Here is a 48,537-nt window from a genome sequence, read left to right on the forward strand (position 1 = left end):
CAGTCGAGCACCTGCCTGGCGAGCGAAGCGTCCGCGACGACGCTTGCCGAATCCCCGGCCCGGCGCGGCGCCATGTGGATCTTGAAGGAATGACCGTGCAGACGCGTGACCATGTTCAGCACGTCGAGGACGGAATAGCCGCTGCCATAGCCGCAATTGGCGACAAGCGGACCCTTGTCCTTGCGCAGATGCTGCAGCGCTTTCAGATGCGCATCGGCAAGATCGGTGACGTGGATATAGTCGCGCACGCCGGTGCCGTCATGGGTGGGATAATCGATGCCGTAGACATGGACGCTGTCGCGCTTGCCGAGAGCCGCCTCACAGGCGACCTTGATCAGGTGCGTGGCGCCCGAGGTCGACTGGCCGGTGCGGTGTTGCGGGTCGGCGCCGGCGACATTGAAATAGCGAAGCGCGACATAGTTGAAATCATAGGCCGCGGCGGCATCGCGCAGCATGAACTCGGTCATCAGCTTCGACTGGCCGTATGGATTTTCCGGGTTGAGGGACGCCGTTTCCTTCACCGGCAGATCGCTCTTCTGCTGACCGTAGACGGCCGCCGTCGAGGAGAAAACGAAATTGCGGATGCCGGCCTTGATCGCGGAGCTCAGAAGCGCGCGGGTCTTGCCGGAATTGTTGTCGTAATAGGAGAGCGGGTCGGCGACCGAGACCGGGACCACGGCGGAGCCGGCGAAATGGATGATCGACTCGATGTCGTTTTCGATGAAGATCTTCTTCAATATGTCGGGATCGGCGATATCGCCGAGATAGAAACGCGCCGCCGGCGCCACGGCCCAGCGGAAGCCGGTGGAAAGGCGGTCGAGCACGACCACGTCCTCGCCCGCGTCGATGAGCGCCCAAACCATGTGACTGCCGATATATCCGGCCCCGCCCGTCACCAAAACCGCCATGTCCCGCATCCCTGCTTTCGTTTTATAGGCAGGGGCATCAGGCGCCGGTTTTTCTTTCCAATCTTCTTATCGGAGCGCCGTTTGGCAGGCTTTGAACCGGTATGTTTGGAGTCGTGGTTAGGGGCCGATTTCAAGCTTTGCTAGAGTTTTATCGATCCGGCGATTCCGGCACAAAATTGGCCGGACCACCGATATTTCAGAGTTTGGCGATATAGGTGCAGAGGCGCTCTGCCGCGACCGCCACCTGGGCCGGATCACGCAGGAAACAGGCACGCAGGAAGAGTTCGCCGCCGCGGCCGAATGCGGCCCCGGGAGCAAGGCCGACGCCCGTCTTATCGACGATGTCGATTGCGGCCTTGCGGCTATCAGTGACGCCGTCGATCTTCAGGAAGGCATAGAGCGCGCCGTCCGGCTTCAGCGTGTCGACGCGGTTGGTGGCAACAAGCGCATCGCAGAGAATATCGCGGGAACGGGCCGCCTTGGCGATATTGGCGCGCACGAAATCATCGCCTTGATCGAGTGCTACGACGGCGCCCTTCTGCATGAACTGCGCGACACCCGACGTCGAATACTGGATGAGGTTTTCGAGCACCTGTCCCATCTCGGGCGGTGCAACGATCCAGCCCACGCGCCAGCCGGTCATCGACCAGTTCTTCGAGAAGGAATTGACGAAGATGATCTTGTCGTCCGGCTCCATCACGTCGAGGAAGGAGGGCGCGCGGCCGCCGGCAAAGTAATAAAGCGCGTAGATTTCATCCGCCATGATCCAGAGGTCATGTTTGCGGGCAAGCGCCAGAATCTGGCCGAGATCCTCCCGCGTCGCCGTCCAGCCGGTCGGGTTCGACGGCGTGTTGATGAAGATGCCCCTGGTCTTTTGCGTGATCGCGGCTTCGATGCGATTGAGATCAATCGCCCATTTGCCGTTTTGGAACTGCAGCTCGACGCCCGCGGAACGCGCCCCCGCTATTTCGAGGGCAGCGGCGATGTTCGGCCAGGCGGGCGTGAGGTAGACGAATTCGTCACCCGGCGAGGTCAGCGACTGCACCGCGAGCTGGATCGCCTGCATGCCGGAGCCGGTGACATAGAAATGCTCGACCGGCAGCCGGACGGAAAAGTGCCTGTGGTAATAATCCGAGAGCGCCTGGCGGAGTTCCGGAATGCCGCGCTGCCAGGTGTAGAAGGTCTCGCCGGCGGCAAGCGCCTCCGCCGCCGCCCTGCTGATGAAATCGGGTGTCGGCAGATCGCCCTCCCCCACCCAGAGCGGCAACAGGCCTTCGCGGCCGCGGGCATAGTTGACGACTTCGACGATCCCGCTTTCGGGCGCCGCTGTGGCGCGCGGGCTGAGGCTGCTTAAGATCGACATGCATATCTCCGGTTTTTGTCTTCATAAGAGATTTGCGACGGCAAATCCCATGATATCCAGTGATGGCACATCGATTTTCGTGATGAATGAGCCCGGCCGTAACGAACAGGCTCCAGCCCGGATCAAGCCGTCGGGCGCTTGGCAAGAAGATCGCGGATTTCCGTGAGGAGCTGAACGTCTGCGGGCGGCGGGGGCAGCTCTTCCGGCGCAGCCTTTTCCTGGCGCTCGACCTGGGCGCGCAGGATGTTCACAGCCTTGACCATCAGGAAGATGATCCAGGCAAGAATCAGGAAATTGATGAGAACGGTGAAGAAGCTGCCATAGGCAAAGACCGCTCCCTGCGCACGGGCCGCGGCAAGTGTCGGCGCGTTGACGGCCGAGGAGAGCGGCAGGAAGTAATTCGAAAAATCGAAGCCGCCGAAAATGGCGCCAACGATCGGCATGATGAGGTCGTCGACCAGAGATTTGACGATGCCGCCGAAGGCGCCGCCGATGATGACGCCGACTGCAAGATCCATGACATTGCCGCGGGCGATAAAGGCCTTGAATTCGTTGAGCATCGGATCTGTCTCCCTTCGATCCAGTTCAGAGAGTATGCGAAGGATTTCATTAGCTACATCTTCACTGCAATTAATCAATCGACAATCGCAATTAATTGGCGATGCGCCTCGCCGCCTTTGACTTAAGGCCTAGACGGGCAGGAATTTCCAACGCCCCTGAAATGACTTAAGCTGATCGATGTTGCGGGAGGTCCCGGCGGCCTCCCGCCGGCGGAGGGTCAATGCTTCCAGGCTGGGTCATATTCGCGTCTGCCTTCGGCTATCTGCTCCTGCTTTTCGCCGTGGCGAGCTATGGCGACCGCAAGAACCGCGGCCCCGGCGCACTGGAAGGCGGATGGCCGGTGGTCTATGCGCTGAGCCTGGCGATCTACTGCACCTCCTGGACCTATTTCGGCAGCGTCGGCCTTGCCGCGCAGCGCGGCCTGGAATTTGCCGGCATCTATATCGGCCCCATCCTCGTCTTTACCTTCGGCATGCCGCTGCTTCGCCGCATCATCGAGCTCGCCAAGGCAGAAAAACTCACCTCGGTCGCGGATTTCGTCGCCGCGCGCTATGGCAAGAACCCGACGGTCGCGACGATCGTCGCGCTGATTTCGCTGATCGGAACCATTCCCTATATCGCGCTGCAGCTGAAGGCGATCTCGAGCACCGTCAGCGCCATGGTCAACCCGTCCGATTACGGCATCGGCAGCGGCAATCTCTATTTCCTCGACCTGCCGCTCGTCGCGACACTGGTGCTCGCCTGTTTCGCGATCATGTTCGGCACACGGCATACGGATGCGACGGAGCACCAGGACGGCCTCATCCTCGCCGTCTCGATGGAATCCGTGGTCAAGCTTGTCGCCTTCCTGACGGCCGGCGTCTGCGTCATCTGGTTTCTGTTCGACGGCCCTGCCGATCTCTGGCGCAAGACCGTTGAAAACGACCTGGTCATGTCGGCGCTCGCTTACCATACGCCGATCAGCCGCTGGATCACGCTGATCATCCTGTCGGCCTTCGCGATCATCATGCTGCCGCGGCAATTCCACGTCACCGTCGTCGAAAACCGCACGCCGAAACAGCTGAAACTCGCGGGTTTCCTCTTCCCCACTTATCTGATCGCCATCAATCTCTTCGTGCTGCCGGTGGCGATCGGCGGGCTCCTGACCTTCGGTGGCGCGGGCAACGCCGATTTCTACATGCTATCGCTGCCATTGGCCGGCCAGATGCCTTTGGTAACGCTGATCACCTTCATCGGCGGCTTCTCCGCCGCGACCGCCATGGTCATCGTCGATTCCGTCGCGCTGTCGATCATGGTGTCGAACGACATCATCATGCCGATCTTCCTGAGGCGTAAACTCGCCGGGCGCGCCAGCCAGCGCGACGATTTCGCCAAGACCCTGCTCAACATCCGCCGCAGCGCCATCTTCGCCGTGCTGCTGTTCGGCTATGCCTACTACCGCTCGACCGACAGCACCGCCGGGCTGGCCTCGATCGGCCTGCTCTCCTTTGCCGCGATCGCGCAGATCGCGCCGGCGCTGTTCGGCGGCCTGATCTGGCGGCGGGCGAATGCGCGCGGCGCCATCCTCGGGCTGACCTCCGGCTTCGTGATCTGGATCTACCTGCTGTTCCTGCCCTCGCTCGGCGGGCCCGACTATTCGCATGTGGCAAGCGCCGTGCTCGGCTTCATCTTCCCCGGCTCGACGCTTTTTACCGCCGCCGACGCAGACCCGCTCGTCAATGCGACCGTCATGAGCCTGCTCGTCAATACCGCCTTCTTCATCATTGGCTCGCTCACCCGCAACGCCAGGCCGCTGGAGCGCATTCAGGCCGGCATCTTCGTCAAACGGCACTCACGCTCGCAATTCGCCACACGCGGCTGGAAGACCCGCATCAGCGTCGGCGATCTGAAAGCCGCGATCTCGCGCTATCTCGGCGAGGAGCGCATGCAGCGCTCGTTCGCCACCTACGAACAAAACTCCGGCCGCAAGCTGGAGGACGAACAGCCGGCGGATATGGCGCTCATTCATTTCAGCGAGCAGCTGCTCGGCAGCGCTATCGGTTCGTCCTCAGCCCGGCTGGTGCTGTCGTTGATCCTGCAGAAGACCGAGGACGCCTCTTCCGACACTGCCTGGCTGCTCGACCAGGCGAGCGAGGCACTGCAATATAACCAGGACATGCTGCAGACCGCCCTTTCGCAGATGGACCAGGGCATCGCCGTCTTCGACAGTTCCAACCGGCTGACGATCTGGAACCGCCGCTTCCGGCAATTGCTTGATCTGCCGGAAAATGCCGGCCAGGTCGGCTTTCCGCTCTCCGATATCGTCAAGATGCTCAGCGAGCGCGGCGACATTGCGCCCGGCGATCTCAGCCAGACGGTGCGGCATTTCCTGACGCTCGACAAACCCTTCTCGCTGGTGCTCGGCGGCGGCGAGCGGATCATCGAAGTGCGTTCCAACGCCATGCCTGACAAGGGCATCGTCGCGACCTTTACCGACATCACCCAGCGCGTGAACGCCGATCAGGCGCTGAAACAGGCGAACGAGACGCTGGAGCAGCGGGTCGCCGAACGTACCGCCGAGCTTACCCGCGTCAACCGCGAACTCGCCGAAGCGCGGGCCGCCGCCGACGAGGCGAACATCGGCAAGACACGTTTCTTCGCCGCCGCCGGCCACGACATCCTGCAGCCGCTCAATGCCGCCAGGCTCTATTCCTCGGCACTCGTCGAGCGCATGGCGCAATCCGACAACAGCCCGATCGTGCGCAACATCGATTCCGCGCTGGAATCGGTCGAGACCATCCTCGGCGCGGTGCTCGATATTTCGAGGCTCGATACCGGCGCGATGCGGCCGCGGCTTGCCTCCGTCGCTCTTTCCGATCTGCTGGAGCGCATCGAGACCGATTTTGCGCCGATCGCCCGCGAGAAGCGGCTAAAGCTGGTGGTCATGCCGACATCGCTGCGCGTCCGCTCCGACCCGAACCTGCTGCGCCGGCTGGTGCAGAACCTCGTTTCCAACGCCATCAAATATACGGTCACCGGCAAGGTGCTGGTCGGGGCGCGGCGGCGCGGCAGCCAGGTGATCATCCAGGTGATCGATTCCGGCATCGGCATTCCGCCGTCGAAGTTCCGCACGGTGTTCAAGGAATTCGCGCGCCTCGACGAAGGCGCCAAGACCGCCTCCGGCCTCGGGCTCGGCCTTTCGATCGTCGACCGCATCGCCCGCGTGCTCAACCATCCGGTCGAGCTGCAGTCGACGCATGGCAAGGGCACGCAGTTCCGCATCTCCATGCCGCTCGACGTCTCGCGCCCGGCCGAAGCTGCAGCGGCGATCGCGCCTGCCGACCGGCCGGGCCAGCCGCTCAAGGGGCTGAAGATCCTCTGCATCGACAACGAGCCGAAGATCCTCGAGGGCATGCGGCTTCTGATCAGCGGCTGGGGCTGCGAAGTGGAGGCGCTGAACTCGCTGGCCGAAGCGATGGCGTTCGATCTGCGCGGACCACCGCCCGATCTCGTCATTGCCGATTATCATCTGGGCGACGGCACGGGCATGGCCGCGATCCTGCATCTGCGCCAGCAATTCGGCGCCGATATTCCCGCTCTGCTGGTCACGGCCGACCGCACGCTGGAGGTGCGCGGCGAGGCGGAGCGGCACGGCATCGCCGTTCAACACAAGCCGGTGCGGCCGGCGGCGCTGCGCGCCTACATCACCCAGATTTCCGGCCTCAAACGCGCGGCTGCGGAATAGAGGTCAAGCTCGGCCGCCCGCGCTCATGACGCGCGTGACGAGATCGCGCACACGCGCCGAATCCGGCACGTCGCCGAACAGGATGCGATACATGATCGGCGCCACGAGCTGATCCATGACGAGATCGACTTCGGGAAAGATTTCGCCGCGAACCTTTGCCCTATCGGCGATGACGACGATCTGCTGGCGGGTATATTCGCAGCATTTACAGGCATTTTCGCCCGTCTGCGCCGCCAGCACGTCGCGGATCATTTCGCGGCCCGGCCCCGAGGACATTTCCTCGGCATATTGCTCCGCCCAGGCTTCGAGGTCCGCCTTGCCGCTGCCTGCATCGATCGGCTGCATATCCGGCCGCAAACGCTCGACGGCGACGTCGGCCAAAAGCTCCTGCAAGTCCCCCCAGCGGCGGTAGATGGTCGACGGCGTCACGCCCGCCTTGCCGGCGATCAGAGGGATCGTCACATCGGTGCGGCTCATCTCGGCCAACAGCTCGCGGACCGCCTTGTGCACCGACGCTTGAACCCGGGCGCTTCGTCCCCCCGGACGGAGATTTTCTTTCACTGCCATGCCTGCAACCCGCTTCGCCCCCTAGCTCCATGTGCTCCGCAAACTGCTTTACCGGTGATATGCCTCAGCGCCAATGGTTCAAAATCTTTGACAGAGCCATTAACGCAAAGAATTTGCCTTTGCGACGCACCCACTCTACATAGGCTAACGCAACGACTTAGCTTTAAGAGGCTTATATATGTTCGCCGCAGCCAAATCCACAGAGAATTCGCCGCGTCCCTCGATCGGCTTTCACGCGTTGGCGCTCGCGACTTTCTTCGGCGCCTCGGCGGCGCCGACGCCGCTCTACCGGATCTATCAGGAGAACTTTGCCGTCTCGCCGGTGCTGATCACCGTCATCTTCGCGGTCTATGCTTTCGCGCTTTTGGCGGCACTGCTGATCGCCGGTTCGCTCTCGGACCATCTCGGCCGCAAGCCGGTGATCTTCTTTGCCCTGGTGCTCGAAATCATCGCCATGGGGCTCTTCGTCGTCGCGAGCGGCCCCGGCTGGCTGATTGCGGCGCGGATCGTGCAGGGCGTTGCAACCGGGATTGCCGGAGCTTCGCTCGGAGCAGCGCTCGTCGATGTCGACAGGGCGAAAGGGCAAATCGTCAATTCGATCGAGCCGCTTTCCGGCATGGCGGTGGGGGCGGTCGGCACCAGCGCCTTGATTCAATATGGTCCCTTTCCGATGCATCTCGTCTATGCGCTGCTGCTCCTGGCCTTCACGCTGCAGGCGGCCGCCATCTGGCTGACGCGCGAGACGGGCGGCAGACGGCCGGGCGCGCTCGGCTCGCTGGTGCCGCGGGTTTCCGTCCCGCCGCAGGCGAAACGGCCGCTCTCGGTGGTAACGCCGATCAATATCGCCAACTGGACGCTCGCCGGCTTCTATCTTTCGCTGGTCCCCTCATTGGTCGCCGGCACCACCGGCAGCACCGCGCCCTTGACGGGCGGAGCAGTCGTCACCGCGCTGATGGTGAGCGGCGCGGTCACCGTCTATGCCAGGCGCGGCAAGTCCGCCTCGGCCAATCTCGGTTTCGGCGTCTCGGCCAAGACGCTCGGCATCCTGACGGTCGTTGCCGGCGTGCATCTTGCCAATGTGCCGCTGCTTCTCATCGGCACCGTCTTCACCGGCGCCGGCTTCGGCACCAATTTCCTGGGCTCGATCGGCACAATCATGCCGCACGCCAAGGCGGAGGAGCGGGCGGGGCTGCTTTCCGCCTTCTACGTCCAGAGCTACCTCGCCTTCAGCCTTCCGGCGATCCTTGCCGGCTTCCTGGCGAAATCAGCCGGCTACCAGGTGACGACCGATATTTATGCGACGGCAATCCTGCTTCTGATGGGCGCAGGGCTCATCGCCGTGCGCGCCGGCCGGCGGCGGATGGAGGAAAATGCGGCCTGACGGGCCGCATGCCTTCGGTCCATCGTTCAGAGATAACTGGTCACAGCAGGCTCGTTCCACCAGGCATCATGCCTGCCGTCGGCATAGCGGACCGGCAGCGCCGCCAGTTCCTCGGGCGTGATATCGTCGAGGCAGGCGATGTTGATCGAGATATAGGCGCCGCCGATCGCTTCGACATAACCGTCGCCGAAGGCCGGTACGCCGCAGGTGCGGCAGAAGCGATGATGACCGCTCCTGGTGTTAAACTGGTAGTCGGCCATAACGGCCTCGTCGCACATCAGCCTGAAATCCTCGGGCTTGACGTTGGCGCCCCAATAGCGCCGCTTGGAGCAGATCGAGCAATTGCAGCGGCCGGTGCCTGCCTGAAGGTCGATATCCACTTCGTAGCGAACATTGCCGCAATGGCAGCTTCCCCTGTAGGTCTTCTTCACGTGCGCTCCTCCTTCGGCGTTGCATCAAGGCATTCGTTATGACAATATGTTGTCATTATGGATGAGATACAAAATAGACAACATGTTGTCAAACAAAATCGACCGGAGCGGACGATGGAGGGTGACGCCTTTTCCGCTTTCGCAATCACGGCGCTACGCCTCGCCGGCCATCTGACCGCGGCCGGCGACCGGCTGGCAAAGCCTGCGGGACAGACGAGCGCGCGCTGGCAGGTGCTGGCGGCGGCACGGCGCGGCGACATGTCGGTGGCGGAGATCGCCCGGGCTCTCGGCCTCGCCCGCCAGGGCGTGCAGCGGCTTGCCGATGTGCTGGAGCGCGAAGGCCTGATCGCCTATGCCGGCAACCCGCAGCACCAGCGCGCCAAGCTGGTGGGGCTGACGGCGGATGGGGCGGAGCGGCTGGGTGTGATCGAGGTGGCCCAGGCCGGATGGGCCGATGGACTTGGGGCAGCGTTTACTGCGGCTGAACTCGACGGCGCGCAGGCGGTGATGGCGCGGGTGATGGAGATGCTGGAGGCGGCGGAGAGTTCGCGGGAGTGAGCAAGAGCTTGCTGACAATGTGATCAGGCGATGGAGCGATCTCTTTGAGGGTGTGCCATGTGACCCCTACCTCTGCCCTGCCCTGCCGGGCATCTCCCCCAGGTGGGGAGATCAGCAAGTGGCTAGACCTTCCCGCCTCTCTACCGCTTCGCCGGACTGTAACGTCAGTTGTTTGGGGAAGCCGGTAAGCCCAGCCAATCTCCCCCCTTGTGGGGGAGATGCCGGCAGCGCAGAGGGGGGTGCTCCCAAGCACCATGCGAAGATAGCTCCGCCTAAGCCGCCTCCCCCACCTTCGCATAGGGATCGAACCGCCCGTAAAACGTCTCGCCCTTGGCGGCCATGTCTTGCAGCAGCGGTGTCGGCCGGAAATGGCTTCCGTAAGTCTTGGCCAACTTTTCAGCCAGTTCCACGAAGGCCTTCGCGCCCATTCCGTCGATATAGCTGAGCGCTCCGCCGGTATAAGGCGCAAAACCGAAACCCAGGATCGAGCCGACATCGGCTTCGCGCGGATCGGTGACAATGCCTTCTTCCACGGTGCGGGCGGCTTCGAGCGCGATCGTGACGAGGAAGCGCTGCTTGAGCACGTTAACATCGACCTCGTCGGCCTTCTTCTGCGGATAGAAGTTCTTCAGGTCGGGCCAGAGGGACTTCTTGGCCGGTTTCGGCGGGTAGTCGTAGAAGCCCTTGGAATTCTTGCGGCCGAAGCGGCCTTCCTTTTCCACCATGCGGGAGATCAACTTCATATGCCTGGGGTCGATCGCCTTCTCACCGAGATCGGCGACGGTGGCCTTGAGGATCTTCAGCGAGAGGTCGATGGCGACCTCGTCATTTAGCGCCAATGGACCGACCGGCATGCCGGCCATCTTGGCGGCGTTCTCGATCATCGCAGGCGGCACGCCTTCGATCAGCATGTCGTAGCTTTCCGACATGTAGCGCAGCACGCAGCGATTGACGAAGAAGCCGCGGGTGTCGTTGACGACGATCGGCGTCTTCTTGATCGCCGCGACGTAATCGAGAGCGACTGCCAGCGCCTTGTCGCCGGTTTCCTTGCCGAGAATGACCTCGGTCAGCATCATCTTCTCGACGGGCGAGAAGAAGTGGATACCGATGAAATCGGCCGGGCGCTTCGAATTCTTTGCCAGACCCGTGATCGGCAGGGTCGAGGTATTGGAGGCGAAGATCGCGCCTTCGGGCAGGACGGCTTCAACAGCCTCGACAACCGCTTTCTTCACCTCACGGTCCTCGAACACCGCCTCGATGACGAGATCGGCATTGGCGAGATCGGCATAGTCGGCGGAAGGCGTGATCCGGGAGAGCAGCGCCGTCCCCTCATCCTGCGTAAGACGCCCCTTACCGATAGAATCCTTGACGAGGCCTTCGGAAACAGCCTTGCCCTTGGCGGCGGCCTCCATGTCGCGGTCGATGAGCGTCACGGAAATGCCGGCCGCGGCCGTGACATAGGCGATCGAAGCGCCCATGAAGCCGGCGCCGACGACGCCGACATGTTTCAGCTCGGTCTTGGGAATGCCGGCGGGGCGGCGGGCGCCCTTGCCGAGTTCCTGCATGGAGATGAACAGCGAACGGATCATCGAGAAGGCTTCGCGGGTCTGCAGCACTTCGGTGAAATAACGCTGCTCGATCTTCAGGCCGGTGTCGAAGGGCACCTGCAGGCCTTCATAGACGCATTTCAGGATGGCAAGCGCGGCCGGGTAGTTGCCTGAAGTTTCGCGGCGCAGGATCGCGGGTGCGGCCGGCCAGAGCTGGGCGGAGGCCGGCGTCCAGATGCCGCCGCCCGGCAGCTTGAAGCCCTTCTCGTCCCAGGGAGCGACCGGCTTCAGCCCATCCTTGATCATCTGCTTGGCGGCAGGGATCAGCTGATCCGGCTCGACCACCTGATGCACGAGATTCATCGCCTTGGCGCGGGAAGCGGTGAGCGACTGGCCCGTCGTCATCATCTGCAAAGCGTCCTGGGCGTTGGCGAGCCTCGGCACGCGCTGGGTGCCGCCGGCGCCGGGGAAGATGCCGACCTTGACCTCCGGCAGCGCGATCTTGACGCTCTTGGCATTGGAGGCGACGCGGCCGTGGCAGGCGAGCGACAGTTCGAAAGCGCCGCCCATGCAGGTGCCGTTGATGGCGGATACCCAGGGCTTGCCCGACGTTTCGAGCTTGCGGAACAGGCCGGACATGCGGCCGACGAGACCGAAAAGCGTCTGAACGGCCGTTTCCGGGCTCTTTGCCTTCTCCTCCTGGTAGGAACCGAACATCGACTTGATCATCGAAAGATCGGCGCCGCCGGAGAAGGAGGATTTGCCCGAGGTGAAGACGACACCTTTGACGGCGGCGTCAGCCGTGGTGGCGTCGATGATGGCGTTCAGTTCTTCCATTACCTCGGCGGTGAAGACATTCATCGATTTGCCGGGCATGTCCCAGGTAACGAGAGCGATGCCGTCGGCGTCGGTTTCGAGCGTGAAATTCGTATAATTGCTCATCGGGATTTCCTCTTCCCTCAATTCCCAAGTTTCAAAAGACGCCGAGCGCGAGGCAACTCACGCCGATGACTAGAGCGAGAAACAACAGCAAGAAGCGATTTTCGCTCCTGAGACGCCGCGCATGCTCCTTCGGAGAGACGCGGAATGCCTCAGCCGAGGCCTGCTCCATGTCCTTGTCCAGATTGCGAAGCTCGAAGTGGCGTTGTGTCTCGTTCTGGCCCATAGTTTGGCTCCGCTTGTCAGCGTCTCAAACGCGTTCGATAACCGTTGCCGTGCCCATGCCGGCGCCGATGCAGAGCGTCACCAGCGCGGTGTTCAAGTCGCGGCGTTCGAGCTCGTCCAGAACCGTGCCGAGGATCATGGCGCCGGTGGCGCCGAGCGGGTGGCCCATGGCGATGGCGCCGCCATTGACGTTGATCCTGGCGTGGTCGATGTCGAAGGCCTGCATGTAGCGCAGCACTACGGCGGCGAAGGCCTCGTTCAGCTCGAAGAGATCGATATCGGCAAGGCTCATGCCTGTCCGCTTCAACAGCTTTTCGGTGACGTCAACAGGCCCGGTCAGCATCAGGGCCGGATCGGATCCGATATTGGCGAAGGCCTTGATGCGGGCGCGGGGCTTCAGCCCCATGCTCTCGCCACCCGCCTTCGAGCCGAGCAGCACGACGCCCGCGCCATCGACGATGCCGGAAGAATTGCCGGCATGATGGACATAGTTGATGCGCTCGATCTCAGGATGCGCCTGGATGCCGACGGCCTCGAAGCCGCCCATCTCGCCGGGCATCTGGAAGGAAGGGTTGAGGGAAGCGAGCGCCTGCATATCGGTGCCGGGGCGCATATGCTCGTCCTTATCGAGGATCGTTAGGCCGTTCTGGTCCTTGACCGGCACGACCGACTTGTCGAACCAGCCCTGCGCCCAGGCATGGGCAGCGCGCTTCTGGCTCTCGACGGCGTAGGCGTCGACATCGGTCCTGGTGAAGCCGTATTTGGTGGCGATGAGGTCGGCCGAGACGCCCTGCGGCATGAAAAAAGCCGGGAAATTCACCGAAGGATCCATGAACCAGGCGCCGCCGGACATGCCGAGGCCGACGCGGGACATGCTCTCGACGCCGCCCGCGATGACGATGTCGTCGGCGCCCTGGGCGATCTTGCCGGCGCCGAAATTGACGGCATCGAGGCCGGAGGCGCAGAAGCGGGAGATCTGCATGCCCGGCGCCTTCGTCGAATATCCGGCTTCGAAGGCAGCGGCCTTGGGGATGACGGCGCCGGCATCCATCACAGGATCGACGCAGCCCATGATGATGTCGTCGACGGTCGTGGTGTCGAGCCCGTTGCGGTCGCGGATCGCTTCCAGCGTTTTTGCCGCAAGGCGAACGGAGGGCACCTCATGGAGCGCGCCGTCCTTCTTGCCGCGGCCGCGCGGCGTGCGGACGTGATCGTAAATGAAAACCTCGGTCATTGTCTCGTCTCCCTGGCGGCGCGGCGGCGCCGGTGAATTTCGTGTTTTCCCTTCTCCCCAGCGGGGAGAAGGTGGCCTCGAAGAGGTCGGATGAGGGGGCGCTCGCGGCAAACTCGACCTCGCTTGCGCGCGGTCGTTCGCTCCTTCGTCGCTCACCCCCTCATCTGTCCTTCGGACATCTTCTCCCCGCTGGGGAGAAGGGGGGCACAATCAAAACGCTTCCGCGGCCAGTTCCATCATCGTATCGGCGCCGGCTTCGATGCGGGCCTTGCGCAGCGCCGTTTCCGGCATGATGCGCTCCATGAAGAAGCGGGCTGTCACCAGCTTGTTCTTCAGGAAATCCTCGCGGCTCGCATCGCCTGAGGCAAGGCCGTCCTCGGCGGCTTTCGCCATCTTCGCCCACATATAGCCGAGAACGACGAGACCGAAGAGGTGCATGTAGTCAGTCGAGCCGGCGCCGGCATTGTCGGGCTTGGCCATCGCGTTCTGCATGAACCACATGGTCGCGCCCTGGACGTCGTTCAAGCCCTTCTTCAGATGCTTGGTGAAGAAGGAGAGCTTTTCGTCGCTGCGGTTCTCCTCGCAGAAATCGCCGATCTCCTTGAAGAGGGCCATGGCGGCGCGGCCGCCGTTGAGCGCGAGCTTGCGGCCGACGAGATCGAGCGCCTGAATGCCGTTGGCGCCTTCATAGATCATGGCAATGCGGGCATCGCGCACATACTGGCTCATGCCATGTTCTTCGATGTAGCCGTGGCCGCCGAAGACCTGCTGGGCCATGACGGCATGGTCGAAGCCCTTGTCGGTCATCACGCCCTTGAGGATCGGGGTGACGAGGCCGAGAATGTCATCGGCCGTCAGGCGCTCCTTCTCGTCGGTGGCGCGGTGGGCGATATCCGATTTCAGCGCGGTCCAGAGCAGGAAGGCGCGGCCGGCCTCGTTGAAGGCGCGGATCGTCATCAGCGTGCGGCGGATATCGGGATGGACGATGATCGGATCGGCCTTCTTATCCGGCGCCTTGACACCGGAGAGCGAGCGGCCCTGGATGCGGTCGCGGGCATAGGCGGCAGCGTTCTGATAGGCGATCTCGGAAATGGCGATGCCCTGCAGGCCGACCATCAGGCGGGCCTCGTTCATCATCACGAACATGGCGTTGAGGCCGCGGTTTTCGGCGCCGATCAGGAAGCCGGTCGCCTCGTCGTAGTTCATGACGCAGGTGGCGTTGCCGTGGATGCCCATCTTGTGCTCGATCGCGCCGCAGGTGACGGCGTTGCGGGCGCCGGGCGCGCCGTCCTTGCCGACGAGAAATTTCGGGACGATGAAGAGCGAGATGCCCTTGGTGCCTTCGGGCGCACCTTCGATGCGGGCCAGCACCAGGTGGACGATGTTGTCGGTCAGGTCGTGTTCGCCGGCGGAAATGAAGATCTTCTGGCCTGATATTTTGTAGCTGCCGTCGGCCTGCGGCACCGCCTTGGTGCGCAGCATGCCGAGATCGGTGCCGCAATGCGGCTCGGTCAGGTTCATGGTGCCGGACCAGGAGCCGTCCACCATCTTCGGCAGGTAAGTGTCCTTCTGCTCCTGCGTGCCGTGGACGAGGATCGCGGCGATCGCGCCCTGCGTCAGGCCCGGATACATCATCAGCGACATATTGGCGGCGGAGGTATATTCGCCAACGGCGGCATGCAGCGTGTAGGGAAGCCCCTGCCCGCCGAATTCCTCGGGCACCGCAAGGCCGATCCAGCCGCCTTCGCGATAGGACTTGTAAGCCTCCTTGAAGCCCTTCGGCGTCGAGACGCTCGCATCGTCATGGCGCGCGCAGCCTTCCTGATCGCCGGAATAGTTCACCGGAAAGAGAACCTCTTCGGCAACCTTCGCCGCCTCCCCGAGGATCGCCTCGATCATGTCGGGCGTCGCATCGGCAAAACCCGGCAGATTGTTGTAGCGTTCGAGGCCCAGCACGTCGTTCAGGACGAAGAGCGTATCGTTCACCGGGGCCTTGTAGACTGGCATCTTGCGAATTCCTCCATTCGACTGACCGGGTCGCGCCGGCCTTGGGCACTGTCTTACAAAATATTGACGTTTGCGTAAACGTCAAATTCTGCACTTGGCCGCCTTTTGTGAAAAAAATCTCGAGAGCCTGAATCCGCGCATTAAAGCAGAGCGCAGGACGTCATCTCCCCTTCCTTGTCCATCGGGGAACGTCGTATAAGAACGGGCGCCCTTCATCAGGCAATGGCTGCAATGCTTCAGGAGACCGCCGGCATGATCAGTTTCGAGGCGATAAGGCAGCGTGCCGAGGAACGAAAAGGCGGGGCAGCCGCACTGCAGGCAATGCTCGAAAACCACCAGCCGCATCACGACCGGCTGCGCACCATATCAGACGACCGCATCCTTGCAGACATGACGCGGCGGATTTTTTACAGCGGCTTCGTCCATAAGATGATCGATGCGAAGTGGGCTGGTTTCGAGGCGGCCTTTTCCGGTTTCGATCCGGCAATGCTGAACATCGCGCCCGACGATTATTGGCACGACCTGACCTCGGACGAACGGATCATCCGCAACGGCGCCAAGATCATGTCGGTTCGGGCCAATGCCGCCTTTGTCAGGGAGCTGGCGAGGGAACATGGCAGCGCCGGCGCCTTTTTCGCCGATTGGCCGCGTGAAGACCAGATCGGCCTTCTCGATATGCTGAGCAAACGCGGCAGCCGGCTCGGCGGCATGACCGGGCAATATTTCCTGCGCGGCATCGGCCGCGACAGTTTCGTCGCCACGATGGATGTCCTCGCCTGCCTGAGATCCGCCGGCGTGCCGCTATCGGCCTCCGGCACGGCGAAGAAGGACCAGCAGTTGATCCAGCAGGCCTTCAATGAATGGGCCGAGGAAACCGGGCTTTCCTTCATTCATCTCTCCCGCATCAGCGCCTATTCGATCGATGCGGGCGAGCCGCACTGAAATTCCGGCGGCAGCGCAGGCCGGACAAAACAGCTTTCGCCGTGACCCTGAAAAGGCTAGCTTCATATTGTCGGAGCTGGCTGGGAGGAACCCGATGCCGCGACTGGATCACGTCACCATCGAAACACGCGATGCGCCTGTTATGATCGGCTTCCTGGAAACCTTGCTCGGCGTCAAGGAAGGCTATCGTCCGCCCTTCGCCTCACCTGGGCATTGGCTCTATCTCGACGGACGCCCGGTCATCCATCTCAGCCTGACATCGCGCAGCACCGATTTTCCGCCCGGCATCTTCAACCATGTCGCCTTCAGTCTTTACGAATTCGGGCCGGCGTTGGAGCGCATCAAGGCAAGCGGCTATCGCTACGAATATTACGATATTCCCGACACCGATCTCGGCCAGGTCTTCGTTTACGGCCCCGAAGGCGTGAAGATCGAGCTGCAATATCCGAGGCCGGCCTGAGCACTGGCCCGCCATCCGATTTGACGAATTCAACGGCAATTGCCGGTAAAAATGGCTTCTGCAGCGCAAACGTTAAAAAATTCTCATCGAGATTAACGGCTTGTTTACCACGTTTCGTGAAAGGTGCGGATTGAGCAGTAGTGATCCGCATTCCTTTTCCCAGTCTCGCGTTTCTAAAGGATGCCGCTACATCGTTCAGCTTGAGAAAAGTCTAATTGACTAACTTCTGATGAATGGTGCGCTCCGGTCCGCGTGAAGACGCTGGCCACAGACGGAAAAGCCACGGATCGAGCTCTGACGAGAGGTCGAGCAGTCGAAGCGAGCAAGAAGATGAACGGATCGCGATCAAATCCTTCCCGGCAGTCCGACAGGACCTCGCTCGATGCGCTGAACCGCACGATCGAAGGGCTGGAGGCGCGGATCGAAGGCCTGATGGGCAGCGGGCGCGACCAGCGGCCGCGCACGGCAACGCCCGAGCGCGACCCTTACGCGAACTCCTATGCGCCCCGCCCGGCGAGAGCGCCGATCGAGCAGCGGCCTGATCCGCTCGCCGAGATCCGCCAGCGCCAGCGCGCGCTCGAAGCCGGCCGCGAACGGCCCTATGCACGCGAACAAGCCACGCAGCTGCGCGAACCCGCGCCGCGCGCCGCCGCGCCGCAGCCTGCGCCCGCATTCCGGGCAGGCGATGACACGATGACGGAAATCGCCCAGGCGCTCGTCAACCTGCGCCAGGATCTGAAACGCGACATTTCCGAAGGCGTCACCCGCGAGATGAACGCGCTGCGCGCCGAGCTGCGCGAGATCAAGGACAATGCCGGGGACGGCCGTTTCGCCGACGACATCCGCGCCGACATGGGCCGCCTTGCCCAGAGCATCAGTCAGCTGACCGGCCGTTCGAGCGGCCCGGAGGCCGCCGGCCTGCGCGAAGACTTCGAAGAACTGCGCTCGCTGATGGACGGGCTGGCGCGCGAGGATTCGTTGCGCCACATGGAAAACCGCTGGGACGGCTTCGAAAGCCGGCTTGCCGCGCTCGACACCGAAGGGCTGCAGGAAGAGCTCGTTTCGCTCGCCTACCGGCTCGACGACATCAAGCGCCATATCGGCGGCATGGGCGAAAGCCCGGCGGTGCGGGCACTGGAAGACAAACTTATCGCCATCGCCACGGCGATGGAACAGTTCGGCAACATGATCCAGCCGCACGACCGGATCATGTCCGAGCAATTCGCCGCCATGGACATGCGTCTCGACGAGATCAGCCGGGCGATCGCGGCAAGCGGGCGCGCGGCCGCCGCCAATGATCCGGCCCTGATGCAGCGGCTGGAAAGCCGGCTCTCGGCGCTCGCAGACCAGATCGACCTGATGAGCCACGACGCGGCCAGCCGCGCGACGCCTGCCGACGAGCTGGCGCTGCGGCTGGAAGCGCTGACATCGCGCGTCGAGGAACTGACGAAGGCGGAAGCGACGTCGCGGCTCGACGAGCGGCTGGAACATCTTTCCTATCTGCTGGAGCGCACGCAGAAGGCCGCGCCGCAGGCCGACCTCACCGGCACGCTTTCCGATATTTCCCGCAAGATCGACGCGCTCGAGAACGGTGCCGTCAACGACGTACTGGCGCAGCGGCTCGACTACCTCGCCCGGCGTATCGACGAGATGGCGCATCAGCCGCCGGCTCCGGCCGCCGCGATCGAGGATGGCGCCTTCCGCCGTATCGAAGGACGGCTGAGCGACATCGCCGCCCGGCTGGAGGAGAGCACGGCAGCACCGGCGACAGATCCGCGGGCGCTGAAAAACCTCGAAGACCAGATCGCCAATCTTTCGGCCTTGATGAGCGAGCCGCGCGAAAGTGCTGCGATCCCCGCCGACCTCGACCGGCGCATGGGCGCGATCGAAGACTATATGGCAACGAGCGACGAATATATCATCGAGGCCGCCCGGCAGGCAGCGGAAGCCGTCGTCGAAGCCTATTCGCGCAACGGCGGCGCCCAGGGCGCCGTGCCCGCCGCCGACATGTCGGCGCTGACCGCACTCGCCGAGGATCTGCGCCACCTCGAGGATATCACCCGCGATAGCGAGGAGCGCACCCACAAGACCTTCAAGGCGCTGCACGAGACGCTGGTGCACATCGCCGACCGCCTCGACGGTATGGAAGAGCGCGGACGGCCGATCGCCCAGATGCCGGTCGCCGACGTCGATTTCGATGTCGACCCTTACGCGCTGATGGTGGACGAGGCCGAAGCGGCCCCCGCTCCTGCTCCGGCAGCTGGCGCGCCGGCAAAGGCTGCCTCTCCCGTCATCCGCACGGCCGAGATCGCAGTGGAACCTGCCGCACCGACGCAGGCTGCGGCCATGAACGGCGCGAGCGCGATCGCCATCGAAGCCGCGACCAGGCCGGCGGAGGCTGCGGCAGCGGCGCCAGGCAAGGCCGGCCTGCTCGCCAGCCTCGGCAAGCGGCTGCGCCCCGGCAAGAAGACCGAGACCAAGGCGAGCGACCGCGCGGTCATCGACCCGGCGCCGTCGATCGATCCCGCCGACGTGGTGCCGACGGACGCGGCAAACGAGCTGCTCGAGCCCGGCTCCGGCGCGCCTGACGTAAAGAAGATCCTCGAAAGGGTGCGCGCCAGCCAGAGTGCTGCGCGCGGCAAACCAGCCGGCGAAAACGATCGCGCCGATTACATCGCCGCCGCCCGCCGCGCGGCCCAGGCAGCCGCCATGGAGGTGGACGCCAATCCGAAGCAGGCGACTGTCAAGGCCGACAAGAAGGGCGCGAGTGCCGACAAGACAGGCAAGGCTGACAAAACCGGCAAGACCAGCGCTTTTTCGCGCTATCGCCGGCCGATCCTGCTGGCGGTCGGCGCGGTGCTGCTCGCCATCATGGCCTTCCCGCTTGCCCGTACGCTGACGAGCGGCGAGTCCGCACCGCAGCCGCCGGCGGAAGTCTCCGCACTGACGGGGGCGGCCGAAAGCCCCTCGCCCGTCCTGCCGGAAGCGACACCGGCGCAGCCGGACGCCGGCGTTGCCGACACCAACGCGCCGGTAGCGGAGGCGACGGCACCCGCAGCCGAACAGGCGCAAGCTGAGGCAGCTCCGCCGGTCGCCGGCGAGCATCTGACCGACACGGCGCCGCTCGACGGCGAAGGCGCGGCAACCCTTGCCGCACCGGACACGGCCGGTGCGACACAGGAGACCTCAGGCTTCGTTCCGAACGCGCCCGCTGCGGCAGCGCCTGCACCGCAGGCAGCGATCACCGTTCCCGACACGGTCCAGCCGAAGTCGCTGGCCGACGCAGCGCGCGGCGGCGATGCGCTGGCGCTGTTCGAGATCGGCGCGCGCTATTCGGACGGCCGCAACGGTGTGACCGTCGACCAGAAGCAGGCCGTAAGCTGGTATCAGCTTGCCGCCGACAAGGGCTTCGCGCCGGCACAGTACCGGCTCGGCAGCATGTATGAGAAGGGCAACGGCGTCGAACGCGACATCAACAAGGCGAAGGGTTTTTACGAGCAGGCGGCCAGCCAGGGCAACGCCAGCGCCATGCACAATCTCGCCGTTCTTTATGCCTCCGGTGCGCTCGGCCAGCAGGATTATGCGACGGCCGCCTCGTGGTTCACCAAGGCTGCCAACCTCGGCATCACCGACAGCCAGTTCAACCTGGCAATCCTCTGCGCAAGGGGCAACGGGGTGCCGGCGGATCTCGAAGAGTCCTACAAGTGGTTTGCGATCGCCGCCAAGGCAGGCGACAAGGATGCGGCGCAGAAACGCGACGAAGTGGCCAATGCCATGAAGCCCGATCAGCTCGAACGGGCGCGCGCCAAGGCCGATCTCTGGAAGCCGGAGCCGCTCGATCACCGCGCCAACGGCATCGACGTGCCGGACGAATGGGCCGGCAACGGCACAAAGACGGCGAGCGTCGACATGAAGAAGGCGATCCGCAACATTCAGGCGATCCTCAACAATAACGGCTTCGACGCCGGCGTTCCGGATGGCGAAATGGGCGCGAAAACCGTTGCTGCGATCAAGAGCTTCCAGAAATCGATCGGCCAGGAGCCGGACGGCAAGGTGACCGATGCGACGGTGAAGGCGCTGCTCGAACGCAACAAGCAGGGCACCAAGGCGATCTAAAGCACGTCGCGATCTTTCAGATTCGCTCGCCGCGCTTTAGGTCTGAGTTTTTACGCGTGTCGTTATCGCAAAACCGCGCACATTTTTGCGCGACACGCTTTAGAACGGTTCCCGCCGGGCTCGGAAATGACGATGTCTTGTTCTCGGGCGCAAACCGCACGGCTCTTTTGCCCAAATCGCGCTACAGAAAGCTTGAGTCATCAAGACATTTTTCCGCCGCCTGTCACGCAATCTGAAAAAAGCCGGATTATGCGGGACAGATCGGTCTACGCATCCGAATCCCCTGCCGGCGACCTCATCGCCATCAGGGGAGCGATCGAAAGCCTCTGGCAACGATTTCACAATATGATGCGCATTCGAACGGGGACGTGACAGAAGCCGCCCGCCAGGCGCGGCCATCATTCGGGGTCGGTTGTGACAATCTATCTGCCTATCGCAGAATTGTCGGTGAACATCTTCATCATTCTCGGCATGGGAGCGGCCGTCGGATTCCTGTCAGGAATGTTCGGTGTCGGCGGCGGCTTTCTCATCACGCCGCTGTTGATCTTCTACAACATTCCCCCCGTCGTCGCCGTCGCGACCGGCGCCAACCAGGTGGTGGCCTCGTCGATATCGGGCGCAATCACCCATTTCCGGCGCGGCACGCTCGACGTCAAGCTCGGCACGGTGCTTTTGATCGGCGGCCTCTCAGGCGCCACGGTCGGCATCTGGATCTTCTCGCTGCTGCGCTCCGTAGGCCAGCTCGATCTCATCATCTCGCTGATGTATGTCATCTTCCTCGGCACCGTTGGCGGGCTAATGCTGCTCGAAAGCATCAATGCCATGCGACGCGCAGCGCGCAACGAGCCGCCCGTCCCGCGCAAGCCAGGCCACCAGCACTGGGTGCACAAGCTGCCGCTGAAGGTACGCTTCAAGAAATCGAAGATCTTTCTCAGTGTCATTCCGATTGTCGCGCTCGGTTTCGCGATCGGCATCCTCACCTCGATCATGGGTGTCGGCGGCGGCTTCATCATGGTGCCGGCGATGATCTATCTCCTGCGCATCCCGACCAATGTGGTCGTCGGCACCTCGCTGTTCCAGATCATCTTCGTGACTGCCTATACGACGATCGTGCAGGCGGCGACGAACTATTCCGTCGATATCGTGCTCGCCTTCATTCTGATGGTGGCGGGCGTCATCGGGGCGCAATACGGCGTGCGCGTCGGCCAGAAGCTGCGCGGCGAGCAGCTGCGCGCGCTCCTCGGCCTGCTGGTGCTCGCCGTCGGCCTGCGCCTTGCGGTCGCCCTGGTGGTGACGCCGGCCGATGTCTATTCGGTGGTGATGGGAGCGGGCAACTGATGCGCCGGCTTGCCGCCATCCTCGCTTTTCTTTGCCTGCTGCCGGCGGCTGCCGGCGCGCAGTGGCTGCCCGGACAGGGCACGGAAGCGGTGCGCGAGGGGCTGGAAATCGGCACGTCGACCAGCGAAATTGCCATCACTTCGGACTTCCACGGCGCCGATCTGACGATCTTCGGCGCACTTTCGAACACCGACCAGCTGCTGCTCGCCATCGGCCAATATGATGTCGTCGTGGTGCTGGAAGGACCGCGCGAGGACGCGACGGTTCGCAAGAAGGAGCGTGTCTTCGGCATCTGGGTGAACAGGCGCTCGATGACCTTCGAAGCCGTGCCGCATTCCTATTCGATGTCGAGTTCGCGCGGCATTGACGACCTAACCACTCCGCTCGACATGACCGATCGCGGGATCGGCATCGATCACATTCCGTTGACTCCGGTCGGCTTCGTCGGAGACGGCAGCAATCTCGGCGAATTCCGCCAGGCCTTCCTGCGATTGCAGCAGGCAGGCGCGCTCTACGACCGCAACCCGAGCGGCGTGCGGTTCGTTTCCTCCAACCTGTTCAAGGCAAGCCTGCGCCTGCCGGCGAACATACCGAATGGCGTGCATACGGTGCGCGCCTATCTCTTCAAGAGCGGCAATTTCGTCACCGAGAAATCGCTGCCGCTGCGCGTCATTAAGACCGGCATCGAGCAGACGATCACCGATGCGGCGCACGAGCAGCCGATCCTCTACGGCTTTGCGGCGGTGCTGCTCGCCGTCATCACTGGCTGGAGCGCCAGCCTGATCTTCCGCAAGGACTGATCTGGACGACGCTGCGGCATTCCCGCCTTCGTTGAAATGGTCTCAGGGCTTCAAGAAGGAAAGACGCTCGTCGACGCGGGCCGGGGCGACCTCGGCGATGTCAGCGGTGACTATGCCTTCCGCTACAAAAGGATCTTCCCGGACCCGATTTTCGAGGTCGGCCCGCGAGGTGTTGTGAGCAAGGATCGCGCCACCTGCACTCGGTTGAAGACCGCCGACGAGCAGAAAGACGCCATCATCGAAACCACGTCTGATCCAGGCGTTGTGGCCTTCCATGAAGACAGGCGCCTTGGCCTTGCTGCCGGCGAATTTCAGGGAAACGAAAAACATTCAGGAACTCCTCAAGGACTATAGGCAATCAAAATTGGGAAGGCTGGGGCCGCTGTGCTGCCAACCAACCACGCATGTTTTCGACCTCACGATGAACGAAGGTTTCGTCGCGATAGGCAGCTGCCAGCGTCGCGACCCCCTGGCTCCGCATCAGAAGATGCATGGCAAGCGCGTCGGCATCAGCCTCGCACCCGAATGCGCAGAACTGCCGTGAGAGCCAATGGCGAAACAGGCTGAAAAGTTCGGCTGCTCGTTCCTTGCCGATGTGATCCAGTTTCGCGAGCTCGTTACACAGCGTGCCGACAGGACAGCCGTAAGCCATGATTTTCGCCTGGTTGACGATCAGAAGCTGGATGAAACTGAGTATGCGCTCTCCAGGGGTCTCGGCTTTGGCTTCCCAAGCCTCGAGCATTGATGTGGTCTTGGAGAGACGATGCGTGATCACCGCGTCGAGAAGCTCGTCTTTCGTTTTGAAGTGATAATAAAAGTTGCCTCGGGACAGCCCGACAGCCGCGGCAATATCCGCGAAGGACGTCGCTTCAAAACCCGTTTCGTAAAACAGCCTGTCGGCCGCTTCCACAATTTGCTGCCGTGTGGTCGCAGCAACCATGTCCGCCTCCCAATCTGAAATACGCGTTGGCACCACTCGTAGGACAATCGACCCACGCGAATTAGGACAATTGACCTAGACATGTCAAGGCGGCCCATTACCCTCTTTTCTCAGCATCGGAAAACCGCTTGCGTTTTGCTATCAGCAAAGATAAACAGGACTGGTTTTTAATTGAAACCAGTTTAGCTCGGCGGCGGAAAAGGGGAATGAAATGAGAAAGCTTGTCGTCTGGAACCTGATGACGCTCGACGGTTATTTCGAGGGCGCGAAGCCTTGGGATATCGATTTCCATAACCTCGCCTGGGGACCGGAGCTGCGAGATCTGGCCGAACAGTTCGAGGAGGAAGGCGATCTGCTGGTCTTCGGCCGCAAGACCTACGAGGGCATGGCCTCCTATTGGCCGACCGCCGAAGGCGAAGGCAAGATCAAGGCCTATATGAACGGCATCGTCAAAATCGCCGTATCGACGACGATGACTGAACCCGGCTGGAACAATGCCCGCATCGTCACCGATCCGATCCCCGAACTGACGAAGCTGAAGCAGGAAAGCGGCAAGACGATCTTCATCTTCGGAAGCGCCGAGCTTGCCGACACACTGCTGAAAGCGGGCCTCGTCGACGAAGTCAGGGTCTGCATCGTGCCTGTCATTCTCGGCGGCGGCAATCCGCTTTTCAAGCCGGCCGAGGCCCAGGTGCCGCTGAAACTCATCGAGTCCTCGACGACGCAAAGCGGCGCGGTGATCCTGCGCTACGAACCCGTCAAGGCATAGCGGGTTAGACTATGTGATGAACCGGCGGGCGCTTCCGCGGCCGCATTGGCCTTTGCCTCGCAAAATGCTGCCTCTATCATCGCCTCGCTGCAGAGGGAGTGAGCCATGGCAGAGGGCATAGACCTGCCGCTTGCGGAAGAGCGAAACATTCGGCCCACCGAAGGCGTGCCGGTCGACATCCGCTGCAGCGACGGTGTCGTGCTCGGCGGGCACCTCTGGGTTTCGGACGGCGCGAAGGCTTGCGGCGGCGTCATCATCAATCCGGCGACAGGCGTGCTCGCCCGTTATTATCACTATTACGCCCGCTTTCTCGCCGCTCATGGCTTCGATGTGCTGACCTATGACTACCGCGGCATCGGGCTGTCACGCCCCGCGCAACTGCGCGGCTGCGGTTATCGCTGGCGGGAATGGGGCGAGAAGGACTTCGACGCAGTGCTGCGCTTCATGGACGGCCGGGCAGATCAGCCGCTTTACGTCGTCGGCCATAGCATCGGCGGCTTCCTGCCCGGTCTGTCCAGACATGCCGGCCGGATCGACCGCATGCTGACGATGGGCGCTCAATATGCCTATTGGCGTGACTATGCGCCCGCACGCCGAATGCGGCTGCTCCTGAAGTGGCATCTCGCCATGCCGGTGCTGACGGCGCTGTTCGGCTATTTTCCCGGCAAGCGGCTCGGCTGGCTTGAGGATTTGCCGGCCGGCGTCGCCAATGAATGGAGCTTTCGGCGGGCCCGCATGGAAATGAGCCACCCGGCCGCGGAGCGGGAAAATGTGCTCGGGCGTTTCGCGGCCGTGATGGCGCCGATCCTTGCCGTCGCGATGTCGGACGATGAACTCGGCACGGTGCCTGCCATTCGCCGTACCCTCTCCTATTATCGCAATGCCGAGATCACCGAGGTGCTGCTGCAGCCGGCTGATTTCGGCTTCGACGCCATCGGTCATTTCGGCCTGTTCCATGCAAAGCATGCCGACGGCTTCTGGTCCGATACCGTCCGCTGGCTGCGCGACGGCATCCATCCCTGGCCGCAGAAGAAGCCTCGGGGAAAGACGGCATTCGACTAAAAACCGGTTCTTAACATTTACGAGTTAGTAATCTCTCGGAAACGAGAGGTTTGGTTATGCGTACTCGTATCGTTTTGACGGCCGTGGGCCTCGCGCTGCTTGTCGGCTGCGCGACCGCGCCGAAGCAAACGAGAAACATCTGCGCCGTCTTCGACCAGCGCGAAGGACTTTTCTCCAGCTGGCAGAGTGCGGCCGAGCGGACGGAGAAGAAATACGGCGTGCCCGTGCCGATCCTGATGGCGACGATGTACACCGAATCCGGCTTCCAGCCCTATGCGCGGCCGCCGCGCACCAAGCTGTTCGGCTTCATTCCCTGGACAAGACCTTCGACCGCCTACGGCTATTCGCAGGCGCTCGACGGGACATGGGATCACTACCAGTCGCAGACGAGAAACTGGAACGCGCGGAGGACGAATTTCGCCGACGCGATCGATTTCATCGGCTGGTATCACTATCAGAACAGCGCCGAGACGGGCATTCCGCTGAACGACGCCTATAATCTCTATCTTGCCTATTATTCCGGGCCGACGGGATATAAGCGCGGCGACTGGCGCTCGAACGGGCAATTGCAGCAGACGGCGCAGAAGTTCGCGCGGATGGCGGGGACATATCAGCAGCAGTTGCAGGGGTGTAACTAGCGATAATTGGGGCGTGCCACACGGCACGCTCCATTCGGGGTCCCTACCCCCGCAAATTCCCGTACCTGACCGAGTAAATCCGGTCCCGCCCCAGGAGATGGGCCACCAGCGACGATTTGTCGAACAGGCCTTTCATCGCCTGATGAGCGAGGTCCAGCCCGCCGCTCATGACGCCGAAGGCGGGCATCAGGAGGCGGGCGCCGTCGGTGGCGAAGCAGGGGCGGCGGACGGATCGCTCGCGCCGGCGTACGGTCGCCGCAGGATGCAGGTGGCCGGCGATTTCGCCGCTCTGCAAGCCATTTCTCGGCTCGTGGCGGAAGGTCAGGCCGGCATAATGCATCTCGTCGACGGAAGCGCCCGGCAGATCGACGACCCCGTCGGGATCGTGGTTGCCATTGACCCAGATCCATTCACGGCCCCGCGCCATCCCGACGATCAGTGCGCGAAACTTCTCCGGCAGATGCTCCGAACCGACGCGATCGTGAAAATTGTCGCCGAGCGAGACGACGAGTTTCGGATCATAGCGGGAGATGACGGCGGCCAGCACGGTCAGCGTCGCCAGCGTATCGTAAGGCGGCAGCATCATGCCGCGGCGGGCGAAGGCGGCCCCCTTTTCCAGATGCAGATCGGAGACGACGAGCAGCCCGGCATCCGGCAGATAGAGGGCGCCGAGCGGATCGCAGACGGCGGCAATGCCGTGGACCGACGTCTCGACGCCTGATGTCGCGGCCAGTCCCGATATGTCGCGCGCGAGCGCCAGGCGATTCATCACTGTCGTCGTTTCCATTATCAGGCCAAAGCTTCGGCGATCAGATCGTCGGCCGCTTCGGCAAGCAGCGCATCATGGGCTTCGCCCGGCACCGCCTCCCGTCCGATTTCCAGCATTACCGGCACGGCGAGCGGGGAAATATGGTCGAGGGCGCGATGGGTGATGTGCCCCTTGATTCGCATCAGCATATCGCCAAGACGGCTGATATCCAAAAGTCCGGTCGCCGCATCCTGGCGCGTCGCCTGCAGCAGGATGTGATCCGGCTCATGGCCGCGCAGCACGTCGTAGATCAGATCGGCCGACACGGTGATCTGGCGGCCGCTCTTTTCCTTGCCCGGATGGCGGCGCTCGATCAAGCCTGCAATCACGGCGCAATTGCGGAAGGTGCGCTTCAGCAGGAAGGATTCGTTGAGCCAGGCTTCGAGATCATCACCCAGCATGTCGGCGTCGAAGAGGTCGGAAAGGTTGAGCCGGCCGTTGGCGATCATCAGGCCCATATCCTCCAAGCCCCAGATAGCGAGAGAGTAATCGGTGGCAACGAAGCCGAGCGGCTTGGCACCCGCCCGGTCCAGCCGGCGCGTCAGCAGCATGCCGAGCGTCTGATGGGCGAGACGGCCCTCGAAGGGATAGGCGACCATATAACCGCGGCTGCCACGCGGAAAGGTTTCAATCAGGAACTCGTCGCGCTTCGGCAGCATCGACTTCTCCTTTTGCAGGGACAGCCAGTCGCGGACCTGATCGGGCAGATGGCGCCAGCGGTCGGGATCGGCAATCATCGCCCGCACCTGCTCGGCGAGATAGGTCGACAGCGGGAATTTGCCGCCGGCATAGGAGGGGATCTTCGGATCGAGCGAAAAGGCTTGCGAGGCCAGGCATTCATTTTCGCGGATGCCCTCGAAGCGCAGCACCTTGCCGGAGAAGATGAAGGTATCGCCCGGCGACAATTGTTCGAGGAAATATTCCTCGACCTTCCCCAGCGTGGCGCCGCCCCGGCCGATCCGGCCGCCCTCGCCGCGCTTGACCATGCGGATATTCAGCATCGGGCTTTCGACGATGGTGCCGAGGTTGAGGCGATATTGCTGGGCGACGGCGGGATTGGAGACCCGCCAGCGGCCTTCCTTGGTCTTGCGGATACGGGCGTAACGTTCGTAGGTCCTCAGCGCATAGCCGCCGGTCGCGACGAAATCGACGACGCGCTCGAAGGTCTCCCAGGTGAGATCGGCATAGGGCGAGGCGCTGGTGATCTCGTCATAGAGCTCCAGCATGTCGAAAGGTTCGGCGCAGGCCATGCCGAGCACGTGCTGGGCGAGCACGTCGAGCGCGCCGCGGCCGACAGGGGGCGTATCCTGCGCACCGATATAATTGGCGTCGAGCGCAGCCTGGCACTCCATGACCTCGAACCGGTTGGCCGGCACGAGGATCGCCTTCGAGGGCTCGTCCATGCGGTGATTGGCGCGGCCGATGCGCTGGGCAAGACGCGAGGCGCCCTTCGGTGCGCCGACATGGATGACCAGATCGACATCGCCCCAGTCGATGCCGAGATCGAGTGTCGAGGTGGCGACGACGGCACGCAGCCGGTTTTCGGCCATGGCCGCCTCGACCTTGCGGCGCTGGGCGACATCGAGCGAGCCGTGGTGGAGGGCGATCGGCAGATTGGCGTCATTGATCGTCCAGAGTTCCTGGAAGAGCATTTCGGCCTGGCTGCGGGTGTTGACGAAGAGCAGCGTCGTTTGGTGATCGAGGAGCTGCCTGTAGACATCGGGAATGGCATATTTGGCGGAATGGCCCGCCCAGGGGATGCGCTCCTCGGTGGACAGGATCGAGATATCGGGCTTGGCGCCGCCTTCGACGACGACGAGGCCGGCATGATGCTCTTTCCCCTCCTGCCCGCTGCCTTCATGTTGGGCGACCAGCCATTTCTGCAGATCCATCGGCTCGGCGACGGTCGCCGACAGGCCGATGGTCTTCAAGCCGGGGGCAAGGCCGCGCAAGCGGGCAAGGCCGAGCGACAGCATGTGGCCGCGCTTCGAGGTGACGAGTGAATGCAGTTCGTCGAGCACGACGTATTTCAGGTCCTTGAAGAAGCGCTCGGCCTCTCGGTTGGCCAGCAGCAGCGCGACCTGTTCCGGCGTCGTCAGCAGAATATCCGGCGGGTTGAGCTTCTGGCGCTGGCGCTTGGCGTTCGGCGTATCGCCGGTGCGGTTTTCGATGGTAACGGGCAGGCCCATTTCCGCCACCGGCTTCATCAGGTTGCGCTCGATGTCGATCGCCAGCGCCTTCAGCGGCGAAACATAGAGTGTGTGGATGCCGGTGAAGGCGGAGCCGGGCGGTATCCTGCCGCGGCGGGTGAGATCGGTAAGCGAGGGCAGGAAGCCAGCGAGTGTTTTGCCGGCGCCGGTCGGCGCAATCAGCAGCGTACTTTGACCGGCCTCGGCGCGGGCGAGCAGCTCCAGCTGATGGGCGCGCGGACGCCAGCCCTTTTCCGCAAACCAGCGGGCAAAGGCGGCAGGAAGCAGGGCGCGGGCTTCGGAATCGATCTGGTCCACGCCCTGAAGGTAGTGAAAAGCGGAAGAAAAAGAAGAGCGGCCGCCCGCTCACATCGCGATATAGCGGTCCTTGCGGTGATTGATCGCCAGCGTCAGGTTGAGCACAATCGCGCCGAGTACGGAACAGGCGATGATGAAGGGACTGGCGACGAAGAAGGAGAGCGCCAGCACGATGCCATCGAAGCCGAGTTGGACGAGGCCGGCACGCCAGCCGAAACGATCCTGAATGTAGAGGGCGAGAATGCCGATGCCGCCGAGACTGGCGCGGTGGCGGAAGAGCGCCAGCATGCCGGCGGCGATGACGATGCCTCCGAAGAGCGCACCGGCAACGGGATGGACATGCCCGATACCGATGAAGCCGGGCACGAATTCGGACAGGACTGAGGTGAGCCCGATCGCGAGGAAGGTCTTGATGGTGAAGGCGGGTCCCAAACGGCGGAAGGCGAGATAGTAGAAGGGCAGATTTACCGCAAAGAAGCAGAGGCCGAAACTTATGCCAGTCGCGTAATGCGCCAGGAAGGCAAGGCCCGCGGTACCACCGGCAAGCAGACCGGCGCCGGAGAGAAGCGAGACGCCGAGCACGGCAAGCATGCTGCCAGCGACGATGCCCTGCGCGTCGTCGAACAGAGAATGGCGATCGGCGCTGGAGTTGAGAAGGCCCGCGAAGGCGTTGGATGCCATGATGTTCCCCTGTCGGCTTTTTCGTTTTCTATCCGGCGCAGGGATAAAGACAAGGGGCGGCGAGACTCCTGTTGACATCAGTCATAATCATGGATATTTTTTATCTACGATTAAAGGAAGCCCTTGATGAAGATGAGCGATGGGGTCGAGCAGGCCATTCACAGCGTTGCGATGCTGTCCGGCCTCTCGGAAGGCGGCGTGCTTTCGGCCGCGGCACTGGCGGAATTCCACGGCGTGTCGACGAGCTATCTATTGAAGCATCTGCAGGCGCTGTCGGGTGCCGGCATCCTCGATACCGTGCCGGGGCCGAAAGGCGGATATAAGCTGGCAAAGGCGCCGGCGGAGATTTCGCTGCTCGACATCCTGCTTGCGGTCGAAGGACCGGCGCCGGCTTTCCGTTGCGCCGAAATCCGCCAGCGCGGGCCGAACCCGGTCTCCAATCGCTTCTTCGCCAAGCCCTGCAACATCAGCGCGGCGATGCTCAGAGCCGAACGCGTCTATCGCGCCGAACTTGCCAAGACGAGCATTGCCGATATCGGCATCGAACTGAATGCCCTCGACGACGGATCGATCGCAGCCCGAGGCTGCGCTTTCCTTGAAATCCATGAACGCAAGACGGCTCGTTGAGCCATAACAAGGAGAAGATCATGCAACCGCGTTTCAATTTCGCCAAAGCCGCTCCGGATGCCTACAAGGCCGTCGCAGCGCTCGAACAATATGTCCAGGCCTCCGGGCTGGAGCGCCGCTTCATCCACCTGATCAAGCTGCGCGCCTCGCAGATCAACGGCTGCGCCTATTGCGTCGACATGCATGTGAAGGAAGCCCGCCATGACGGGCTGAGCGAGCAGTGGATCAACCTGATGTGCGTCTGGCGGGAGTCGCCGATTTACGACGCCCGCGAACGCGCCCTGCTCGGCTGGGTCGACGCCGTCACCAACATCGCCAAGACAGGCGCGCCGGATGCCGACTACGAAGCGCTGAAGGCGCATTTCTCCGAGGAGGAGATGACGAAGATCACGGTGGCGATCGGTGCGATCAATATCTGGAACCGGCTTGCGGTCGGCTTCCGCTCGCAGCATCCGATCGATGCGGCTCAGAAGGCGGCCTGACGGCTTAAGGGATAATCCCGGTGACCGACCCGAAGAATTCGGGTCGGTTGAATATGCTCACTCGCGATTGGTAGCGGCTCGCGCGGCGGCAGAGCCAGGCCGGCTACCCGAGAGATCGGTGCTGTTGAAGATGTCGCGGACGACTTTCGCGATTTCCTCTGCGGAAGTGCCCTTGGCATATTCTTCCTGCATGCGGCGTCTCACAAGTTTTTCCAAATCTGACATAGTTCACCTCATCAAATCCGGCGCGCATGAAGTGTCGCGCCGGGATCGATCACAGGCAAGTTACGTTTTGTTTAGAATGGCTTACCGATTTTTAATGTTACACACCGCGCGTCTTTCGGGCACGCAGGCACGGATGCGCTACAGCGCAATATATCGATCGGCGCGGTGATTGATGGCGACGAAGAGGTTGAGCACGACGGCGCCGAGCACCGAATAGAAGACGATGGGCGGCGTGGTGACGAAGAAGGCGGCGGCGAGCACGCACATGTCGATGGCGAGCTGGACGAGGCCGGCGCGGATGCCGAAACGCTCCTGCAGGTAGATGCCGAGAATGCCGACGCCGCCGAGGCTGGCGCGGTGGCGATAGAGCGCCAGCGCGCCGAAGCCGAGCAGCAGGCCGCCGAGCAGCGCTGCCCAGGCAGGGTGGATGCTCGATATGGAAAAGAGACGCGATTGCAGATCTGACATCGCCGATGTCAGGCCGATGGCGATGAAGGTCTTGACCGTGAAGGCCATGCCGAGACGCTTCCACGAGAGATAGAAGAACGGCAGGTTGAGCAGGAAGAAGGCCATGCCGAAATTGACGCCGAAGGCATAATGCAGGAGGAAGGCGACGCCCGCCGTACTGCCCGTGAGAAGGCCGGCGCAGGCGAGAACATAAAGGCCGAGCGCTGCGACGAGGCTGCCGGAGAAAATGCCCTGCACATCCTCGATCGGCGAATGGCGCGTCGCGCTGGTGTTCCAGACGCCAAGAGAATTGATGAGCTGTGTCATGGCGCCGGTCTCCAACAACAGACGAGTTCGGGAACACCCGAAGAATTCCGGGCGAGATGGATTTGATTGTGAAATGAGCCGGAGCGCTCGACATCCTGTCGCCGCGCTTCGTTGTACACCCTTGAAATATCAGGTTTTCCGGAACTCGATCAAGCAAAATAGGTAAGCACTGCTGTCCTATTTGAAAATCGCAAGAAACATTCGTTCACGCCGGTTTGCGCGTAAGGAACAGAATGCCGGAAACCGGTTTGCCGCCATCTTTGCGAATGACCGTCTTGACGGTCTCAAGGATTTCGAGGCCGTGGCGGGCAAGCAGCCTCCCCACATAGGCTTCCGAATGGGCATAACGCAGCGACGGGGCGAGATGGAAGCCTTCGCCTTCCCCCGCATCCTCGACGGAAAAGACAATGTCGGCGCCGGCGCCGGCGAGTTCGTCGATGACGGCAAAGACGCTTTCGAGATTGCCGAGATACATCAAGACGTCGGCCGCCGTCACGAGATCGGCGCGACGGCGCGCGGCATCCGCAAGGACGCCGGAAAGATCGGGTGCAAGCGATAGATCGGCCTGGGCAAGGTGATCGTAGACGCCCTTCTCCGCAGCCTTGGCGAGCATGTTCTGCGAGAGGTCAAAGCCCTCGAGGCGACCGACATGAGCGCGGATTTCCGGGCCGAGCAGCCCGGTGCCGCAGCCGAGATCGACGGCGCATTCGTAGCGCCTGCCGGTAGACGCAATCAGCGCGGCAAGCTTCTGGGGCACGCTATAGTCGAGTTTCTCGACGAGCGAGGTTTCGAAGCGGTCGGCATAATCATCGAAGAGCCGCTCGACATAGCGGCTCGGCGGCCGGTCGGGCGCTGCTCCGTCACCGAGAAGGGCGAGCTTGAGGGCGGCGCCGAAAATATCTTCGGGATCGAGGGCAAGCGTCCTGCGATAGGCCTCGATCGCGGCATCCGCCCTGCCCGCCTTTTCGCGATAGGTGGCGAGGCGATACCAGCCGGCAGCCCAGGCGGGCGCCAGCTCGAGCGCCTGTTCCATCAGCTCGACCGCCGCCTCCGGCTCGCCACCCTCTTCGAGCATCCTGGCATAATCGGCGCGGCGGTCGGCGATGACGTCGCCTGAGGAAAGCTGGTGGGACTGCATCATCGGCTCTTTATTTTGCGCATGTCGTTGCACGGCGCAGTTTTGCGTGGCCTCGCATCTGGCGGCGGCCACAAAAAAACTCAAGTCCTATTTCAGAGGCGGAACGGCCAATCCAGGAAAGGGCTTGCGGGCAGCGCGCCGCAACCTTAATTCAGGGGCAAACAGGAGATGGCGCATGTCCGATCAGGTGAACAAGTTCCTCGGCGATTCGCTCGGCCGCACGTTGATAAAACTCATCGTCGTGTCGCTGATCGTCGGCTTCGTCATGACCATCTTCGGCCTGACGCCATGGAACATCATCTACGGGTTCCGCGACTTCATTCTGGAGATCTGGCACCGCGGCTTCGCGGCGCTCGGACGCGTCGGCGACTATCTCATCCTCGGGGCGACGCTCGTCATCCCGCTCTTCGTCATCCTTCGCCTTTTCAGCTATCGCCGGTAACATGACATCCATCGATCTTTCCAGGCGCGGCCTGCTGCGTCTTTCCGGACTTGCGCTCGCCGCCGGCATTGCCGGCTGCACCACGACGCCCCGCCTTGCCGGCACGCCCTCGAACGGCGAGGACGAGACAACGAGCGTATTGCCGCTCGTCAATCAGCTGAGGGCAAAGAACGGCCTGCCGCCGCTCAGTGCCGATCCGGCGGCGCAGACCGCCGCCCTCTTCCAGGCGAAACGCATGGCGAGCTCCGGCAAAATGGCGCATCTGATCGGCATGACCGACAGCTTCGGCGCCCGCGTCAAGGCGAGTGGTGTGCGGCTGCCGGCAGCTGAGAATATCGCCTCCGGCCAGCAGAGCGTCGATGCGGTGGTGACGGCCTGGATCAATTCGCCGCATCATCTGGAAAACATGCTCGGGCGTTATGACGGCCTCGGCGTCGCCGTCGCCCATAATGCATCTTCCCGGAACCTGCCCTATTGGGCCATGGTGCTTTCCAGCCGAGGCGATTCCTCCACCGCATAATTCCCGAAATCGGGAATCGGCTCAGACGCTATAGATGAGGCCGGCATGGATACGCGCAGCAATAACAACGCGTTCGCTTTCGACGTGACGCACCGGCTGGTGCTCTCGATCGCCATTCCGATGACGCTGGGCTTCATGACGACGCCGCTGCTCGGGCTGACCAGCACCGCCGTCGTCGGCCATATGGGCAATCCCGAGGCGCTTGCGGGGCTTGCGATCGGCGCGATGCTCTTCGATCTCATCCTGGGCAGCTTCAATTTCCTGCGCGCCTCGACGACAGGGCTGACGGCGCAGGCCTATGGCCGGCGAGACCAGCACGAGCAACAGGCCGTGTTTTGGCGAGCACTGATATCCGCGCTCGGCTGCGGGCTGGCGCTGCTCTGTCTTTCGCCGCTGTTGATGGCGGCCGGATTGAGACTGATGGGCGCGGAAGGGGCGATCGCCGAGGCAACAAGCACCTATTTCTCGATCCGCATGCTGGCGGCGCCGGCGGCGCTGGCGAATTACGCGATCCTCGGCTTCGTGCTCGGACGCGGACAAGGCAATGTCGGGCTGCTGCTGCAGGCCCTGATCAACGGCATCAACATCCTGCTGTCCATCTATCTCGGCCTTTCGCTCGGCTGGGGCGTGGCCGGGGTCGCCTGGGCAACCCTGGCCGGTGAGGTGGCCGGGGCATTGGCCGGGCTTTTCATCGTGCTCAGCGGCTTCGGCAAAGCCGAGCGGCCGGCATGGGCCGAGATCTCCTCTCGCCATCGTCTGGCGGAGCTTTTCGCGCTCAATCGCGACATCCTGATCCGCACATTCGTGCTGATCGGCGCCTTCACCATCATGACGCGGATCGGCACCAGCTTCGGCGCGGTGACGCTTGCCGCCAATGCCGTGCTGATGAACTTCTTCCTGCTGTCCGGCTATTATCTCGACGGGCTTGCCAATGCCGCCGAACAGATCACCGGCCGGGCGATCGGCGCGCGGTACCGGCCGGCCTTCGACCGCGGGCTGAAGCTGACGACCCTCTGGTCCTTCGGGCTGGCGGCAATCGTTTCCGTCTTCTTCTTCCTGGCCGGACCCTGGCTGATCTCGGTGCTGACGACTTCGCCCGAGGTGCGGCAGGCGGCCGGGACCTACCTGCCGTGGGCGGCGGTGACGGGGCTGACCGGCGCTCTGGCCTTCCTGATGGACGGTGTCTTCATCGGCGCGACGTGGTCTGCGGACATGCGCAACCGGATGCTCATATCCTTCGCCGGCTATCTCCTGATGCTCGCCATCTTCGTGCCGCTCTTCGGCAATCACGGCCTATGGTTGGCGATGAACGCCTTCCTGCTCTTCCGCGGCTTCTTCCTGGCCATGCTGGTGCGGCCGCGCGCCGATCAGACGTTCCGCGCCGCCCAATAATCCAGCCTGGTGTCGCGCAGTTCGCGGATCGAGCCGGCTTTTTCGCGGTCGAGCAGCCTGGAGAGGCCGCGCACGATATCGCCGGGCAGACCGGGACCTTCATACACCATGCAGGAATAGAGCTGGACGAGATCGGCGCCCGCTCGGATCTTCTCCAGCGCCGTTTCGGCCGAGGAGACGCCGCCGACGCCGATGATCGGCAAATCAGGGCCGACGCGCTTGCGCATTCTTGCAAGCACCGCCGTCGACTTTTCGAACAGCGGCACGCCGGAGAGACCACCCGTCTCCTTGGCCTGGCGCTGATCCTTAAGGCCGTCGCGCGACAGCGTCGTGTTGGAGACGATCAGGCCATCCAGCGGATGCGCGAGCGCTTCGGCGGCGATGTCATCCATGCCTTCCTCGGTCAGATCGGGGGCGATCTTCAGGAAAACCGGGATTTTCCGGTCGGAATTCGCCGCCATCTCGTCACGTGCCGTCAGCGCGGCGGAGAGCAGCGCCGCAAGGCTTTCGCGCGCCTGCAGGTCGCGCAGGCCGGGCGTATTGGGCGAGGAGATGTTGGCGGTGAAATAGCGCGCGACGGAGTAGAAGCGACGGATACCGGCGACGTAATCGGCAATGCGATCCTCGCTGTCCTTGTTGGCGCCGATATTGACGCCGACAATGCCATTGCCCTTCAGCCCGGCGAGGCGCCCGAAAGCGGCGTCATGGCCTTCGTTGTTGAAGCCGAGACGGTTGATGACGGCTTCATCCTCCACCAGGCGGAAGATGCGCGGGCGCGGATTGCCGGCCTGCGGCTTCGGCGTCACCGTGCCGATCTCCGTAAAGCCGAAGCCGAGCTTCAGCAGCGCTTCCGGCACCTCGGCATTCTTGTCGTAGCCCGCAGCCATGCCGAGCGGGTTTTGAAAGACGAGGCCGGCGACGGTCTGGCTGAGCCGCGGATCGGGAGCGATGTGGCAGGCCGGCACCAGGCCGGATTTCAGCGCGGCAATCGACATGCCGTGCGCCGTTTCCGGATCGAACATGAAGAGGCCCTTACGGGCGAGACGCTTGAAGGGGTCGATCATGGCTGCAGCTCCGGGAAGACATGGGCGCCGGCCTCATCGAGCGGCAGCGGCACCTCCCAGAGCACGGCTGCCAGCGGCAGGTCGGCATAGAGATGCGGGAAGAGATCACCGCCGCGCGAGGGCTCGAAGAGAAGTTTGTCACCGAAGCCGCTGCCGTCGACGGCAATCAGCAACAGGCCGGGCTGGCCGGCGAAATGCAGCGCGGCGGTCTGTTTCACCTGGTCTGCGGTGGAGAAGTGGATGAAACCGTCCTTGAGATCGATGCCGGCGCCATGAAAAATGCCGGTTTGTCTGGCTTCCTGCCAGAGCGCTTCCGTCACGATCTTGTAAAGGGTCGGTGTCACGGTCATCATGGCCTCGCGATTGCTGGTCCTCGGTCATGAGCGCTTTGCCGGAAAGAGGCGGCGATGTCCACGCCCCGGCGTTAAAAACGAGGCCGAGACAGGCAAATCCGGAGGATAAGACGATGAAGATTTTGGTTCTGACACTTGGCGTTCTTCTCCTGCCCTTCGGCGCTGCGGCGGCCGAAGCCGATGCCAGCCGCTTCCAGCTGGAGAAGAGCGGCGACCATTTCGTCCGGCTCGACCGGCAGACCGGCGCCATGTCGATCTGCCAGGATAGGGACGGCACGCTCGTTTGCCGGATGGCCGCCGACGAGCGGGCCGCTTATGAGGACGAGCTCGACCGGCTTTCCGAACGGGTGACCAAGCTGGAACAGGGCGGCCTCGTCCAGCGCGCGCTGCCGAGCGATGCCGAGATCGACCGTTCGATCAGCATCATGGAGCGGATGATGAAGAGTTTCATGGGGATGGTGAAGGAGTTCCAGGCCGAGGAAAACGCCAATCCCCTTCCGCAGAAGACATGATCTGATATAGTCATTTCAGTAGGTATGCATGCGACGCGGAGGGGATAGCGGCGCATGCAGGCGTGATCGGACTCTTGGGAGGGAGTTTTCGATGCAGGAACAGACCATCATCATCGCGGACGATCATCCGCTTTTCCGGGATGCGCTGCGCCAGGCGGTGATCGGCATGGAAGGCCGGCAGACGATCGTCGAGGCCGGCGATTTTGCTGCTGCACGCTCGGCTGCGGGCACCCATCCGGATGCCGATCTGATGTTGCTCGATCTCGCCATGCCCGGCGTCAGCGGCTTTTCCGGCCTGATGGCCCTGCGCGCGGAATTCGGCAGCCTGCCGATCATCATCGTCTCGGCAACCGACGATGCGACGACGATTCGCCGGGCCCTGGAACTCGGCGCTTCCGGCTTCATTTCCAAATCCTCCGGTATCGAGGACATCCGCCGCAGCATCCAGACGGTGCTTGCCGGCGATATCGCCACGCCCGAGAGCTATCGCGACGGCCAGGAGCAGGATCCTGATGTCGCCGATCTGATCCACCGCCTGCATACGCTGACGCCGCAGCAGAGCCGGGTGTTGACCATGCTCGCCGAAGGCCTGCTGAACAAGCAGATCGCTTATGAACTCGGCGTCTCCGAGGCGACGATCAAGGCGCATGTCTCGGCAATTCTCCTGAAGCTCGATGTCGACAGCCGGACGCAGGCCGTCATCCAGCTCGGCAAGATCAACATGGCGATGGTCGCCTGAGCGCAGCGCTCAGCTTACAGGATTTTATTCCTTTCTCGTCTTTACTCGGGCGATACGGTCGGTTAATATTCCGCTCGGTTGAAGCGCGGCATTGGATGAGCCGCACGGGATCGGGCGCATATGCTGTCACATGAGCAGATCTGGGGAGCGATTGACAGGCTTGCCGAACGGCACGACCTGACACCGTCCGGTCTTGCCCGGCGCGCCGGGCTCGACCCGACCTCCTTCAACAAATCGAAACGGCTATCCGCCGACGGGCGGTTGCGCTGGCCCTCGACCGAATCGATCGCCAAGGTGCTCGAGGCGACAGGGGCGAGCATGGAGCAGTTTCTTGCCTTCATGCGGCCGGGCGGCAGCCCTTCCGGATTGCCGGAAGCAGCGTTTCAGCCGCAGGGCAGCTCCATTCCGCTGCTGGGCTTCGCGCAGGCGGGCGCCGGCGGCTTCTTCGACGACGGCGGTTTTCCGGCCGGCCAGGGCTGGGACGTAGTCGAATTTCCGGCGGCGCCATCGCAAAAGGCCGGCGTTTATGCGCTGGAGGTGCAGGGCGAGAGCATGATGCCGCTCTACCGCGACGGCGACGTTCTGATCGTCGAGCCGGGCGCGCAGGTGCGCCGCAACGACCGCGTCGTGGTGCGTACGCGCGAGGGTGAGGTGATGGCCAAGGTGCTGCTGCGCCAGAGCCCGCGGTCGATCGAGCTGATGTCGCTCAATCCCGAACACCCCAACCGCACCCTCGATCTTTCCGATGTCGATTGGATCGCCCGTATCATCTGGGCCAGTCAATAGGAAGATATTCCATGCGCCCTGCTGCCGTCTTCACAGGTTTCACAGGGATGGCGGTGGTAGCCGGCCTGCTGATGGCAGGCGAAGCAAGGCTTCGCGGCGACCCATCAGGGGAAGAAAGCACGCCCGCGGAGGAGACGGCGGCCGCAGTGCCGGATGCCGCCCCCGAGACAGCCGAACCCACGGCGAGGATATCCGACGAACGTGCCGAGATGATCGCCCGCTCCGCGGAACCGGCGGCCCCGCCTGCTGCGGTGCCACGCAATGGCACAGCCCCCAAACCCGCCGATACCGAGCCGCAAGCGGCACCGGCCGCCGCCAGTGAAACGGCAAGTCCCGCGGCGAAAAAGGCGATCGAGCTGCCGAGGCCGACGGTCGAAAATGCCGGCGATCTTTCCTTCGGCGAGCGCAAGCTCCAGCTTGCCGGCATCGTTTCGACACCGGCCGACAGGATATGTGGGCCGGCAGGCCGGCAATGGCCTTGCGGCATGATGGCGAAGACAGCCCTGCGCCAACTGCTGCGCAACCGCAGCATCAGCTGCAATCTCGATACGGCCGAATGGAAGGGAACGATCACGGCGGCCTGCCGGCTCGGCACCCAGGATCTCGGCTCGTGGCTTGCCGAAAACGGCTGGGCGGAAGCAGCGGCGGGTTCGCCTCTCGCGGCCATCTCCGAGACAGCCAGGCAGGCGGGGCGAGGCATATATGGCGGCGATCCGCGCCGCAAATAACCGATACGCCGCGAGAAGGGTTGGCATCCTCTCGTAGGGGCCGATCCCTTGTAATGGCCGCCGCCACTTCCTAATCTGGGCAGATCGAAAAAGGAATCAGAGATGAACAAGCCGCTTTCCGCCCATGATGCCCTGATCTACGTGATGGTGATGGCCTCCGCCGTCGACAGCACGATGAACGACAGGGAGATGACGAGGATCGGCCAACTGATCGGATTCCTGCCGGTTTTCAAGGATTTCGACGACGACAAGCTGATTTCGATCGCCCGCGACTGCGCCTCGCTTCTTGCCGGGCCGGAAGGCCTCGACGTCGTTCTCGAAACCGTGCGCGATACCCTGCCGGCAAAGCTCTACGACACGGCCTATGCGCTCGCCGTCGAAGTGGCCTCTGCCGATCTCTCGGTCAAGGCCGAAGAACTCCGGCTGCTCAGCCTGCTGCGCGATCGGCTGGGCCTCGACAAGCTCACCTGTGCGGCGATCGAGCGCAGCGCCATTGCCCGCTTCCGCAAAGGTTAAACGATCTCTGGCGCTTCAATAAAGCCCATAGGGAAAATAACGCAGATAGATCTCCTGCAAACGGCCGTTGCGCGACAGCGCGCCGAGCGCATGATCGATGGCCGATGTCAGCACGCTGTCCTTTTGCCGCAGCATGATGGTCATGCCCTCGCCGAGGAAATGTTCGGAGAGATACGGGCCGTCGAAGAGCGCGCAGCATTTGGCCGAGGCGGGCGACGAGACCCAGAAGGAAAGCTGCAAGGCGTCCGCGAAGGCAGCATCGACCTTGCGATCCCTCAGCGCCGCAAGCAGAGCCTCCCTATTGTCGAAGGCCTGGGCTTTGATCGCCGGAAAGAAGGCGGCCAGCATCGCTTCGTGGACCGTGCCTTTGACGACGCCGACCGGATGGCCGGAAAGCGCAGCGGCCGTCTTTCCGTCCAGGGGTGCTGCGAGATTGCGCACGAAACGGGCCGGCAGCATCAGATAGGGTCTTGAGAAAAGGAATTGCCGGCGCAGTTCCGGGGTCACGGCAAGGCCGGCGATGACGGCATCCCCTTGCGAGGCAGCGAGCGCATCCTTGAGATCGGCGAAGGGAACCGCCTGGATCTGGCACTTGTCCGAAATCTCCAGCTCGGCGCAGATTTCGCGGGCGAGATCGACATCGAAGCCGGAGAGCTTGCCGTTCTGATCGGTGAAATTGAAGGGCGGAAAATCGACCGATGTCAGGAAGCGCAGACGGACCAGCGAGGAAAGATCCGGCCTGGCCAGGCGTTCACGCGCATCGAAGAGCAGCGGCAGCGATGGTGCCGCTTGCTGGGCGGATGCCGCAAAACTCGAAAACAGCGCTCCGAGAAACAGCCCGACCGCAAAAAATCCCTTCAAAATCAGGGACGACAGCTTGGATTGCATCATCGTGATCCGGTCTCGGGTTAAGCGCGAAGCATCGCCGAGATGTACCAGAGTCACGGCTGGCGGGGAATACGCATGGGCGGGATCGTGCCGCATTGGCGGTTCATCCGGCTGCCGCCGCAACATACCGGGGGATAACCGGTTCAACCCCTGAAATTATAGGCATCCCCCGCCCCGGCGTTAGGGCGGAATTAAAGAATAGCGCCTTTATTTGTTGCGACGTCATCGGACCCCGCCAGCCGATTGCATGATGCGCGCGTCAGCAGCTCTGTTTGCAACAATTGATTTCAAGCGCCGGGCGCAACAGGCCCGGCCAATCGGGTGATATTTCCATGCTGAAACATTTGAAAATCCGCGCGAAGATCCTATCGGTCGTGGCGCTGCTGGGACTGGTTACCATGGCCGGGCTCTTCTATGTCATCACCGAGTTCCGCCGTGCGGATACGGCCTACAGCGCCTTCATCGATCACGAGGCGCTCGCCTCGATGCAAAGCGCGCGCGCCAGCGCATCGCTTGTCGCCTCGGTGCTTCAGGTCAGCCTGCTTGCGGATATGAAGCCCGATACCCCGGCATTCCAAACGGCGCTCGCCACACCCAGCAAGCTGCCGCAGGCCCGGGACCGAATGAAGCAGGCAGCGGCGCTTGTGCCCAGCCGCAAGTCGGCGATCGATGAAATCCAGGCCGGCATCGACGAAATCGAAACCCTGGCAGGCAAAATCATCGAACAGAGCAAAGCCAAGGACAGCGCCGGCGCCAAGGCAAACGTTGCCCTGATCAATGCCAAGCTCGACGCGCTGACGCCGAAGATGATCGCAAACAACGACGCGATGATGACGATGCTCAACGATGGCGGCGACGCGCTCTCGGCTTCCGTCAATGGACGGATCAACCTCTGCCTCGCTTTGATCGGCATTGCCGTTCTCGTCGCGATCGGCCTCGGCGTCGCAGTTGCCCAGATCGGCATTGCCAGCCCGATGGCCGAGCTGCGCCAGCGCATGACGCGGCTTGCCGAAGGCGATACGGGCAGCGACGTCAGCGGCCTCGACCGCCACGACGAGGTCGGCCAGATGGCCAAGGCCGTGTCGATCTTCCGCGACAACGCGATCGAGCGCGCCGAGATCGAAGCGCGCGCCGAAGCGGACCGCAGCCTCAGCGACGGCGAGCGCCGCGAGCGCGAGGCGCAGAAGGCCCGCGAAGCCTCCGAACTCGAACGCGCGGTCGCGGCACTCGGCGATGGCCTGCGCCGCCTTGCCGCCGGCGACCTCGCCTTGCAGATCAACGAACCCTTCGTCGCGCATCTCGATGCGCTGCGCGAGGATTTCAACAACTCGGTCGAAAAGCTCAACGAGACCATGCATACGGTCGGCGCCAATGCCCGGGCGATCGGCGCCGGCGCCAACGAAATCCGTTCTTCCGCGGACGAGCTTTCCAGGCGGACCGAACAGCAATCCGCCTCCGTCGAAGAGACGGCGGCAGCACTCGAAGAGATCACCACGACCGTGCGCGACGCCGCCAAACGGGCCGAGGAGGCAAGCCAGCTCGTCGCCCGCACTCGCCTCGGCGCAGAAAAATCCGGCGAGATCGTCCGCAAGGCCGTTTCCGCCATGCAGCAGATCGAGCAGTCCTCGGCCGAGATCGGCAATATCATCGGCGTCATCGACGATATTGCCTTCCAGACCAATCTGCTGGCCCTCAATGCCGGTGTCGAAGCCGCGCGCGCCGGCGAAGCCGGCAAGGGTTTTGCGGTCGTCGCCCAGGAAGTGCGCGAACTCGCGCAGCGTTCGGCCAAGGCGGCAAAGGAGATCAAGGACCTGATCACCACGTCGGGCACGCATGTGCAGACCGGCGTTTCGCTCGTCGGCGAAACCGGCAAGTCGCTCGATTCGATCGTCCACGAGGTGCAGGAAATCAACCAGCACGTCCACGCGATCGCCGAAGCCTCCCGCGAACAGTCGATCGGCCTGCAGGAGATCAACACGGCCGTCAACACGATGGACCAGGGCACGCAGCAGAATGCGGCGATGGTCGAGCAATCGACGGCCGCCAGCCACAGCCTCGCCACCGAAGCGGCCGCACTCAACAATCTGCTCGGCCAGTTCCGGCTGACCGGCACCGGCGGCTTCGCCGCCGCCGCGCCGATCGCCTCGGTCCGGCCGCCGGCCCCGGCCCCGCGCGCCGCAGCGCGCCCGGCTGCCAAGGCGCCGATCCGCGTCGCCAGGGAAGGTACGGCCCGCCCGACTGCCTCGCCGGCCCGTGCACTCGGTCAACAGCTCGCCAACGCCTTCGGCGCAGGCAGCAGCGCATCGTCCAGCAAGGATGCCGACTGGACGGAATTCTGAGTCGACCGAAACAAGCATGTCGAAGGGCGGCTGCGGCCGCCCTTTGCTTTCAGGCAGCACGCACCAAAGATTGAGAGCGACATGCCGTTTGCTTGATGCGCGGGACTTTATAGGGAGTATGATCGTATCGTTCGGCACATCGGGGGATGGACATGAAACCCGCAATCATCGGCCTCATCGGCACTCTGGCCCTTGCCGGGTGCACCACCGCCGCCGCCAACTACAGCGGCCCCGGCCTCGAGCCGATACCCGGCAGCATCACCTATAGCGGCCAGCCGCGCACCAAGCTCACCAAATCGCCGCCCGGCTCCGCCTTTCCGCACGATTTCATCGACCAATACGGCCGGCAAGTGGAGGAAACTTACATCATCCGGCCCGACAGAAGCCTGGTCATCGCGCATCGTCGCTACAGGCCGATCTGGCTATTCGACGATTAGGTCCAAAAGAGTTGCTCCCTCCCATTGCAGGCATGCCGTGTGCCAACTAAATAATTCCACCACAAGAGGGAGCAGGAAATGAAAATAGCCAAGGCATTGATAATCTGTGCAGTCTCCGCACTCATTCCAAGCATCTCTATGGCGGCATCGTCATGCGTGGCAACCATGAAAGCCTATGGCTACTTGGGAAGCGGAATGTCCTATGGATCCGCCGTCAGCATAATAGGCTGCTCGGGCGAGAAAGTGAGCAGCAGCGAGACGACAGGCGCCAAGACGGAGACGTATAGATGGAGCGGTCATAACTATTCAGGGAATTTGGAGGCCACTTTCCGGAACGATCAGCTCGTCAACAAAACTCAATCTGGTCTTAATTGATTGCGCTCGCCGGTCCGCGGCCGACACGATATGCTGCATATCTAAGTTATTGAAATAACTGGAGCGGATAAATTAGGGAATCGAATCCTCGTATTCAGCTCGGGAGGCCGGACTAAAATTCATTTTTTCAATAGGTTAACTTGAATTTTTACAGAAATCGCTCTGAACCGTACCCTTTCATGGGATGGTCTGAGGATGAGGTGCGAGGCATCATTCGCCGGTACGAAGACAGCACCGCAGCGACGAGGGCAATGATCGTCCAAATCAACGCCGGTGTAAAACTGCCTGTAAAACCGGACGAAAATTCGATGATTAAACAGGCACTAAGCGCTTGAAAACAAAGGTGGAGCGGGTGAAGGGAATCGAACCCTCGTATTCAGCTTGGGAAGCTGCTGCTCTACCATTGAGCTACACCCGCGATGCGCTGAGATTTCCAACAGATGGGCGTCGCTGTCAAGTCGCCCGAGTGCTGCGCCTCAGATGCGGAAGTGTTTGGAGAGCTTCAGGCCCTGGGCCTGGTAGTTGGAGCCGAGGCCGGAGCCGTAGAGGCTGGCGGGTTTTTCCTGCATGTGTTCGTAGACGAGGCGGCCGACGATCTGGCCGTCTTCGAGGATGAAGGGCACTTCGTGGCTGCGCACTTCGAGCACGGCGCGGCTGCCGCGTCCGCCGGCCGGCGCATGGCCGAAGCCCGGGTCGAAGAAGCCGGCATAATGAACACGGAATTCGCCGACCAGCGGATCGAAGGGGGTCATCTCGGCGGCATAATCCGGAGGTACATGCACGGCCTCACGCGACACGAGAATATAGAACTCGTCGGGATCGAGGATCAGCTCATTGCGGCCGCGGCTATAGAGCGGCTCCCAGAAATCGAAGATGTCGTGCTGATCTTTCTCGTCGACGTCAACGACGGCGGTGTGATGCTTGCCGCGATAGCCGATCAGGCCGTCCTTATCGCCACTAAGATCGATCGACAGCGCGATGCCGCCGCCGGAAACATTCGGCTGTTTGCTGGCAACCAGCGTCTCGCTTTCGTGCAGCTTCAAGAGTTCCGGCTCGCCGAGGACGGAGTGGCCGACGCGGAAGCGGATCTGCGACAGGCGCGAGCCGCGGCGCACGACGATCGGGAAGGTGCGCGGGCTGATTTCGAGATAGAGCGGGCCGGAATAGCCGGCCGGAATCTTGTCGAATTCCTGAGCGTAATCGGTGATGACGCGGGTAAAGATGTCGAGCCTTCCGGTCGAGCTCTTCGGATTGGCCGAGGCCGACATATCGGCCGGCAACGCCAGGCTCTCCATCAGCGGCACGATGTAGACGCAGCCGGTCTCCAGCACCGCGCCCTCGGAGAGATCGATCACATGCAGGCTCAGCCGGTCGAGCTTGTCCGACACCAGATGCGAGGGCCCTGGCATGAAGGAGGCACGCACGCGAAAAGCCTTGCTTCCCAAGCGCAGGTCAAGACTTGCCGGCTGGATCTGGTCGCGGTCCAGCTCCCGCTCGGAGTTAAGACGCCCCGTTTCGAACAGCGCCGAGATTGCGCGGTCAGCCAGAATTCCCGTTTCGCGAGCCATCATGCCCCATCCATCATTTGCCGCAGACAAAACCAAACTCGGGGAATTGACGCAAGCAGCTAACAGCAGTATTGCAGAATTATCCCGTGGTGATTTGGCCGGTCGGCTTGCAGCCACGTTAAACAAGTGGCTAAAAAGACCGGGTATGAAACCGGTCTGCTTTTGCGGCCGGTTTTTTTGTTATGTGAAGGTGATGGCATGAGCAAGACTTGGCGCCCGGCAACCCAACTCGTCCATGGCGGCACGCTGCGTTCGCAATATGGCGAAACGTCCGAGGCGATCTATCTCACGCAGGGCTTCGTCTACGACACGTCCGAGGCGGCCGAAGCCCGCTTCAAGGGCGAGACGGACGGCTTCATCTATGCCCGCTACGGCAGCCCGACCAATGACATGTTCGAAAAGCGCATGTGCGCACTGGAAGGCGCCGAAGACGCCCGCGCCACCGCCTCCGGCATGGCCGCCGTCACCGCCGCCATCCTCTGCCAGCTGAAGGCGGGAGACCATATCGTCGCCGCGCGCGCCCTCTTCGGCTCCTGCCGCTGGGTGGTGGAAACATTGGCGCCGAAATACGGGATCGACTGCACTCTCATCGACGGCCGCGATCTCGCCAACTGGGAAAAGGCGATCACGCCGAAGACGAAAGTCTTCTTCCTGGAAAGCCCGACCAACCCGACACTTGAAGTGATCGACATCGCAGGCGTCGCCAGGCTCGCCAACCAGATCGGCGCCAAGGTCGTCGTCGACAACGTCTTTGCAACGCCGCTCTTCCAGAAGCCTTTGGAACTCGGCGCCCATATCGTCGTCTATTCCGCCACCAAGCATATTGACGGCCAGGGCCGGTGCCTCGGCGGCGTCGTGCTTTCCGACAAGGCCTGGATCGACGAGAACCTGCACGACTATTTCCGCCATACCGGCCCGGCCATGTCGCCCTTCAATGCCTGGACGCTTCTGAAGGGCATCGAGACGCTGCCGTTGCGCGTGAAGCAGCAGACGCAGAATGCGGCGAAGATTGCCGATTTCCTGGCGGAGCAAGGCAAGGTCGCCAAGGTGATCTATCCCGGCCGCAAGGACCATCCGCAGGCCGATATCATCGCCAAGCAGATGTCGGGTGGCTCAACGCTCGTCTGCTTCGAACTGAAGGGCGGCAAAGAAGCGGCCTTCGCGCTGCAGAACGCGCTTGAGATCGTCAAAATCTCCAACAATCTCGGCGACAGCAAGAGCTTGATCACGCATCCGGCTACAACAACGCACAAGAACCTGACGGACGAGGCGCGCGCCGAACTCGGTATTTCCGCAGGCACGGTCCGCCTTTCGGCAGGCATCGAGGATACCGACGACCTGATCGAGGATTTCGCGAAGGCGCTGGCCAAGGTTTCGGCCTGATCGAGAATAGCGGCCGGACCCGCCTGGGTTCGGCCTCGCCGGACCTCGCTGGCGCTCGGCCGGGGGAACAAGATCGCCCGCGAAGGCGTTCGGAAGTAAAATTAACGCTGACGATTAGGCTTAACGATCGAAAACCCTTCGATCATGCTTGTTTCATCGCTGATCAACGTTCCGTTTCTTGACGGACAGGGCCTCTTTATAAGATACGGGTAACATATCTTGACTATGGTGCAAGGCATGTATCGCGCCCTCACAAGAGATATCGAAGTCGTGGTCGAACCGTTCTATCTGGAGGAGCAATCCGATCCGGAGGACGATCGCTATGTCTGGGGTTACCGGATTGTCATCAGCAACAATTCCGGCGTCGCCGTTCGCCTGGTCAACCGCTATTGGAATATCACCGATCAGAACGGCCAGGTAGATGAAGTGACCGGTCCTGGGGTCGTCGGCGAGCAGCCGCGACTCAGCCCCGGAGACACCTACGAATATTCCTCCGGCTGTCCGCTCGACACGCCCTCGGGCTTGATGTTCGGCCATTACCAGATGGAAACTGATGAAGGCGAGCTGTTCGATGTCGACATCCCCGCCTTCTCTCTGGATTCACCGGGGCTGCTGCGCGTGCTCAACTAAGGCGCATTTCTGAACTCGATTCCGTTTCAAAGTAACAGCGACGCGCGAGACAGGCGGGTGCGTCCCCTCACCCCGCGCGGGGAGAGCGACTGTCTTCTTTGTCAAGCGTTTTG

Annotated in this window: 47 protein-coding genes, 1 tRNA gene and 1 riboswitch (1 of these 49 only partly in view); of the genes, 26 read left to right on the forward strand and 22 right to left on the reverse strand. The window is 62.6% G+C overall.

Annotated elements, in window-relative coordinates; translation table 11 throughout:
* The 3 genes from galE to mscL all read right to left on the reverse strand — a co-directional run.
* Nucleotides 1–908, reverse strand: the 5' portion of a protein-coding gene (galE, locus tag CO670_RS03375) for a UDP-glucose 4-epimerase GalE (RefSeq protein ID WP_097589005.1). It extends 127 nt beyond the left edge of the window; 908 of the gene's 1,035 nt are visible here — the first part of the coding sequence; it begins with the start codon at nucleotides 906–908; the stop codon falls past the left edge of the window.
* Between the two features lie 196 nt (nucleotides 909–1,104).
* A complete protein-coding gene (locus tag CO670_RS03380) occupies nucleotides 1,105–2,271 on the reverse strand; it encodes a pyridoxal phosphate-dependent aminotransferase (RefSeq protein WP_097588959.1) in 1,167 nt (388 codons plus the stop codon).
* A gap of 122 nt (nucleotides 2,272–2,393) precedes the next feature.
* Nucleotides 2,394–2,831: a large conductance mechanosensitive channel protein MscL gene (mscL, locus tag CO670_RS03385; protein ID WP_088676768.1), complete on the reverse strand. Its 438-nt coding sequence runs from the start codon at nucleotides 2,829–2,831 to the stop codon at nucleotides 2,394–2,396.
* 221 nt (nucleotides 2,832–3,052) lie between these two features.
* Here mscL and CO670_RS03390 point away from each other — a divergent pair, with 221 nt between their 5' ends.
* The gene (locus CO670_RS03390; protein WP_097588960.1) at nucleotides 3,053–6,556 is read left to right on the forward strand and encodes a PAS domain-containing hybrid sensor histidine kinase/response regulator; all 3,504 of its coding nucleotides are present in this window, start codon (nucleotides 3,053–3,055) and stop codon (nucleotides 6,554–6,556) included.
* Between the two features lie 3 nt (nucleotides 6,557–6,559).
* On the opposite strand, the gene CO670_RS03395 is transcribed toward CO670_RS03390, so the two are convergent.
* Nucleotides 6,560–7,123: a TetR/AcrR family transcriptional regulator gene (locus CO670_RS03395; RefSeq protein WP_097588961.1), complete on the reverse strand. Its 564-nt coding sequence runs from the start codon at nucleotides 7,121–7,123 to the stop codon at nucleotides 6,560–6,562.
* Nucleotides 7,124–7,301: 178 nt separating this feature from the next.
* Between CO670_RS03395 and CO670_RS03400 the strand changes: the two genes are divergently transcribed.
* Nucleotides 7,302–8,504 carry an MFS transporter gene (locus CO670_RS03400; RefSeq protein WP_097588962.1) on the forward strand — a complete coding sequence of 401 codons (1,203 nt, stop codon included), beginning with the start codon at nucleotides 7,302–7,304 and terminating at the stop codon, nucleotides 8,502–8,504.
* Nucleotides 8,505–8,530: 26 nt separating this feature from the next.
* Here the strand turns inward: CO670_RS03400 and CO670_RS03405 are convergent, their stop codons facing one another.
* The gene (locus tag CO670_RS03405; RefSeq protein ID WP_097588963.1) at nucleotides 8,531–8,935 is read right to left on the reverse strand and encodes a GFA family protein; all 405 of its coding nucleotides are present in this window, start codon (nucleotides 8,933–8,935) and stop codon (nucleotides 8,531–8,533) included.
* Nucleotides 8,936–9,049: 114 nt separating this feature from the next.
* Here CO670_RS03405 and CO670_RS03410 point away from each other — a divergent pair, with 114 nt between their 5' ends.
* The gene (locus CO670_RS03410; protein ID WP_097588964.1) at nucleotides 9,050–9,493 is read left to right on the forward strand and encodes a MarR family winged helix-turn-helix transcriptional regulator; all 444 of its coding nucleotides are present in this window, start codon (nucleotides 9,050–9,052) and stop codon (nucleotides 9,491–9,493) included.
* Between the two features lie 272 nt (nucleotides 9,494–9,765).
* Here the strand turns inward: CO670_RS03410 and CO670_RS03415 are convergent, their stop codons facing one another.
* The 4 genes from CO670_RS03415 to CO670_RS03430 all read right to left on the reverse strand — a co-directional run bounded on the left by CO670_RS03415 (nucleotide 9,766) and on the right by CO670_RS03430 (nucleotide 15,445).
* On the reverse strand, nucleotides 9,766–11,982 hold the full coding sequence (locus CO670_RS03415; protein WP_097588965.1) for an FAD-dependent oxidoreductase: 2,217 nt from the start codon (nucleotides 11,980–11,982) through the stop codon (nucleotides 9,766–9,768).
* A 31-nt stretch (nucleotides 11,983–12,013) separates the two neighbouring features.
* Nucleotides 12,014–12,205 (reverse strand): hypothetical protein, encoded by a 192-nt coding sequence (locus CO670_RS03420; RefSeq protein WP_097588966.1) that lies wholly within the window; start codon nucleotides 12,203–12,205, stop codon nucleotides 12,014–12,016.
* Nucleotides 12,206–12,229: 24 nt separating this feature from the next.
* A complete protein-coding gene (locus CO670_RS03425) occupies nucleotides 12,230–13,438 on the reverse strand; it encodes an acetyl-CoA C-acetyltransferase (protein ID WP_097588967.1) in 1,209 nt (402 codons plus the stop codon).
* Nucleotides 13,439–13,648: 210 nt separating this feature from the next.
* Complete coding sequence (locus CO670_RS03430; protein WP_097588968.1) at nucleotides 13,649–15,445, reverse strand: acyl-CoA dehydrogenase C-terminal domain-containing protein; 1,797 nt, start codon at nucleotides 15,443–15,445, stop codon at nucleotides 13,649–13,651.
* Nucleotides 15,446–15,697: 252 nt separating this feature from the next.
* Between CO670_RS03430 and CO670_RS03435 the strand changes: the two genes are divergently transcribed.
* The 5 genes from CO670_RS03435 to CO670_RS03455 all read left to right on the forward strand — a co-directional run bounded on the left by CO670_RS03435 (nucleotide 15,698) and on the right by CO670_RS03455 (nucleotide 23,101).
* Nucleotides 15,698–16,387 carry a DNA-3-methyladenine glycosylase I gene (locus CO670_RS03435; protein WP_097589006.1) on the forward strand — a complete coding sequence of 230 codons (690 nt, stop codon included), beginning with the start codon at nucleotides 15,698–15,700 and terminating at the stop codon, nucleotides 16,385–16,387.
* Nucleotides 16,388–16,481: 94 nt separating this feature from the next.
* Nucleotides 16,482–16,847 (forward strand): VOC family protein, encoded by a 366-nt coding sequence (locus CO670_RS03440; protein WP_097588969.1) that lies wholly within the window; start codon nucleotides 16,482–16,484, stop codon nucleotides 16,845–16,847.
* A 330-nt stretch (nucleotides 16,848–17,177) separates the two neighbouring features.
* Nucleotides 17,178–20,963, forward strand: coding sequence for a peptidoglycan-binding protein (locus CO670_RS03445; RefSeq protein ID WP_097588970.1), 3,786 nt, complete (start codon nucleotides 17,178–17,180; stop codon nucleotides 20,961–20,963).
* A 414-nt stretch (nucleotides 20,964–21,377) separates the two neighbouring features.
* Nucleotides 21,378–22,301, forward strand: a complete 924-nt coding sequence (locus tag CO670_RS03450) for a sulfite exporter TauE/SafE family protein (protein ID WP_097588971.1) — start codon at nucleotides 21,378–21,380, stop codon at nucleotides 22,299–22,301.
* On the forward strand, nucleotides 22,301–23,101 hold the full coding sequence (locus CO670_RS03455) for a TIGR02186 family protein (RefSeq protein WP_097588972.1): 801 nt from the start codon (nucleotides 22,301–22,303) through the stop codon (nucleotides 23,099–23,101). Before CO670_RS03450 ends, CO670_RS03455 begins: the two co-directional genes overlap by 1 nt.
* Before the next feature lie 42 nt (nucleotides 23,102–23,143).
* On the opposite strand, the gene CO670_RS03460 is transcribed toward CO670_RS03455, so the two are convergent.
* Entirely contained in the window at nucleotides 23,144–23,431 is a 288-nt protein-coding gene (locus CO670_RS03460; protein WP_097588973.1) for a hypothetical protein, read from the reverse strand.
* Between the two features lie 28 nt (nucleotides 23,432–23,459).
* Complete coding sequence (locus CO670_RS03465; protein WP_097588974.1) at nucleotides 23,460–24,041, reverse strand: TetR family transcriptional regulator; 582 nt, start codon at nucleotides 24,039–24,041, stop codon at nucleotides 23,460–23,462.
* A 211-nt stretch (nucleotides 24,042–24,252) separates the two neighbouring features.
* Between CO670_RS03465 and CO670_RS03470 the strand changes: the two genes are divergently transcribed.
* The 3 genes from CO670_RS03470 to CO670_RS03480 all read left to right on the forward strand — a co-directional run bounded on the left by CO670_RS03470 (nucleotide 24,253) and on the right by CO670_RS03480 (nucleotide 26,510).
* On the forward strand, nucleotides 24,253–24,810 hold the full coding sequence (locus CO670_RS03470; protein ID WP_097588975.1) for a dihydrofolate reductase family protein: 558 nt from the start codon (nucleotides 24,253–24,255) through the stop codon (nucleotides 24,808–24,810).
* Between the two features lie 105 nt (nucleotides 24,811–24,915).
* A complete protein-coding gene (locus CO670_RS03475) occupies nucleotides 24,916–25,872 on the forward strand; it encodes an alpha/beta fold hydrolase (RefSeq protein WP_097588976.1) in 957 nt (318 codons plus the stop codon).
* Nucleotides 25,873–25,928: 56 nt separating this feature from the next.
* On the forward strand, nucleotides 25,929–26,510 hold the full coding sequence (locus CO670_RS03480; protein WP_088676753.1) for a transglycosylase SLT domain-containing protein: 582 nt from the start codon (nucleotides 25,929–25,931) through the stop codon (nucleotides 26,508–26,510).
* Between the two features lie 43 nt (nucleotides 26,511–26,553).
* Here CO670_RS03480 and pdeM read toward each other — a convergent pair whose 3' ends face one another.
* From pdeM to CO670_RS03495, 3 genes are read right to left on the reverse strand one after another with little or no spacing between them, the layout of a single operon-like run.
* Entirely contained in the window at nucleotides 26,554–27,279 is a 726-nt protein-coding gene (pdeM, locus tag CO670_RS03485; protein WP_097589007.1) for a ligase-associated DNA damage response endonuclease PdeM, read from the reverse strand.
* Between the two features lie 20 nt (nucleotides 27,280–27,299).
* Entirely contained in the window at nucleotides 27,300–29,825 is a 2,526-nt protein-coding gene (locus CO670_RS03490) for a ligase-associated DNA damage response DEXH box helicase (RefSeq protein WP_097588977.1), read from the reverse strand.
* 48 nt (nucleotides 29,826–29,873) lie between these two features.
* Nucleotides 29,874–30,506, reverse strand: a complete 633-nt coding sequence (locus tag CO670_RS03495) for a YitT family protein (protein WP_097588978.1) — start codon at nucleotides 30,504–30,506, stop codon at nucleotides 29,874–29,876.
* A gap of 126 nt (nucleotides 30,507–30,632) precedes the next feature.
* Between CO670_RS03495 and CO670_RS03500 the strand changes: the two genes are divergently transcribed.
* Entirely contained in the window at nucleotides 30,633–31,133 is a 501-nt protein-coding gene (locus tag CO670_RS03500) for an Rrf2 family transcriptional regulator (RefSeq protein WP_097588979.1), read from the forward strand.
* Nucleotides 31,134–31,153: 20 nt separating this feature from the next.
* Nucleotides 31,154–31,615 carry a carboxymuconolactone decarboxylase family protein gene (locus CO670_RS03505; protein ID WP_097589008.1) on the forward strand — a complete coding sequence of 154 codons (462 nt, stop codon included), beginning with the start codon at nucleotides 31,154–31,156 and terminating at the stop codon, nucleotides 31,613–31,615.
* A 57-nt stretch (nucleotides 31,616–31,672) separates the two neighbouring features.
* Here CO670_RS03505 and CO670_RS33620 read toward each other — a convergent pair whose 3' ends face one another.
* The 3 genes from CO670_RS33620 to CO670_RS03515 all read right to left on the reverse strand — a co-directional run bounded on the left by CO670_RS33620 (nucleotide 31,673) and on the right by CO670_RS03515 (nucleotide 33,752).
* Nucleotides 31,673–31,807: a hypothetical protein gene (locus CO670_RS33620; RefSeq protein WP_280951317.1), complete on the reverse strand. Its 135-nt coding sequence runs from the start codon at nucleotides 31,805–31,807 to the stop codon at nucleotides 31,673–31,675.
* A gap of 171 nt (nucleotides 31,808–31,978) precedes the next feature.
* A complete protein-coding gene (locus tag CO670_RS03510; protein ID WP_097588980.1) occupies nucleotides 31,979–32,614 on the reverse strand; it encodes a YitT family protein in 636 nt (211 codons plus the stop codon).
* Nucleotides 32,615–32,819: 205 nt separating this feature from the next.
* The gene (locus CO670_RS03515) at nucleotides 32,820–33,752 is read right to left on the reverse strand and encodes a methyltransferase (RefSeq protein WP_097589009.1); all 933 of its coding nucleotides are present in this window, start codon (nucleotides 33,750–33,752) and stop codon (nucleotides 32,820–32,822) included.
* A 175-nt stretch (nucleotides 33,753–33,927) separates the two neighbouring features.
* Between CO670_RS03515 and CO670_RS03520 the strand changes: the two genes are divergently transcribed.
* From CO670_RS03520 to CO670_RS03530, 3 genes are read left to right on the forward strand one after another with little or no spacing between them, the layout of a single operon-like run.
* Nucleotides 33,928–34,194: a DUF6460 domain-containing protein gene (locus CO670_RS03520; protein WP_097588981.1), complete on the forward strand. Its 267-nt coding sequence runs from the start codon at nucleotides 33,928–33,930 to the stop codon at nucleotides 34,192–34,194.
* A gap of 1 nt (nucleotide 34,195) precedes the next feature.
* Nucleotides 34,196–34,714: a CAP domain-containing protein gene (locus tag CO670_RS03525; protein WP_097588982.1), complete on the forward strand. Its 519-nt coding sequence runs from the start codon at nucleotides 34,196–34,198 to the stop codon at nucleotides 34,712–34,714.
* Between the two features lie 45 nt (nucleotides 34,715–34,759).
* Nucleotides 34,760–36,106 (forward strand): MATE family efflux transporter, encoded by a 1,347-nt coding sequence (locus CO670_RS03530; RefSeq protein ID WP_097588983.1) that lies wholly within the window; start codon nucleotides 34,760–34,762, stop codon nucleotides 36,104–36,106.
* On the opposite strand, the gene CO670_RS03535 is transcribed toward CO670_RS03530, so the two are convergent.
* Together CO670_RS03535 and CO670_RS03540 are read right to left on the reverse strand one after the other, a co-directional pair.
* The gene (locus CO670_RS03535; RefSeq protein ID WP_097588984.1) at nucleotides 36,082–37,170 is read right to left on the reverse strand and encodes a quinone-dependent dihydroorotate dehydrogenase; all 1,089 of its coding nucleotides are present in this window, start codon (nucleotides 37,168–37,170) and stop codon (nucleotides 36,082–36,084) included. The genes CO670_RS03530 and CO670_RS03535 overlap by 25 nt on opposite strands.
* The gene (locus CO670_RS03540; protein ID WP_097589010.1) at nucleotides 37,167–37,520 is read right to left on the reverse strand and encodes a DUF952 domain-containing protein; all 354 of its coding nucleotides are present in this window, start codon (nucleotides 37,518–37,520) and stop codon (nucleotides 37,167–37,169) included. Before CO670_RS03540 ends, CO670_RS03535 begins: the two co-directional genes overlap by 4 nt.
* A 116-nt stretch (nucleotides 37,521–37,636) precedes the next feature.
* Here CO670_RS03540 and CO670_RS03545 point away from each other — a divergent pair, with 116 nt between their 5' ends.
* The 5 genes from CO670_RS03545 to CO670_RS03565 all read left to right on the forward strand — a co-directional run bounded on the left by CO670_RS03545 (nucleotide 37,637) and on the right by CO670_RS03565 (nucleotide 40,804).
* On the forward strand, nucleotides 37,637–38,035 hold the full coding sequence (locus CO670_RS03545; protein ID WP_097588985.1) for a hypothetical protein: 399 nt from the start codon (nucleotides 37,637–37,639) through the stop codon (nucleotides 38,033–38,035).
* A 91-nt stretch (nucleotides 38,036–38,126) separates the two neighbouring features.
* The gene (locus CO670_RS03550) at nucleotides 38,127–38,774 is read left to right on the forward strand and encodes a response regulator transcription factor (protein ID WP_097588986.1); all 648 of its coding nucleotides are present in this window, start codon (nucleotides 38,127–38,129) and stop codon (nucleotides 38,772–38,774) included.
* Between the two features lie 120 nt (nucleotides 38,775–38,894).
* Nucleotides 38,895–39,560 carry a helix-turn-helix transcriptional regulator gene (locus CO670_RS03555; protein WP_088676742.1) on the forward strand — a complete coding sequence of 222 codons (666 nt, stop codon included), beginning with the start codon at nucleotides 38,895–38,897 and terminating at the stop codon, nucleotides 39,558–39,560.
* Between the two features lie 11 nt (nucleotides 39,561–39,571).
* On the forward strand, nucleotides 39,572–40,288 hold the full coding sequence (locus CO670_RS03560; RefSeq protein ID WP_097588987.1) for a thermonuclease family protein: 717 nt from the start codon (nucleotides 39,572–39,574) through the stop codon (nucleotides 40,286–40,288).
* Between the two features lie 102 nt (nucleotides 40,289–40,390).
* A complete protein-coding gene (locus CO670_RS03565) occupies nucleotides 40,391–40,804 on the forward strand; it encodes a tellurite resistance TerB family protein (protein ID WP_088676740.1) in 414 nt (137 codons plus the stop codon).
* 15 nt (nucleotides 40,805–40,819) lie between these two features.
* On the opposite strand, the gene CO670_RS03570 is transcribed toward CO670_RS03565, so the two are convergent.
* Nucleotides 40,820–41,695 carry a transporter substrate-binding domain-containing protein gene (locus tag CO670_RS03570; RefSeq protein ID WP_097588988.1) on the reverse strand — a complete coding sequence of 292 codons (876 nt, stop codon included), beginning with the start codon at nucleotides 41,693–41,695 and terminating at the stop codon, nucleotides 40,820–40,822.
* Between the two features lie 329 nt (nucleotides 41,696–42,024).
* Here CO670_RS03570 and CO670_RS03575 point away from each other — a divergent pair, with 329 nt between their 5' ends.
* The 3 genes from CO670_RS03575 to CO670_RS03585 all read left to right on the forward strand — a co-directional run bounded on the left by CO670_RS03575 (nucleotide 42,025) and on the right by CO670_RS03585 (nucleotide 44,843).
* Complete coding sequence (locus CO670_RS03575) at nucleotides 42,025–44,031, forward strand: methyl-accepting chemotaxis protein (RefSeq protein ID WP_097588989.1); 2,007 nt, start codon at nucleotides 42,025–42,027, stop codon at nucleotides 44,029–44,031.
* A gap of 152 nt (nucleotides 44,032–44,183) precedes the next feature.
* Nucleotides 44,184–44,468 (forward strand): hypothetical protein, encoded by a 285-nt coding sequence (locus CO670_RS03580; protein WP_088688993.1) that lies wholly within the window; start codon nucleotides 44,184–44,186, stop codon nucleotides 44,466–44,468.
* A gap of 78 nt (nucleotides 44,469–44,546) precedes the next feature.
* Complete coding sequence (locus tag CO670_RS03585; RefSeq protein ID WP_097588990.1) at nucleotides 44,547–44,843, forward strand: hypothetical protein; 297 nt, start codon at nucleotides 44,547–44,549, stop codon at nucleotides 44,841–44,843.
* Between the two features lie 344 nt (nucleotides 44,844–45,187).
* On the opposite strand, the gene CO670_RS03590 is transcribed toward CO670_RS03585, so the two are convergent.
* Nucleotides 45,188–45,261 (reverse strand) — tRNA-Gly (locus CO670_RS03590).
* Nucleotides 45,262–45,319: 58 nt separating this feature from the next.
* On the reverse strand, nucleotides 45,320–46,414 hold the full coding sequence (locus tag CO670_RS03595) for a 2'-deoxycytidine 5'-triphosphate deaminase (protein ID WP_176538863.1): 1,095 nt from the start codon (nucleotides 46,412–46,414) through the stop codon (nucleotides 45,320–45,322).
* Nucleotides 46,415–46,487: 73 nt separating this feature from the next.
* A riboswitch (SAM riboswitch) is annotated at nucleotides 46,488–46,566 on the forward strand.
* Between the two features lie 43 nt (nucleotides 46,567–46,609).
* On the opposite strand from CO670_RS03595, the gene CO670_RS03600 reads away from it, so the two are divergent.
* Nucleotides 46,610–47,794 carry an O-succinylhomoserine sulfhydrylase gene (locus CO670_RS03600; RefSeq protein ID WP_097588991.1) on the forward strand — a complete coding sequence of 395 codons (1,185 nt, stop codon included), beginning with the start codon at nucleotides 46,610–46,612 and terminating at the stop codon, nucleotides 47,792–47,794.
* Between the two features lie 237 nt (nucleotides 47,795–48,031).
* The gene (gene apaG / locus CO670_RS03605) at nucleotides 48,032–48,424 is read left to right on the forward strand and encodes a Co2+/Mg2+ efflux protein ApaG (protein WP_011423893.1); all 393 of its coding nucleotides are present in this window, start codon (nucleotides 48,032–48,034) and stop codon (nucleotides 48,422–48,424) included.
* Nucleotides 48,425–48,537: the final 113 nt, after the last annotated feature.

Source organism: Rhizobium sp. J15 (genome assembly GCF_002531825.1).
Classification (GTDB): domain Bacteria; phylum Pseudomonadota; class Alphaproteobacteria; order Rhizobiales; family Rhizobiaceae; genus Rhizobium.

Bases quoted from the DNA above. Each gene is read 5' to 3' on its own strand.
- CO670_RS03380 (WP_097588959.1), bottom strand. From the start codon at position 2,271: ATGTCGATCTTAAGCAGCCTCAGCCCGCGCGCCACAGCGGCGCCCGAA.
- mscL (WP_088676768.1), bottom strand. From the start codon at position 2,831: ATGCTCAACGAATTCAAGGCCTTTATCGCCCGCGGCAATGTCATGGAT.
- CO670_RS03390 (WP_097588960.1), top strand. From the start codon at position 3,053: ATGCTTCCAGGCTGGGTCATATTCGCGTCTGCCTTCGGCTATCTGCTC.
- CO670_RS03395 (WP_097588961.1), bottom strand. From the start codon at position 7,123: ATGGCAGTGAAAGAAAATCTCCGTCCGGGGGGACGAAGCGCCCGGGTT.
- CO670_RS03400 (WP_097588962.1), top strand. From the start codon at position 7,302: ATGTTCGCCGCAGCCAAATCCACAGAGAATTCGCCGCGTCCCTCGATC.
- CO670_RS03410 (WP_097588964.1), top strand. From the start codon at position 9,050: ATGGAGGGTGACGCCTTTTCCGCTTTCGCAATCACGGCGCTACGCCTC.
- CO670_RS03415 (WP_097588965.1), bottom strand. From the start codon at position 11,982: ATGAGCAATTATACGAATTTCACGCTCGAAACCGACGCCGACGGCATC.
- CO670_RS03420 (WP_097588966.1), bottom strand. From the start codon at position 12,205: ATGGGCCAGAACGAGACACAACGCCACTTCGAGCTTCGCAATCTGGAC.
- CO670_RS03425 (WP_097588967.1), bottom strand. From the start codon at position 13,438: ATGACCGAGGTTTTCATTTACGATCACGTCCGCACGCCGCGCGGCCGC.
- CO670_RS03430 (WP_097588968.1), bottom strand. From the start codon at position 15,445: ATGCCAGTCTACAAGGCCCCGGTGAACGATACGCTCTTCGTCCTGAAC.
- CO670_RS03435 (WP_097589006.1), top strand. From the start codon at position 15,698: ATGATCAGTTTCGAGGCGATAAGGCAGCGTGCCGAGGAACGAAAAGGC.
- CO670_RS03440 (WP_097588969.1), top strand. From the start codon at position 16,482: ATGCCGCGACTGGATCACGTCACCATCGAAACACGCGATGCGCCTGTT.
- CO670_RS03445 (WP_097588970.1), top strand. From the start codon at position 17,178: ATGAACGGATCGCGATCAAATCCTTCCCGGCAGTCCGACAGGACCTCG.
- CO670_RS03455 (WP_097588972.1), top strand. From the start codon at position 22,301: ATGCGCCGGCTTGCCGCCATCCTCGCTTTTCTTTGCCTGCTGCCGGCG.
- CO670_RS03460 (WP_097588973.1), bottom strand. From the start codon at position 23,431: ATGTTTTTCGTTTCCCTGAAATTCGCCGGCAGCAAGGCCAAGGCGCCT.
- CO670_RS03465 (WP_097588974.1), bottom strand. From the start codon at position 24,041: ATGGTTGCTGCGACCACACGGCAGCAAATTGTGGAAGCGGCCGACAGG.
- CO670_RS03470 (WP_097588975.1), top strand. From the start codon at position 24,253: ATGAGAAAGCTTGTCGTCTGGAACCTGATGACGCTCGACGGTTATTTC.
- CO670_RS03475 (WP_097588976.1), top strand. From the start codon at position 24,916: ATGGCAGAGGGCATAGACCTGCCGCTTGCGGAAGAGCGAAACATTCGG.
- CO670_RS03480 (WP_088676753.1), top strand. From the start codon at position 25,929: ATGCGTACTCGTATCGTTTTGACGGCCGTGGGCCTCGCGCTGCTTGTC.
- pdeM (WP_097589007.1), bottom strand. From the start codon at position 27,279: ATGAATCGCCTGGCGCTCGCGCGCGACATATCGGGACTGGCCGCGACA.
- CO670_RS03495 (WP_097588978.1), bottom strand. From the start codon at position 30,506: ATGGCATCCAACGCCTTCGCGGGCCTTCTCAACTCCAGCGCCGATCGC.
- CO670_RS03500 (WP_097588979.1), top strand. From the start codon at position 30,633: ATGAAGATGAGCGATGGGGTCGAGCAGGCCATTCACAGCGTTGCGATG.
- CO670_RS03505 (WP_097589008.1), top strand. From the start codon at position 31,154: ATGCAACCGCGTTTCAATTTCGCCAAAGCCGCTCCGGATGCCTACAAG.
- CO670_RS33620 (WP_280951317.1), bottom strand. From the start codon at position 31,807: ATGCAGGAAGAATATGCCAAGGGCACTTCCGCAGAGGAAATCGCGAAA.
- CO670_RS03510 (WP_097588980.1), bottom strand. From the start codon at position 32,614: ATGACACAGCTCATCAATTCTCTTGGCGTCTGGAACACCAGCGCGACG.
- CO670_RS03515 (WP_097589009.1), bottom strand. From the start codon at position 33,752: ATGCAGTCCCACCAGCTTTCCTCAGGCGACGTCATCGCCGACCGCCGC.
- CO670_RS03520 (WP_097588981.1), top strand. From the start codon at position 33,928: ATGTCCGATCAGGTGAACAAGTTCCTCGGCGATTCGCTCGGCCGCACG.
- CO670_RS03525 (WP_097588982.1), top strand. From the start codon at position 34,196: ATGACATCCATCGATCTTTCCAGGCGCGGCCTGCTGCGTCTTTCCGGA.
- CO670_RS03530 (WP_097588983.1), top strand. From the start codon at position 34,760: ATGGATACGCGCAGCAATAACAACGCGTTCGCTTTCGACGTGACGCAC.
- CO670_RS03535 (WP_097588984.1), bottom strand. From the start codon at position 37,170: ATGATCGACCCCTTCAAGCGTCTCGCCCGTAAGGGCCTCTTCATGTTC.
- CO670_RS03540 (WP_097589010.1), bottom strand. From the start codon at position 37,520: ATGACCGTGACACCGACCCTTTACAAGATCGTGACGGAAGCGCTCTGG.
- CO670_RS03545 (WP_097588985.1), top strand. From the start codon at position 37,637: ATGAAGATTTTGGTTCTGACACTTGGCGTTCTTCTCCTGCCCTTCGGC.
- CO670_RS03550 (WP_097588986.1), top strand. From the start codon at position 38,127: ATGCAGGAACAGACCATCATCATCGCGGACGATCATCCGCTTTTCCGG.
- CO670_RS03555 (WP_088676742.1), top strand. From the start codon at position 38,895: ATGCTGTCACATGAGCAGATCTGGGGAGCGATTGACAGGCTTGCCGAA.
- CO670_RS03560 (WP_097588987.1), top strand. From the start codon at position 39,572: ATGCGCCCTGCTGCCGTCTTCACAGGTTTCACAGGGATGGCGGTGGTA.
- CO670_RS03565 (WP_088676740.1), top strand. From the start codon at position 40,391: ATGAACAAGCCGCTTTCCGCCCATGATGCCCTGATCTACGTGATGGTG.
- CO670_RS03570 (WP_097588988.1), bottom strand. From the start codon at position 41,695: ATGATGCAATCCAAGCTGTCGTCCCTGATTTTGAAGGGATTTTTTGCG.
- CO670_RS03575 (WP_097588989.1), top strand. From the start codon at position 42,025: ATGCTGAAACATTTGAAAATCCGCGCGAAGATCCTATCGGTCGTGGCG.
- CO670_RS03580 (WP_088688993.1), top strand. From the start codon at position 44,184: ATGAAACCCGCAATCATCGGCCTCATCGGCACTCTGGCCCTTGCCGGG.
- CO670_RS03585 (WP_097588990.1), top strand. From the start codon at position 44,547: ATGAAAATAGCCAAGGCATTGATAATCTGTGCAGTCTCCGCACTCATT.
- CO670_RS03595 (WP_176538863.1), bottom strand. From the start codon at position 46,414: ATGATGGCTCGCGAAACGGGAATTCTGGCTGACCGCGCAATCTCGGCG.
- CO670_RS03600 (WP_097588991.1), top strand. From the start codon at position 46,610: ATGAGCAAGACTTGGCGCCCGGCAACCCAACTCGTCCATGGCGGCACG.
- apaG (WP_011423893.1), top strand. From the start codon at position 48,032: ATGTATCGCGCCCTCACAAGAGATATCGAAGTCGTGGTCGAACCGTTC.